This window comes from Paenibacillus sp. AK002 (genome assembly GCF_053903045.1).
In genome coordinates this window covers 6500514-6558184 of the sequence record NZ_CP096377.1, presented here as the reverse complement: position 1 = coordinate 6558184, position 57671 = coordinate 6500514, and the positions used below count along the sequence as shown (strand labels likewise).

Genomic DNA, 57671 nt, shown 5'->3' with positions numbered 1-57671 from the left:
GTTTGATCGGTACGCGATTCATCTGCCCGGTAAAACCGCTCGAACAAGTGGGGGATGGCATGCTGGGGAATCGGAGGACCGTAATTGATCACCTGCACGATGGCAAACTTGGGATCCTGCGATACTTTTAAATCCACACGCCCGGCCTCCCGTCCGTGCCTTACCGCATTGGACAACAGATTCTCGAAGGTGCGCATCAGCTTATCACCGTCCGAGGAGATCATGATTTTCTCCACGGCAGGCGTAAACACGACCTGCACTCCTTCATGCTGCCCGGTCAATGAAAAGTCCACGGCCAATTGGGCAAGCAGCTCAACCAAATTGATGTCCACACGGTTAATCGGGGAATAACCCATACGGGTGTACTCAAACAAATCGTTCACGAGCCCGCCCAGACGCAGCGATTTATCGTAGGCGATATCGGTGTAATAGCGGAGTTCGACCTCATCCTTGTAATGGTCTTCGTTGACCAGCCGCAAGTACCCGATGATGGAGGTGAGCGGGGTGCGCAGATCATGCGATACGTTGCTGATGAGCTCGTTTTTGGACTGGACCGCCATCCGCTCCTCTGCCAGCGACAGCTTGAGCTGCTGGGCCATTTGATTGATTTGCACGGCCATCTGGCCCAGCTCGTCGTTCGAGCTTACGATGATCGCCTGGTCCAACTCGCCCTTCGCCAAACGCTGCGTCCCCTGCATCAATTGATTGATTTGGCGAATGGTGCCTTGACTTAAGAGAAGCACCATGCAGATAAACAGCACGATGCCGATGATCGTCGGGACGACCGGAAAGCCGAAGAAACTCGACAGCGTGCGTTCCACTCTGAAAAGGGTGTCTACCCAGGGCTCCTTCCAATACTCCCGGCCGATCAATCGCATGATCTGCTGTGCGATGAACAATATGGACAAGGTCAAGGCACCGCTGGCGAAGAACAGCGTGATGATCTTCCACTGCAGCTTACGCATGGATTTTGTACCCGACGCCCCATACCGTTTGGATGAGTTTATAACCGAGTTCCTTCTCGAGCTTGTCCCGCAGGTTGCTGATATGAACCATGACCGTATTGTTGGAGACGTAATATTTTTCCTTCCAGACCTGCTGGAAGATATCCTCGGCGCTAAAGATTCTCCCCGGCTGACGGGCAAGCAAGTACAAAATCTCGAATTCCCTGGCTGTCAGGGAGATCGCATGGCCATTGGCCGTTACTTCATGCGTTGTCCGGTTAATGTCGAGCCCGTCGATCCGGATCCGGTCGCTGTCCCCCTGGTGAAGGTCCACGTTGTACTGGGTGGAGCGCCGCAGCAGCGTTTTGACGCGTGTCGTCAGTTCCAGCGGATTGAACGGTTTAATCATATAATCATCCGCGCCTGTCATCAGCCCCAGTATTTTATCCATATCCTCGCTCTTCGCGCTCAGCATCAGAATGGGAATGGCCGAGGTTTCCCGGATTCTGCGGCAGGTGTCGATCCCGTTCAGCTTGGGCATCATGACGTCCAGGATGACGAGATCTATCATTCCGTTGTTCGAGGTCATGGCCTGCAGCGCTTCTTCCCCGTCGTGGGCTTGGATTACGCGGTATCCCTCATTCTCCAAATAAATGGAGATCAACCCGGATATTTCTTTATCGTCATCTACGATTAATACGCTTCTCATTGATATCCTCCCGTACATCTCCCATGAAAACTATGATTCCTTTAGGAACAGTGTACCCTAAAACAACCGCATAAAGTGCAGCTTTGCCTTCAAAAATAGGGAGTACTTGCACAATAGCTATTTAAAAAGGCCGGATACGAGATTCGAAAGGATGCCTTGGCGATCGAATCCGTAATCCATCAGCTTCCGGGTTTCCGTAAACCGCTGATCGGCGTCCCCGGTTCCCATCACGACGGAAATCAGCCGGTTTCCGCCCCGTGACGCGGTTCCCGTGAAGCAATATCCGGCCGAGGACGTATACCCGGTCTTGAAGCCGTCATTGCCTTGGTAAGCATGCGGCTCGCCGGGCAACATCAGATTCGTGGTGTGCAGGGAAAGCTCCTTCTGCGGGACGGGCAAATCCCGCTGGCTGGTTACCTCAAGCAGATCCGGGTGTTTGTTCACCAGCCATCTGGCGAGCATGGCCGAGTCCCGGGCCGTCATGACGGTGTCCCCTTCGGAGGCCGCTTCAGCAAAAGGAACCAGGTCGGCCGCAGGCAAACCGGAAGCATTGGCGAATACGGTCCGGTCTGAGAGGCCGATTTCCTTCGCCCGGATATTCATGCTCTCCACGAATCGGGCCTCCGACCCGCCGAGATGCTCCGCAATAGCAACGGCCGCATCATTGGCGGAATGGATGATGAGTGCTTCGAACAGCTGCTTCAGCGTGTAACGTTCGCCTTCATGCATGCCGATGGCCGAACCGGGTACCTCTGCGGCATATCGGCTGACCGGTACGTTCTCGTCCCAGGCATGCTGCCCGGAACGAACAGCCTCCAGCACCAGCAGCTCGGTCATCATCTTGGACATGCTTGCGGGAGGAAGGGGGAGATCGGCATGCATCGCATAGAGCACGCGCCCCGTGTCCGCATGAATCAGGATGGCCGAGCTCGCTTTGATGGGAGGGGGGATAAATACCCTCGCGATGAACACGCCTATCAGAATGACGCCGAACAGCAGCAGCAACAGACTTAATTTCGCGCGTCCCTTGCGGCGGTTCGCACGTTGATGCCGAAGCGTGCCGGTTTGCTGCCGGGATGTTTCAGGGGCTGGAGGTGCTTTGCGGGGATGCTTGGTTATGGATTCCATGGCGCTCTATCGTCTCCTTTGGCTGGTTATACGTCTCATTTATGTATGTTCTAAGTCTAGCCAGACAAACTAAAGTAATTTTTAATTGAATCTAAAGAAATCTTAAAGATTACCAGCAGCGTTTTTGGCGCGGGATGTTGACCTCGAGGCGAATAAGATTTATACTTGATCTAAAAATAAATTAAAAGGGTGAATACCTTGAAATCTTTAAATCTGACGACGCAACGCCAAGCGGTGTACGATGTCCTTCGGGAATCGCATGATCATCCGACTGCTGCGGATATCATGAACCGGCTGGTGGAGAAAGGATATAATCTCGCGTACGGGACCGTATATAATTCCCTGCGTTACTTGACGGATAAACAGCTGATCCGAGAATTGAAGCTGGGCGAGAGCGCGAGTCGATACGATGCCCGTACCGACGAGCACCAGCATATTATTTGTGAAGTCTGCGGCAAAGTGGACGAGGTCATGACGGAGGTGCCAGAGGATTGGGCTGCTACAGTAGCCAGTGAAACCAACTACGTTATCCATCATGCTCACGTCGTATTCGGGGGGGTGTGTCCAGAATGTCAAATCAAACGGAAGAAATGACGGAGCTCGGAAAGGTCTATGCGTTTCCGGATTTCCAATCCGGCAATCTGTATGTGCGTCCCACGACGCCGATGGCGATTGGAGATGCTTGTCCCACCACGCTGCGGGCCGCATTGATCAGCCGTTCTCCGGGCCGCGTGAACGAAATGTTCATAACCTTGACGGAGAACTGCTTCGAGGTCATGATGTTCCGTAAATGGGAACCGCGACTGCAGTCCGCCCTGAACACGGGACTGATTATCGCCGACATGACGGGCTGCCGGAATATGGCGGCGTTCAACAAGGAGAAGGAGCTTCTGCTGCCGGAACATACTACGATTCCGATCTTGTATCTTGTAGGCGAGGAGCTCATGAGCAATGCAGGATCAAGCCTGTTGGATGAAGAGCTGATGGTATGGCCGGCCCGTTCCAAAGATACGATGATGTATCAGGTGCAGCGGACGATTCGCTTGTTCTCCCCGGCAGCGGGTTTGTCGGGTGGAGAAGAGGTCATGCGGGGCCTGATCTATAAAGATTTATCAATCGACCGGGATAAAATGACCATCCACCGGGGCAGCACCCCTATTCACTTGACCAAGACGGAGTATCATCTGCTGATGCTGCTGCTGGACAGCGAAGGGGCCGTATGCACGCGTGAGGACCTGATGTGCAAAATTTGGGATACCGATTTTATGGGCGGCAGCAACGTGGTGGACGTCCACATCAAAAGCTTGCGCAAAAAGCTGAACGACAACGCGGGTGCCCCGCGCTATATCGCAACGGTTAGAGGAGTGGGATACCGCCTGGCGGATTAATCCCCTCCCTTTTTTTGTTCATTCGCATTGGCTGCAATCATTCATCCGAACTTCATATAAGGCTCATGGAAGGGTCACATAACGCTCACCCGACAATCATGATCCGCGGGAACCTCCAATGATACAATCATTTCATAAATTTAGATTCAGTCTAAAATCAATTATAGAAATGATGGAGGGTTCATAGATGGATAGATTGACAACCAACCAAGGTGCTCCCGTAGGAGATAACCAAAATTCCAAAACGGCGGGCCGCCGCGGACCGACACTGCTTGAGGATTATCATCTGATCGAAAAAATCGCCCACTTCGACCGTGAACGGATTCCGGAGCGCGTCGTTCATGCACGCGGAGCAGGTGCCCACGGCGTATTTGTGGTCGAGCATGACATGAAGCCGTATACCAAAGCGGCATTCCTGCAGGAAATCGGTCAGGAGACCCCCGTGTTCGTCCGGTTCTCCACGGTTATCCATGGAACCGGGTCGCCCGAAACGGCACGCGATCCGCGCGGCTTCGCCGTGAAGTTCTATACGGAGGAAGGAAACTATGACATTGTCGGCAATCATCTCCCGGTCTTCTTCATTCGGGACGCGATCAAATTCCCGGATATGGTGCATTCGTTGAAGCCTTCGCCGGAGAGCAATATTCAAGAGCCCGGCCGGTATTGGGATTTCATGACGCTGTCCCCGGAATCCACCCATATGATGACCTGGCTGTTCTCGGATCATGGCACGCCGGCGAACTATCGCGAGCTGGACGGCTTCAGCGTCCATGCGTTTAAGTGGGTGAACAGCGAAGGCCAAGTGACCTACATTAAATACAAATGGGAATCCGTGCAAGGCATCAACACGCTGAATGCAGACGAAGTGGGAGCGGTGCAGGGCAAGGACTTCAATCATGCCACCCGTGATCTTCGCGAACATATCGCTAACGGAAATTTCCCGAAATGGCGCCTGCAGGTGCAGCTGATGTCTCCGGAAGAAATGGATGATTTGTCCTTTGATCCCCTGGATCCGACCAAGACTTGGCCGGAGGACCGTTTTCCGTTCATAACCGTGGGTACGATGACCCTGAACCGTAACCCGCAGAATTTCTTCGCCGAGGTGGAGCAGGCGGCTTTCTCCCCAAGCGCATTGGTGCCTGGCATTGAGCCGTCCGAGGATAAATTGCTGCAGGGCCGGTTATTCTCTTACCCGGATACGCAGCGTCATCGACTGGGTGCCAATTATTTGCAGATCCCGATCAATTGCCCGTATGCCCCTGTGCGCAATCATCAACGCGACGGCTTGATGAACGTGAATCAAGATCCATCGCCGGTGAACTATGAACCGAACAGCTATACAACGGGCCCTGTGGAAGATCCGTCCGTTAATGAGAGCGAAGCTCCGCTAAGCGGTCATGTCGTTCGCCAGCGCATCGAGAAAACGGATGACTTCACCCAAGCCGGCGAGTTGTACCGTTCGTTTACGGAGCAGCAGAAGGATCATCTGCTTCGCAATCTGGTTGATGACCTGAGCCAGGTCAAATCCGACATCCAGCTCCGTGCCGTATGCAATTTTTACCGTGCAGACGCCGAATATGGCGCAAGACTTGCCGCAGGGCTTGGCGTAGACCTGAGCGGATTCATCCCGGCCGGTCAGCCGAAGTAACACGATGCAAGCATATAAGAGCCCGCCATCCTGTTTCCGCTGTGCAGAATGGAAGGCCTTTATATAGACGGCGATCCATGGTCGCCGGCCCAAATAGGCACCCGCATAAATGGGTGCCTCTTTTTTTCTATATTGAGATCAGCCAGACGCAGACCATATCGGCAGCCTTCCAGGAACAGCTGGCCTCCATGGAAGAGGTAACGGCGTCTGCGGCAGATTTAAGCCGGTTGGCGGAAGAACTGCAGGAGATGGTCAAACGCTGTAGGATTTAAGAGAATCCAAGGCGGTAGTATCATCCACTGAAATATATAAGTGGAGCAGCAGAGGAACGACTATTCCTTTGCTGCTTTTTTGCATGCGGCAGGAAAGGGGGGCTTTTTGGAAGAATAAGACCTTAGTGGCTTTATCTATGGGAACATGGCCTTTATACTGGAGTCAGCTGCTAGAAGCTATACGGCATGAAGGTTGCATAAGCTAGAATTTAAGAGAGTGAGGCATATATCATGGCACAGCATATGAAAGATCGGGTTGTAGCCTTGGCAGGCCCGCGCAAAGCAGCGGACATGGCCAAGCTGGTGGAGAAGATGGGAGGCACGGCGGTGCTTCGCCCTGCGCAGGGGACGGTATTTTTGGATGATGAAGTGCTCCGGCGTTCCATCGAAGCTTGGCTCGAGGCGCCTGCGCCGTGGGCGATCTTTACGACGGGAATCGGCCTGGAGGCCATTTACGATACGGCCGAGCAGATGGGCCTGTTGGATACATTGAATGAAACGCTGGAGCGCACCTCGATTGCGGCAAGAGGGTACAAGACCGCGAATGCTCTGAAAAAGCGCGGTTTGGCACCGGTGGTCAGAGACGATGACGGCAGCACGTCCGGACTGATCCGGTCGCTTGCGCCGCATGACTTGTCGGGTCAACGCGTCATTTTGCAGCTGCATGGCGAGTCTGCGCCTAAGCTGGTCGATTGGCTTAAGCAACGGGGAGCGGAGGTGCAGCAGATCCTGCCGTATCAGCATATTCCGCCGCTGGAGGAGGATATTTCCCTGCTCGTTGATGAAATCGTTGGCGGCAAGGTTCATGCGGTTGCTTTTACAAGTGCGCCACAGTTTCGTTTTCTTGCGGATTATGCTCGTGCCCATGGCAAGCTGGAAGCTGTCCTGGAGGCGTTCCGCGGACCGGTCGTGGCGGCGGCTGTCGGCAAGGTGACGGCCCAGGGGCTCCGGGAGGAAGGCATTGAACGCATGGTGGTTCCCGAGGAAGAGCGAATGGGCAGCATGATGGTGACGCTTGGCCGTTATTTTGCTCAAAATCAAGAATAATGTCATGATATAACGTAACGAAGCTAAGGATTTTCGATCCATTCCAGCACGTCGATGCATGTTCCTCAGGTTCATGTGAAATATTGAGTAGTAAATAGGAGGATGACCGATGGATAAGAGAAAAGCATTGCTGCTCGGCAGCTACACGCACCCGAAGTTTCATCCGCTGCAAGGCATTGATAAACAGATCACGCATCTGCTGAACGACATGTTCACCGTGCAGTGCACGGAAAACCATAAAATGCTTCATGAAAGCAATCTCTACCCTTACGAGCTGTGCATCGCCTATAGCGACCTGTGGGACGAGCGGGTTTCGCCACGGCAGACCGCAGGCCTGCTGTCCTACGTAAGTGGAGGCGGCGGCTTGCTCGTGATTCATAATGGCGTTACCTTGGCAAACCGTTATGAGCTGGCGCAACTGATTGGCGCCCGTTTTGACGGGCACCCGCCGATGGAGAAGCTGTATTTCGTTCCGGGGGAGACCGATCACGATATTACGGAGGGCGTTGAGCCGTTTGTGCTGGACGAGGAGCCTTACAGGTTCGTATTCAGTCCGTTTACGGAAAAAACCGTGCTGCTGCATTATGAGTACGAAGGCAAGCAGTGGCCCGCCGCCTGGTGCCATACGTATGGCATTGGACGCGTGGTCTTCTTGATGCCGGGCCATCATGAGCCGTCCTTTCTCCAGCCTCAGCTGCGTTTAATGATTACGCAAGCGGCCAAGTGGGCGGCGCGCGTTCCGGGTTAAGGCATTTCGAAATGATCGGGCAGGAGGGACGCGCGTGAGCGGGAAGATACTAATTGTTGAGGATGAAGCGAAAATATCCCGTTTGCTTGAAATCGAGCTGGAGAGTGAAGGATACCAGGTCACCAAGGCGGATAACGGGCTGGATGCGCTTGAGGCATACCGCAGCCAGGAGGTGGATCTCATTCTGCTGGATGTCATGCTTCCGGGTATGAGCGGGATTGAGCTGCTGCGGCGGATTCGTGCCCATGATTCCCATACGGCCGTGCTGCTGCTTACGGCGAAGAGCTCCGTCGAAGATAAGGTATCGGGGCTGGATCTTGGAGCCAATGATTATATTACGAAGCCGTTTCAGATCGAAGAGCTGCTGGCCCGGATTCGTGCTGCGCTACGGCTTCAAGGAAAGCCTCTTCCGGAAGAGGAAGCGGCAGGGGAGTGGCTAACGGCCGCGGATTTGAAATTGAATGAAGGCACACGGGAAGTGATTCGCGACGGCAGAAGGATCGATCTGACGCCGCGTGAATTTGACTTGCTCGTCTATTTGCTGAAAAACAAGCGGCAGGTGCTGAACCGCGAGCAGATTCTTGCTGCCGTGTGGGGGTACGATTATTACGGCGATACCAACGTCGTTGATGTATACATACGTTACGTCCGCAAGAAAATCGATCATGGCGGCACGCAAGAGCTCATCCACACCGTTCGCGGCGTCGGCTACGTGCTGAAAGAAAACCCATGAAGCTGAGCAGCAAAATCCATCTCTATTCGTCGGTGCTGATGGCCGCCATCCTGATTGTCATGAACTTATCCGTGTATTACGTGTTCAGCAAAATGACGGTGGACAGCCAGCTGGAGCAGGCGGAAGCCGAGGCGGGAAGCATCGTCAGAAGCATAGCGCATTCTGCCGCGACCATTCCCATTGACGATCTGCTGCGAAGTTATGTCCCGGCTGACGGAAAGATTCAATTCGTCCCGGCTGACAGCAAGGCCAAGTCTCCTTACGTGACCTCTTCCGGCGAGGATATGGATGAGCTGAAGCTGCCTTATAACGCCAATAAGCAGGTCGAGCAGATCCGATATGAAGGAATGCGTTATGTGCTGGTGTCCCTGCCTGTCATTTGGAGCGACGGGGCGGTATACAACATCCAAATTTCCCGCAGCCTTGCCGCTACGATGGAGACGCTGCAGGTGCTGCGGATCGTGCTGGTGGCCGTAACCGCGATCGCTTTGGTGCCGGTGATCATTTCGACACGGATATTGGGGCGTTTAATCGTGCAGCCGATTACGGCCTTGATCCGTACGATGCGGGAGATTCGGCAGAGCGGACGGTTCCGTCGGATCGAGCTGAAGGAAACATCCAAGGATGAGCTGGTGGAGATGGGAGCTGCGTTCAACGACATGATCACGCTGCTGGAGAGCAACCATGCGAGGCAGGAACAATTCGTGTCCAACGCTTCCCATGAGTTAAAGACACCGCTCACCATCATCGAGAGTTACGCCAGTTTGTTGAAGCGGCGAGGCCTGGATCGGCCGGAGCTGTTCATGGAGTCCGTTGAAGCGATCCATTCGGAAGCGATCCGGATGAAGGAGATGACGGAGCAACTGCTGCTGCTTGCCCGCAACCAGGACCAATGGAAGGTCGAGATGAAGCAGGTGGATCTCGCGGCATTATCGGAGTCTTCCGCCCGTGCATTTCGCGATGCCTATAACCGGACGGTCGAGGTTGAAGCCGACGGCGAGGTTCTGGGCTGGACGGACAGCCGCAGGCTCAAGCAGCTCTTGTTCATTCTGCTGGATAATGCACGCAAATACAGTGACGAACATATCGTCATCCAGGTGGGCAGAAAGCCGTCGGAGGTATATATCCGGGTCGTCGACCGCGGAATCGGCATTGCCAAAGAGGAGCTGGAGCACGTCTTCGACCGTTTCTACCGGGTGGACGAAGCCCGTACCCGCCGGGGCGGGGGAGCCGGCCTTGGATTGTCGTTGGCTAAGGACATCGCGGAGGCCATCTCCGCTGAGCTGGAGCTGGAAAGCCTGCCCGGCGTGGGCACAACGGCCACCATTCGACTCCAAGCATCGAAATAAACGGCAGCAGCCCGCCGTTTTCTCATCGAATTCTAACCATGCTGCGCTATACTGACGGTAAAGACAGAATGGGTTGCGAGGTGATTCAATGCGTAAAAAAGTGAGTGTGCTGCTGGGCGTCATTATCGTGGTGGCCGTCATGATCATCGTGAATGCGGTATGGAGTCCGTTTAATCGTTCGACGGAGGCAATGTCGCAGGAGGAAGCCGTAAGCGGAGTATTGAAGCAATATCCGGACGGTGAGATTACTAAGGCAACGCTGGATGGCGAGATGTACCGGATGGAGCTGGAGTCCAATTCCGGCAGGTATGAGATGACGGTGGATGCCCGTCAAGGCGATATCGTGTCCATCAAGCAGCTGGACAAAGCGCCAGCAAAGCCAGAGTCGGACCCCGGCGAAACCAAGCAGCCGGCCGACAATCCAAGCACGCCTCCTGCGGAGCCCGCCGAGAATGGCGAGAAGGGATCAGCGGATGGCGAAAGCGAAACTGCGGAGCCGCCTGCAACGATGATCACCAAAGAGTACGCGATCAAGCTTTCTTTAGAGAAGGTACCGGGAATGGTGGAAGACGTGGAATATCGCGAGAGCAAGAGCAGCCGTTATTATCTGGTCGAGATCGAGCGGGAAGACGGGCGCGAAGCGACCATTCAGGTCCACGCGATTACCGGCAAGATCATGACGGTGACTTGGGATGACGAGGATGACGATGAATAGATTAGAGGCCTATTCGCATTTTCTCATCGTTTTCTAATCTTTCTCTCCGAAAGCTCTCATGTTGAGACGGTATATTGGGTTTGTAGAGATCACACAGAGAGTTTGAGGAGGCGTAAGAGGATGAACAAGAGAACATTGTGGGCAGGCGCGCTGTCCGTAGCAATCGCGGCAAGTGGAGTATACGGTTATAGCGCCGTGCAGGCTGCAGGATCAGGACAGACCACGCCGTCAGGAACCCAGGCAGCTGCCAAACAACAGAAGCAGCTCATTGGAATGGAAAAAGCCGAACAATTGGCACTCGCTGCTGCCAACGGTAAAGTGGAGGGCATTGACATTGACCGCAAAAAGGGCAAGCTGGTGTACGATGTTGAGATTCAGCAGAGCAACCGGGATGTCGATGTATGGATTGATGCCTACACAGGCAAATCCCTTGGCGTCATAGTAGATCGGGATGATGACGATGATGACCGTGACAGCATTCCGGGGAATCTGATCGGTGCCGGCAAGGCATCCGCGATCGCTGTCAAACACGTCAAGAGCGGTACAGCCGTAGAGGTTGATCTGGACCACGATGACGGCCGTTGGGTGTATGACGTCGAAGTGAAGACGGCCAAAGGCTCGTCCGAGGTGGAGGTTAACGCGGTCAGCGGCAAAGTGATCAAGGCAGAATACGAGAAATACGACGACCATGATGATGACGACCACGATGACCATGATGATTGGGACCATGATGATCACGATGATGATCACGATGACGATTAAACCGTTCTTCATCTGCGCAGGATAGCAGTATCAGCGAACAGCACGGGATTAACCCGGCTGTTCGCTTTTTTTGTCGTGGCTTTAGTGCATTCCCGCCGTCCCATCCGGTTGGCCCTCATATTTCATGTAAAATCAGGGGAAATTGATAAGGGAGCTTCTCGATACTTATGAAAGCAAGTCCAAGGATAGATGTTTTTGCCAGCGTTAAAGGTTATAATGGAACCAGACAACGACCGGGAGGGATATATCGTGAGTGATCTTTTTAAGAAAGCCATCTCGTTAGGATTGGGCCTTACCGTGGTCAGCAAGGAAAAAGTAGAGAAAATCGTGGATGATCTGGTCAAACGCGGGGAGCTGGCTCCTGCGGAATCCAAGGCGCTGGTGAACCGCCTCGTCGAGCGCGGCGAAGAGGAGCAATCCCAGATCAAGTCATATATTTATGAGCAGGTGCAGCGCGTGTTGTCCGATCTGGATGTTCCCAAAGAGAGCGATGTCGCCAGCCTGGAACAGCGCATTGCCGCTCTGGAGAAGAAGGTTGTAGAACTGGAAGGATCGCGGCAGGAATAGATGGCGGTCCGAATTCGACATGCCGGACGTTACCGGGAAATCGCCATGGCGCTCATGCGTCATGGCTTTGGCTATATGGTGGAGGAGATGGGACTGTTTCATGTTCTGTCGCTGCCTGTCCGCTGGAGCTCCAAGGAGCAGCCGGAGACGATTACGCTTGGGGAACGCATTCGGCGAGTGCTGGAGGATCTGGGGCCTGCCTTTGTGAAGCTGGGCCAATTGGCGAGTACCCGATCGGACCTGCTGCCAGACCATATTATCCAGGAATTGGTCAAGCTGCAGGAACGGGTGCCTCCGTTCCCTTCCGCGAGCGCACGGGAGCTGATTGAACAAGAATGGGGCATGCCGATCGATGACGTGTTGAGTAAGTTTGAGGACAAGCCGCTGGCTGCCGCCTCAATCGGGCAGGTTCACGCCGGGAGGCTGAAGTCCGGAGAGCTTGTAGCGATCAAGGTTCAGCGTCCGGGCGTGGCCCGCATGATCGGCCGCGACTTGGAAATCCTGCGGGATTTAATTTCGATTGCCGAGCGCCATTGGGAATGGGTGAAGCAGTACCGCGTGGATCGGATCGTCGACGAGTTTGCCAGAGCGATGATGGCGGAGCTGGATTACAGCCATGAAGCCCGGAATGCGGAGAAGATCGCATCCCGGATGACGGAGCAGGAATTTGTCCATATCCCGCGGATTTATTGGGACTATACGTCATCGAAGGTGTTGATGATGGAGTATGCCGAGGGTCTTACCTTAAGCCGCAGGCAGGAGATTGTGGCCAAGGGGCATGATCTCAAGGCGATCGCCGAGCATCTAACCGACGGCATGCTGCAGCAGATTTTTATTGAGGGCTTCTTTCATGCCGACCCTCATCCGGGGAACCTGCTCGTCAGGGAGGACGGCAAGCTGGTCTTTCTGGATTTCGGTCTGGTGGGTCACCTCAGCGAAGATATGAAGGATCATCTGTCAGGACTCATTATTGCATTGATGCGGCGGAATTCGGAAGGGATGATCCGGGCGATTTCCAGAATGGGTTTGATTCCGGACGATTGCGATATGGATGCGCTGCGGTCGGATATGGACCGTCTGCGGGAAGAGTATTATGACGTGCCTTTTGCTCAAGTTCGCATCGGCAAGGCATTGACCGATCTGTTTGCCGTTGCCCAGCGGCACCGGATTATGCTGCCTCCGGATATGACGCTGCTTGGCAAATCATTGCTGACCCTGGAAGGGGTCATCGAGATGCTGGACCCGAACCTGAGCATTATCGATATGGCGGAGCCTTTTGGAAGGAAGCTGCTGAAGAAGCGGTACAATACCCGCCGGATCAGCAGGAAGGTGCTGGATGGGGTAGCGGGGCTTGCCGAGAGCTTGCTTGATCTGCCCGGACAAGCCCGGCAGCTGTCGGCTCTGATCAGCAAAGGAAAATTGCGGGTGGAGATCAGCGTTCCGGAACTGAAAACGCTGATGCGCAAGATGGATCAGATCAGTAACCGGCTGTCCTTCAGCATCGTCCTTCTGGCTTTCAGCATCATCATGGTAGGGCTCATTATCGGTTCGTCGCTCAGCCGGGAGCCGATGATGATATGGAGCTTCCCGGTGATTGAGGTCGGATTCATCGTAGCCCTGCTGATGGTGGCATGGCTGCTGTACGCCATATTCAAATCCGGCAGGTTCTAGCCTGCCGATTCGGCTCTTGTCCGTTTGCGCTGCTGCATCCAGGCCTGGACACCGATCAGGATCCACTCTATGAGATGGAAAAATACGGCGATGACTAATGATTGCAGCCAGCCCTCCACGGGAATGGCCGGCACGATCAGAGAGGCTATGTACAGCAGCAGCGTATCGGTCACGACCGTCACTGCCTGTTTCATATAAATGGAGGTATCCTTGCGAAGCAGAAGCCGCAGCAGGGCGATGACCAGTGGATGTATGAGACCTTCGAAGATCAGGAACCCAACCAGGACGAAAAGCGAAAAGCCGAGCAGCACGCCTTGGCCGTCATAGGCTAGCGTTTCGCCTGTCCCTGAAGGATCGGGCATGGGGAACCACTGGGCATACAGCATGGAAAAGAGCTCCAACGGCATAATGATAAAGGCCGACAACAGCGGAATAAGCCACAGCTTCTTCCGGAAGGGAACGATGGGCTCCCCGTCGCGCCTTGAAATATAATTCATCATCAGATTGATAAGGCCGAATAGGATCATCAAGATCAAGGCTGTCAGGATGAGCTGTAGGATATGCATATCGGGGACACCTCCTCGCTGGTGTAAACTGGATTTCTATATCATTGACATTACCAAAGTCAGGGTCGTTTGTCAGTTTTCTGGCGAAAATAGTGAATGGATTCAAAGCACATACTTCATTCGCCGGACACATAAGGAACGCCCCGTTCTTCTAAGAACGAATGTTATCGGCCTTTTGTTGTGATTTATGTATGAAAAAATGTTTGTATTGATTGCTGAATCGAATGGATTGAGACCATACGATGCTAAATAAATTAAATGAGGTGGAACGTTTGCCGAACTTTCAACAGCTGGGCATTGACGAACAAAGAGTACGGAAACTGAAGGAGCAGGGAATTACGGAACCGACCCCGGTACAGCAAGAGAGCATTCCGCTGCTGCTGCAGGGAAAGGACGTCATTGCCCGGGCGAAGACCGGCACAGGCAAGACGCTGGCTTTCATGCTGCCGATACTGCAGCATATCGATCCCAAGCGGGCGTACCCGCAGGCGCTCATCATTGCGCCGACACGGGAACTGGCATTGCAAATTACGGAAGAAGCCAAGAAGCTGACGGCAGGAGAGCCGGACGGCATCAAAATCCTGGCCGTCTATGGCGGGCAGGACGTGGAGAAACAGCTGCGCAAGCTTGAAGGCGGACGCCAATTGATCATCGGCACGCCGGGCCGGCTGCTGGATCATTTGCGACGGGGCACGTTAGAGCTTGGCGGCGTGAAGCAGCTGGTGCTGGACGAAGCCGACCAGATGCTGCATATGGGCTTTCTGGATGAGGTGGAGGCGCTGATCCATGCGCTTCCGTATCGGCGCCAAACGATGCTCTTCTCGGCGACGATGCCTGCCGGCGTGAAGCAGCTTGCCGGCAATTATATGAATCAACCTGTCGATATCGTGATTAAGGGGGCTTCCCCGATCCCGCTGGAGCAGATCCAGCAGGTGGTGGTCGAGTGTACGGACCGTTCCAAACAGGATGCCTTACGTGCAATGATCGAAGAGCATAATCCCTTCCTCGCGATCATCTTCTGCCGGACGAAGCGCAGAGCCACCACGTTGAACGAGGCGCTGCTGGCCCATGGCTATCAATCGGACGAGCTGCATGGGGATCTGTCCCAGGCGAAACGGGAAGCGGTAATGAAGCGATTCCGGGAAGCCAAGCTGCAGCTGCTCGTTGCAACGGATGTTGCCGCAAGGGGGCTGGACGTCGAAGGCGTTACCCATGTCTTTAACTACGATATGCCCCATGATGTTGAAAGTTACATCCATCGTATCGGCCGGACCGGACGGGCGGGGGGGAGCGGTATGGCCATCACGTTTGCGGCCGGGAAAGACCTTAATGATCTGCAGCGCATCGAAGAAGGGATCTCCCAGCGGTTGAAGCGAGTACGCTATGACTCTGCCGCCGGAAGCCTTCGGGAAAGCTCTGGCAGCTCGGGCAGGGATACGGGCCGACCGAGAAAAGCAAGAAATGTCTCATCACTTGAATCCGATAATGAACGTGGTCAAGGCAGAAGCCGTTCCGATCGGGGCACGGGTTCCGGGCGCAGCCGCGGTAACGAGCAGGGTAGAGGAAGTGCAGGATCATCGCGCAGGGATGACCGCGGTTCGGGCCGGACAGGAGGCCGTACCGGAGAGGGTCGCGGACCATCGGCGGCTGGAGGCCGAGGCAGCGGCGGGCGTGACGGCGGTCGTGCAGGCGAGGGCCGTGGACAGCAAGCTGGAACACGAGGCAGCAGCCGCGGACCGTCCAGAACCGAGGGGCGGGGGAATCCCGCCGGCCGAGGCGGACAAGGCGGAACCCGGTCCTCCGAAGGCCGCGCTGCCAGAGGCCAGAGCGGTGGACGGCGCGGCGGCCGCAGCCGCTAGGAATTCGAGGGAAATTCTAGGAGACGATCTGTTTCAATCCGGAAGTTCACGTTTAAGTAGAGAGCGTTACCCAGTCAACGACAAGGAGGCGTTACCATGTCTGAACATAATCATGTGGTGAACAAGAACGGTGAGCTGGATGTGAGTAAGGTCGATGACGCTATGGACCGGATTGACGACAAGGAGAAGGAACGGATCCTGGCTGACTTCGATGCCTTTCAATCCTTTTTGAACAAACGAATTCAGCTTGCCGAGAGCATTGGTTTGAATGAAGAGCAGCTGGCGCAGGCGGCAGAGAAGGTAGCCGGATACCTCGCCGCAAACGAGGAGCCCCGCAATTCCGAGGAAAAACTTCTTCAGGAGTTATGGAAGGTCGGAACGCAAGCGGAGCGGCATCAGCTGGCTCATCTGCTGGTTAAGCTGGCTCAAAACCGTAAGGCTCCATAAGGCGAAGCGTGAGATGGAAGTCCTTCCCCGGCCGACTTGCCGGGGAAGGTTTTTTGGTTGGAAGGCAGGGATTAACATATCTAAACATATCTATAGGGTGAAAGACTTGATATTAGGCTTTATACATAATATGATCTCCAATGTCTTTATTCCATCTGTTGGGTTGGGTAACATCGAAAGAATAGAGGAGGAGGCGCTGCCTGAATGTCTCTGGTGATTCATGAGCAGAGAAAACCCAAAATGCAGCCTTTTTATTGGGTGCTTACGTTCGAAATGCATGTGCTTGGTATTTTGCTGGGCCTGGCGTTTACGATTGGACCTTTGATTCTGCTGTACTTCTGGGCCAATGTCTGGACGTGGATGAGTCTGGCGGCTATACCCGCCGGTATCTTCATGGTGATTCGGCTATCCAAGAGTCTGAAAGGGCATATCTGGAATAATACGCATCTGGACGAGTATTTGTTATACGAAGACCACATTGAATATGAGCGATGGAATCCCGAGACGAAAGACTCCTTGAAGGGGAGCGTTCGAATCGGCGATGTAAAGGAAATATATTACGGGCGATATATTTTTCAATTCAGTTATGCCTATAAGAACAGCAAAATGACCGAGTCGTTGCCTATGGCGGAGTTAATGCCCATCATGTACCTTGTTGCTGGAGAAGGGCAGGCTGAACGGGCAGTCGCCGTTCCTTTCACGGATCCGATGGAGGCGAACCGCTGGCTGGAGGTCATCGGCAGACGAGGGATTCCTTTATACCTGACATCCGTCATCATCCAAGATCTGGGGGATGAATCGGTGGCGTCATTGCTTCGCGAGGACGAGGATTTAGAGCGTGCCGAATTTGACGGGAATATCGAGCGGCAATTCCGTCCGTATCTGGATCGCCTGGTACAGGAGAACGATGAGGAAGACAGGGAGCTGACGGAGGAGGAACTGGATCAGCTGGAATACGAGATGAAGCTCCTCGAATACGAAGAAGCGCTGCAAAAGCGTAGATCGGCTTTTCGTGGAACCGGTTTGCTTGCTTGGCTGGTTTTCCCGGTTCAGTTCGCCGTCGGTTTTTGGCTGACACGCCAGGCAGAGCTGGGTAACGCGGACCCGGAAAAACCGCTGTATCCCATTCTTCTTGTTGCGCTGTCGGCGATCCTGTTCTTCTTCTTGGTGAAATGGATGCGCTGGCTACAGATCATCATGTTCTCGCTGGTTACGTTTATATCGTTTATGTTTCTGGACTTCTCCGAGATCGAGACCGATCCTTCCTACCAAATGTCCAGCATGCTGCTTGCGATAGCCATGCTGTCGCTGCCTGCGGTTGCCCTCTTCTATTTGGGAATCCGGTATATGCGCAAAGGGCGGGATGCGAAGAATCTTCCGCCGACGCCGGGGCCGTATCAGTCTCTTCCGGAAACCGATAATCCGGGGTTCGAGTCTGGAGACCGGCTGTCAACCTAATATGAAAACAAAAGAAACGCACCCCTTCACATTTGGGGGTGCGTTTCGTATCGGTACCTGTAGGTATCCATGGGCTGGCTGGTAAAAGAGGTGTCCAGCTTCTTCTTCTCGCCGGGGGCGAGGGTGATGTCCCTGTACATCTCGGTGAAGACTTCCTCATCGTTCTTGTCGTACACGAACAAGGTAATATGACCGTTGAACGTTTGGCTTTCATGATAGTTGCCGGCATAGACGACGATGTCGGCATCCTCCTCATTTTTATAGGCTCCAACGTGGAGTACGACGTAGTCTTTCAAGCTCTGCAGCTGGGAATCTGCCTTCTTGTCCTCAAAGTTCTGATCCAGGTCGGTCAGCATCGTTTCTTCTTTGTAGAGCGATTCCTGGGTGATCAGGCCAATGGGGATCGTCAGAATAAAATAGAAAACCAGCGTCGATAGCCCTGTGCTGCCAAGCACGGTCTTTCGGTCATACCCCCCTTTGATCAATCCGATGAAGGCAATCAGGGCCAGGACAACGACGATGAGATGCCAGGGGGATACAAACATTTCGGGATATAATTTCATTTCTTTTCCTCGCTTACTGTTGTTGAAATGCGGGATCATGCAATATTTTGCCAAACCCTAAATCATTACCCTGCTGACTTGCTGACTAAACAGCTGTCATGAGTCTATGTAATTCTTGCTTGAAGCGGATATATACGTTTATCATAATGGATTTACGGATGGCGGGGTAGAGGCATTGGAACCGAAAATTTGGTTTAGGGACGTATATTCGGTATGATGTAAGAAGATGGGCCAGGCTACAGAAGCTTGGAAGCAAGCGATTCATTCAATACAAGCTGGAGAGGAGATTCGAGGATGTCAGTTTATGAATATCATGCAACCAATACCAAGGGGCAGGAAGTCTCGCTCGATCAGTATTCGGGCAAGGTCTTGATCATCGCGAATACGGCAAGCCAATGCGGCCTTACGCCGCAATATGGAGAGCTTCAGCAGCTGTACGACCAATACGGCCAGCAAGGGCTTCAGGTTCTTGGCTTTCCGTGCAATCAGTTTGGCGGACAGGAGCCGGGTACGAGCGAAGAGGCCGAATCGTTCTGTCAATTGAACTATGGCGTGAACTTTCCGGTTTTCCAGAAGATTGACGTGAATGGGGAGCAGGCGCACCCGTTATTTCAGTATCTGAAATCGGAGCAGCCCGGACCGAATGAAGGCGGAGAGATCGCCTGGAATTTTACGAAGTTCCTGGTGGACCGCGAAGGCAAGGTGGTTCAGCGGTTTGAGCCGAAGGAATCGCCTGAATCCATGAAGGGCGCCATTGAATCCCTGCTGGGTTAATGGCAGGAAGTAACGAGCACATAACAGGGCTGTTTTCGTCGGGGGATTTGTCCCGGAGGAGAAACAGTCCTGTTTTTTTATGGGAAATTGCTCTCCATTTCGTCCATTCAGCCCGAAGCAAGACCCTTAAGGGCATCTTGTATGGGGTAATCGCCTTGAATCAGATCAAACGCCTTAAGTTCCGACTCTGGCGTGGAGAGACACAGCACGGCTGCTTGAGCGACATCTTGACGGGATATGGATCCGGTTTCCCGGAGATCGGGATGTGCCTGAACCCGGCCGGCAGGAGCGTCATCCGTTAACTCGCCGGCCCTTATGATCGTGTGAGTCAGCGTACTTTCTTCAAGAATGGTCTCTGCTTTATGTTTGGCAAGCAAATAGGGCTTCAGTTCGGAGAAGTGCTCCGGGTGCTTGGTCTCCATGCAGCTAATCATAATGAAGCGATCGATTCCTAGAAGCACGCACTGCTCGATCAGTCTCACGGTGCCGACATGATCCGTCTCCTGCGGATCTTCCGTTATACCGGCGCCAACTGCGCAGATGACAGCGTCAACGTCCCTTAAACCATCGGAATAAGACTGCGTCAAATCACCGACAATTCCTTCGGCACCCTCCTGCTCCATCTTCCGTTTATGAATCTCATCGGGGATCAGGCCGCGGACTTGATACCCCTTCTCAGCGAGAAGCTTCGCGATCCGTCTCCCGGTATTTCCATGCGCTCCGGCAACAAATACGGTTGTCATGATAAAGCACCTCCTGCACAACATTACCCGCAGCCGATTGTTTCAAAAAGGGAATAATCCGTTATTAATAAGAAAAACCTATTCCGGTATCTCGAGAATATTGGAAGGCGGGGCCCTTTTAGCTTCCCCGGATCCCGTACCCGTATTCTCGATTTCACTTTATTCCGTGGCATCAGGACATTAATCCTGGAGTCAAGATCATTCATCATTCCCACTATGTGAAATTATGAACAATATGTGAATAACGCAACTCGCCTATTGAACTGTGAAATAAATCACATTATAATAAGGTCATGAAGTGAAATTATTCACAATCAGTAATAACAGTCACCCGTTCATGCTCAACAAGCGTTACCAAGCATGAATCCAGGCAAAAATGCTCATCTTAAACCAATATAAAGCTTCATACTTGGAGGAGGAAAAACCATGAAAGTTGCAGTTATCGGTTGTACCCATGCAGGAACGTCCGCCATTGTGAATACCGCCAAACTTTATCCCGATGCACAGATTACCGTTTACGAACGCAATGATAACATCTCATTCCTGTCGTGCGGCATCGCGCTTTACGTCGGGGGCGTTGTGAAGGATCCGGACGGGTTGTTCTATTCTTCGCCGCAGAAACTCGACGAGCTTGGTGTCGAAACCAAGATGAAGCATGAGATCATCTCGGTGGATACGGACCGGAAAACCTTGAAGGTCCGCAATCAGGCCACGGAGGAAACGTTTGAAGATACCTATGACAAACTGATTGTTACCACCGGATCCTGGCCGATCGTACCGAAGCTTGAAGGCATCGATTTGAATAATATTTTGCTCTGCAAAAACTACGATCATTCCAACGCGATCATTGATAAAGCGCAAGGAGCGAAACATATTACCGTTGTCGGCGCCGGTTACATCGGCGTGGAGCTGGTGGAGGCCTTCCAACAGAACGGCAAGCAGGTCACTTTGATCGACAGTGCCGATCGGATTCTGAACAAATACCTGGATCCCGAGTTCAGCGGCAAGATCGAGGAATCGTTCCGTGAAAAAGGGATCGAGATGGCCATGGGGCAGACCGTGACATCCTTCCAAGGCCAGGATGGCAAGGTGAATAAGGTCATCACCGACAAAGGGGAGATCGACACGGATCTGGTCATTCTCTGCATCGGCTTCCGACCGAATACGGAGCTGCTGAAGGGACAAGTCGATATGCTGAAGAACGGCGCCATCGTTGTGGACCAATATATGCAAAGCAGCAAGCAGGACGTCTATGCAGCGGGCGATTGCTGCTCGGTGCTCTATAACCCGACGGGTAAAATGATGTACATTCCGCTGGCAACTAACGCTGTCCGGATGGGTACGCTCGTTGCACGGAATTTGGTGCAGCCCACAACGCCTTATATGGGAACCCAGGGTACGTCCGGATTGAAAATATACGAACACAACATTGCCTCGACGGGATTAACCGAGGGAGCGGCCAAGGATGAAGGTTTGAAGGTGGAGACGGTCACCATTACGGACCATTACCGTCCGGAGTTCATGCCTACCTTCGAGGAGGTTACGCTTAAGGTGGTGTATGAACAGGAAAGCCGCCGGATGCTCGGTGCACAGGTGATCTCGAAAGCGGATATGACGCAGTCCATCAACACCTTGTCGGTGTGCATCCAGAACCGCATGACGATCGACCAGCTGGCCTTCATCGATTTCTTCTTCCAGCCGCATTACAACAAGCCGTGGAATTTCCTTAACACGGCCGGCCTGGAGGCTCTGCCGGCGGTGGAGACCAAAGCGCCGGTGCACGCTTAATTCATTCAAAGCAAGAAAAAGACCCCCTGATTCGGGGGTCTTTTTCTTGCTTTAGAAGGAATATGGATTTTGACAGCGAATTGGAAAATATCCGGACATATCGATATGTGACTTTCAGGAGGTAGGATAATGTATGAATAAAAAAATAATGCTGGCCTCGGCTGTGTTGTTCTCCATGCTGCTGACGGCTGCTTGTTCCAACGATCAGGCGGACCCGCCGGCAGAGACTCCGCCGGCTGTCGTGGATAGCGGGGGAACGGATCAGACGGAGGCGTCGGAAGAGGAACCGCCGGCAGAACCATCCCAAGGGGAGGTTCAGCCTGCCGATGGAGAGACGAAACCGATCGACGAGCCTGCCGCTGTAGGCGATACGGTCGATTACCACGGCGCGGTCATCACGCTGAACGGCGTACGCGACTCCGAAGGCGACGAGTACCTGAAGCCCCAGCCCGGCCATACGTTTAAGGTGGTCGACATTACCGTGAAGAACAACGGTCAGGAGCCGTTGGTCATCTCTTCGGCACTGTCTTTTTCCATGACGGATTCAAGCGATCTTAACTATACGGTTCCTATTACGGATGACGTGAAGATGCTGGACGGCACCATTCCTCCGGGCGGCGAGCTGACGGGCGAGATTCCTTACGAGGTGAAGCAGGACGTTCAGGGGCTGCAGCTGAGTTACGGCGATCCGATGAAAGAAGGAAGAGCTATTTGGGCAGTGGAATAATGCAACAATATAGCATGTTGTTATTTTGGAATGTGCAGGATGGGCAAGGATTTTGCTTCGGCAAAGTCCTTTTTTCGTTGCATTCGGAAGAGCGTCCTTTACATGGGAGGAGGTTTTCAGTATGATTAAACCGTACAGTCGGTTTTTTAACGAGGGATGGAGTTCTTTCATGAAAGAATACATTTTTTATTAAGGATCACGGGTTTTCCGCTGGTTGATGCGGACTGTTGAATCCAAGGCAAGGAGTGCTTACACCGATGTCATCAGAAAAAGCGCAGCGAAAGCGGGATTTGATTCTGGATAAAGCCAAGGAGCTGTTCATTCAGCGCGGTTATGCGGCAACGTCGATGGATGAACTGGTCAAGTATACGGGGGCCAGCAAGGGAAGCATCTATTATCACTTTGAGAGCAAGGAAGATTTGTTTGTCAAGCTGCTGGCGAAGCAGAATCGGGAATGGATGGAAGCCTGGGACGACAAAAAAGCCGATTACGTCAGCTTTGAGGAGAAGCTTTACGGGATCGCGGATCACATGGTCGACGACTTTCAGAATCCGCTTACCAAAATCGCGGAGGAATTCTATATCAATCAGCCGGAAAATAAGACGATTGTGGGCGAAATGCTGGCCATCCTCCAAGGTCCGCGTACGCTCTACCGCGAAATTCTGGCAGAGGGAGCGGACGAGGGACGAATAGCGGCAGAGGATATCGACGAAATAGCCGTTATTTTCGGATCGCTTCTGGACGGGTTGTCGGTTTCGTACTACGAACGGTCCCAGGAGGAATCAAGACAGCTGTTCCGCAAGAGCGTAACGTACTTTTTGAACGGTGTGTTATCGGGTCAAGGCTCATAGCGTACTGTTCGGTAGGAGGATTTATCGAAAACGCTTTTCTTAGCTAACAGGCAAGGGCGTTTTCGCAAAAATAAATAAACCGAATAGTCGGTTTTAAACAGGGGGATGGAGTATGAAGCATTTGTTTGGCAACCGCGCGTTCGTGCTGTTGATGGTGTCTGATTTTATGCAAAATATCGGGATCTGGATCCGCAATATGGCGCTGTTGTTCTTCATTATGGAGCAGAGCAACCATGACCCGGTCGCCGTATCGCTGCTGACCGTGATTGAATACGCGCCGATCTTCGTGATTTCCATGATTGGCGGCGTACTGGCTGACCGTTGGCGTCCTAAGCGAACCATGATTTGGGGGGACATTTTAAGCTTCTTATCCATTCTGCTTATTTTGTTTGTTGTGTATGCGGGATATTGGCAGGCCGTGTTTGCGGTGACGCTGGTTTCGGCCGTCGTCTCGCAATTCTCGCAGCCATCGTCCATGAAGATCATCAAGCGGTGTTTGCCGGATGAGCATGTGCCCGCGGCCACGGCGTTATCCCAGACCTCGATGTCGCTGTTTATCATTTTGGGGCCTATGGTAGGCACGACGATTTATCAAGCATTTGGATTGCAGGCCTCTTTAATCAGCTTGCTGATTCTGTTCGGCGCTTCGGCGATCGTGTTGGCCTTTCTGCCTTCCACCGTGGACGAACCTTCCAAGGACTCGGAATCAGCCGGTTCGTTTGCAAAGGACATGAAGGCAGGCTTCACCTACATCGGTTCCAGCCGGCTGTTGAAGGTGCTGCTGGTGGTCTACGTTTTGTTGGCGCTGGGCAGCGGGCTCGTACAGCCGCTTGACATCTTCGTCATCACCGAGCGTCTCCAACTGGAGATGTCCAGCGTCCAGTGGTTCACTGCGCTTGAGGGCTTGGGCATGTTGATCGGCGGTGTGATCGCAGCGGTGATTGCGGGCAAAGTGAAAGGTTCCTACTTGCTGTTTGCGGGGCTGGCCTTCCTTGGACTCTCGACCTTTGTCGAGGTGCTGTCCCAGTGGCCGATCCTGACCGGCTCGATGCGCTTCGTCACCGGGGTGCTGATGGCCATGGCGCAGACGGTCCTGATGGCGGTGATGATGCAGCAGGTGGAAGAGAAATTCATCGGCCGGCTGAACGGCGTGATGACGCCGATATTTACCGGCATGCTGCTCATCGGCTCCGGGCTTACGGGATGGTATATGTCGGTCACCTCCATTGTCGTGGTGTATTTTACGGCAGGCGCGCTTTTCCTGCTGTCGTCGTTCATCAGCATGAAGCTGCCGATCGCCAAGGTGCCGGTGCAGGAAACGGAAGCCACTGTTAGGATGGAGACGGCGGCCAAGGCTTAACGGGCAAGTAATGCCGAGTCTGGCAGAGTGGTATCAAACACGAACGAATTTCGTACCTGGTAAAAGCAATCCAAAAGAGCGGTGCCGGGGCGAGTCCCGGGCACCGCTTTTTCGGCATATGCGATTTCTTGAAGGAAGCGAAAGGCAGTCACCCCGCTAAAGTTAATCCAAAGCTCCACCCGTGGACAAGGTGCTATGCCTATATCCATATCTCGCGTAAATGGGCACACCGAATCCGATCTATGTTACTCGCTGCAGCGTGGTCAGCAGATAAAGGCATACTGAACATCACATCTGCACCTGTCCGTCCCTGACGGACATGATCGTGATATAATTCACGTTCTTGCCAAAGAAGCTGCGTTACAATGTTGGTAACGATAACACGAATATCATGAGCTGCATTCGGATAGATAGACAAGGCGGATGCGGAAGAAATGAGGGAGTGACCATGGCTTACCATAAACCTGAGCGCATTGCGGAGATTACCGTGGAGAACGGGGTGAAAAAAGCGCATAACTCCGCCATAAACGTGATGATATTAGGATTCCTTGCTGGGGCATTTATTGCGCTCGGCTTTTTGCTTGACATACGCGTGATTGCCGGAGCGTCTCCGGAATGGGGAGGGATTGCCGGTTTTGTAGGCGCGGCGGTATTCCCCGTCGGATTGATTCTTGTCCTGCTTGCAGGCGGGGAGCTGCTGACGGGCAACATGATGGCCGTGTCCTTGGCCAGATTCAAGAGACGAATTTCCACGAAGGAGATGATGCGGAATTTAGCGCTTGTCACGGTCAGCAATATGTTGGGAGCGTTATTCGTCGCTTACTTCTTCGGCCATGTGACCGGTCTGACAGGCAGCGGCGTTTACCTGGAGAAGCTGGTGGACATGGCAGGGCATAAGCTGGACGACAGCTTCCTGCAAGCCTTCTTGTCGGGCATTGGGTGCAACTGGCTCGTAGCCCTCGCCGTATGGCTGTCCTACGGATCGGATCAGATGAGCGGCAAAATTCTCGGGATCTGGTTTCCGACCATGGCGTTTGTCGCCATCGGGTTTCAGCACGTGGTGGCCAACATGTTTCTCATTCCGGCAGCGATTTTTGAAGGCTATTACAGCTGGGGCGAGTATCTGATGAACTTCATTCCGGTATGGCTGGGCAATTTCGTTGGCGGCGCGTTATTTGTGGGAGCGACATACGGAACCGTGTATTTAAAGAAGGAGAACCATGCCGCAGCCGCTCCGCTCGGCGAGCAGGGGCCTGCGCCATCGGCTAGCTCCCCTCAACAGGTTCATTCCGCGCAGAACGCTTCATAATGCCGAAAGCCTGGCGAGCGTCTGGTTTAAAGAAAAAGCTGCGTTCAACCGTCCTGTATGTAGAAGGTAGAGGATGAACGCAGCTTTTTGTCGTGATGGGCGAGGCTGTTCCCAGTAATGAATCAAGCAGGGAACAAGCCCGCTATTTTTTTAAATGGTAGGGAACCGTCGTGATGATCACGTCTCTCCGATACAGGAGATGTGCCCGGATGAGCAGGCTGGATTGATTGTGCAGGAAATTATGCCAGCCCTTCTTGGGGATGAACTGCGGAATGACGACGGTAACCTGATAGTCGGATTCGCTTGCCTTGCGCTGCACGGTATCGATGAATTTCGTCAGCGGCTGAATGATGCTCCGATAAGGCGAGTGCAGCGTCACCAGCCGGATGTCCGGCTGCCACTTTTTCCATTTTTCCTGGAAGGCGACCTCCTCCTCCCGCTCGAACGGCACGTACACCGCGATGATTTGGCCCGCTCCCAGCGATTTGGCGTAATTCAGCGAGTTCTCCACCACATGCGTGATTCCTGCCACAGGCAGGATGATGACATTCCCCTCAATCGGCTTAACCGGATCGCAGGTCGTAATCCGGAGCTGGTCCGCTACCGCCTCGTAATGCTTGCGGATCCGGGTGAAAATCCAGATGATCAGCGGCAGGAATATCAGGACGGTCCACACCTGGGCGAATTTCGTAAAGAAAAAGATCATGGTCACGATAAAGCTGATGCATGCGCCGGTGGTGTTAATGATCAGCTTGACGATCCAGCCTTCGGGCTTTTCGCGGATCCATTTCACCATCATCCCCGTCTGGGAGAGGGTAAACGGGATAAACACGCCGACGGCATACAGCGGAATCAGATGCTCGGTTTTGCCTTCAAAAGCCAGCAGCAGCAGAATGGAGAAAAATCCAAGAATAATGATTCCGTTTGAATATCCCAGACGGTCGCCGCGGACGGTGAACATTCTAGGAATGAACTTATCCTTCGCCAGATTGACGGCCAGCAGGGGAAAAGCGGAATACCCGGTGTTGGCGGCGAGGATCAGAATTAAGGCCGTTGTTCCTTGTATGAAGTAATAAAGCGCATTTCGCCCGAAGGTATGCTCGGCAATTTGGGAAACGACCGTGACTTGTTCGCTGGGACTGACCCCATAGTAATAAGCCAGGAAGACGATGCCCGAAAATAACAGGGCCAGCAGCGATCCCATCGCCACCAAGGTTTTGGCCGCGTTATTCGGGGCCGGGTCTTTGAAATTCGGAATGGCGTTGGAAATCGCCTCCACGCCGGTCAGGGCGGAGCTGCCCGAGGCAAATGCGCGTAGAAGCAGAAACAAGCTCAGCCCGGCTACGGGCGTGCCGATCGGCGTGTGAAGCTCCGGAGACGCATGGCCTGTGGCAATGTTGAATATCCCTACCCCGATCAGGATGAATAACGCAAGCACGAACAGGTAAACCGGATAAGCCAATATGGAGGCCGACTCCGTGACCCCTCTTAAATTCAATACGGTCAAGCATAGAACGAACACGATGGAGATCGGCAGATTATAGGCGTGCAATTCCGGAAAAGCCGACGTGATCGCATCCGTCCCGGCCGACACGCTGACCGCAACCGTCAGGATATAGTCCACGAGCAAGGAACCGCCGGCCACCAGCCCCGGATACATGCCCAAATTCCGTTTGGACACGACATATGCGCCGCCGCCGTGCGGATAGGAGAAAATAATTTGTCTGTACGACAGGATAAGTGCCAGCAATAAGACCAGGACGCCGACGGCAATCGGTATGGAATACCAATAGGCAGCCGCCCCGACGGTCATCAACACAATGAGGATTTGTTCCGGACCATAGGCCACGGACGATAACGCATCGGATGACAGGATGGCCAGCGCCTTGGTTTTATTCAGCTTTTGTTCGCCTAATTCCGTTGATTTAAGCGGTCTTCCGATGAGGAAGCGCTTGATTGAGGATAACATGGTTGTTTTTCACCGCCGCTTAAGATTAAGTTCATGGTAGAAGCTCGCTGAACGGACTTCTATCGGTGTTTTTTATGTGCTGGACATAGGAATGGTCACCATTCCTATGCTGATTTTTGGCAAACAAAAAACACAGGTTAGAACCCTGTGTTTCATCACAAGTTCACAACCCTCCCGATCAACGCTGACGAGGTTAGCTGTCGGATTCGGGCGGTGAGAGTCGCCCTACCTGATTCCATCGCGGCGTACGTACGCGACGCATCAGGATTCACCCCATAGTATGGTTGAAGGATCCTATAGGTATCCCTCCATACGGTTGGTTCCCCCGCTTTCCATCATGGAAATTAAGCGAATGCCATGTGAATATGAAGAATGTTTTCGAAGCTGAATAGTATATTACGCCTGCTCCAATCGTTTGTAAAACATCCTCCAACGATCATTCGAACAGAATTATTTATAAAAAATAACAGATAAGCGCTTACATAATGACCTGGCTTTGACAGGCTTTTTATTTTGCATGTTTACTGCGAAAATCACGAGTTTCTATAATATGGAGGATTAGGTGTGGGGAACATCGGTCACTGGGAGGATGCCATATAAACAAATTCGCCATGCCGGTCTCGGGGGAGGAGACACTGGCATGGCGAATTTTTTTGGGAGTGGTCCATGATTCGGCAAGGAAGAGAAAGGGTCTGGGTTCCTCTTCTTTGCTCTTGATAGGAATATACCCGGGGGAAAGTAAAGTGAATCACCTGATTAGAAATAAATGTATGACTTTACTGAAACCCCGATTTTCTTTTAAGATAAAGGGATATGATGCAGCCGAGCAAAAGGGGGAAGTACGAAATGACTCAAGCGATGATTCATCAGGAAAACGGCGTATTTCCGGCGGTATGTCCGTTGGATTGTCCCGATACATGCGGCCTGCTGCTGCATAAAGAGAACGGAAAAATCGTCAAGGTGACCGGTAATCCGGAGCATCCGATTACGCAGGGAGCCATCTGCAATAAAGTCCGTAATATGGCACACCGGGTGTACCATCCGGAACGCGTGCTCTATCCGCTGCGAAGGGTAGGTCCCAAGGGAGAGGGCGCCTTCGAGCGGATCAGCTGGGACGAAGCCATTCAGGAGATTGCGGGACGCTATAAGGACTTGATTGAGGAATACGGCTCCGAGAGCATCCTGCCTTACAGCTTCTACGGCAATATGGGGATATTGAGCGTCGACGGCATGGACCGCAGATTCTTCAACAGGCTGGGTGCCAGCCGCCTGAAGCAGTCGATTTGCAATTCCGCGGGCAATGAGGGCTGGAAATCCGTGATGGGGTTTAATGGGGGAACCGTTCCGGAGGACACCGTACGAGCCGACGTCATCCTCGTCTGGGGCGGCAACATCGTCAGCACCAATATGCACCAGATGGTGATTGCAGAGAAAGCGCGCAAAGCCGGTGCCAAGGTCGTTGTGATCGATGTCCACAAGAACCAGACGGGGCAATGGGCCGACTGGTTCATTCCGCTGTATCCAGGCACGGATGCTGCGCTGGCCGTCGGGCTCATGCACATCATGTTCCGCGACGGCATGGTGAATGAGGAATTCCTCCGGAAGTATACGATTGGTCATGAAGCCTTGCGCGAGCACGTCAAAGAATACACGCCGGAGCACGTTTCTTCCATTACCGGCATCTCGATCGAGGATATCGAGAAATTGACCGAGCTCTACGGCCGGGCCGATACTTCCTACATCCATATCGGCAACGGTCTTCAGCATCACGACAACGGCGGCTTGACGGTGCGCAGCATCGCCGCGCTTCCCGCTTTGACCGGACAATGGCTGAAGCGGGGCGGAGGGGCTGCCAAGTCGAACGGCGGTTACAACAGCATGGATAGCGACGCGCTTGAGCGTCCCGATCTCCGGCCGAATCCCGAAGCGCGCACGATTAACATGAACCGGATCGGCGAAGCGCTTGCCATGACCGAACAGCCGATTAAGTCGCTCTTCGTTTATTGCAGCAATCCGCTGGTTGTGGCTCCCGATACCGAGCGGGTCAGGGAAGGGTTTGCACGGGAAGATCTGTTTACGGTTGTGCATGACCTGTTTATGACGGATACGGCCAAGTATGCCGATATCGTGCTCCCGGCAACCTCTTCGTTCGAGAATACGGACCTGTACGCTTCCTACTGGCATCAGTACGTTCAGCTGCAGGAGCCGGTCATTCCGGCACTTGGGGAGAGCAAGGGCAACGTAGAGCTGTTCTCCATGCTGGGACGGGCTATGGGATTCCAGGAACCGGCTTTTCATGAGACCGAGGAAGAGATGATGGCAAGAGCGCTCGACTTCCCGGATAACCCTTATCTAAACGGCGTCACGCTGGACAAGCTGAGGGAACACCGCCACGTGAAGCTGGACATGACGCCGCTTGAAACGTATCTGGACCGTTTGCCGACGCCTTCGGGACGCATCGAGTTATACTCTGCGAAGTTGGAGGAAGCAGGTCTACCGCCCCTTCCGACCTACGTGCCGCTGAAGGAAGGATACGACGGGGTAAGGCGCGGCCGCGGGCATCAATACCCGCTCATGTTCATTTCGCCGCCGAACCATAACTTCCTGAACTCGACCTTTGCGAACGTGGAGAAGCATCAGAAGCTGGAGAAGGAACCGGCCCTTCAGATTCACCCGGCGGATGCGGAGGAACGCGGGCTCCAGGACGGCGAGATGGTCATCGTATATAATGACCGCGGAACCTATGAAGTCCGGGCGAAGGTGACGGATAAAATGCTGCCGGGCACCGTAGTCAGCCAAGGCCTGTGGTGGGAAGGCGAGGGCCGCAAGCAGCGCGCCAACGCCCTTACGCCGGACAGGCTGTCCGACATGGGCGGAGGGGCTACCTTCTTCTCGACGGTAGTCGAGGTGAAGCGGAAGCAGTAAAGCGATAGACCCATCCTTGGCAGACGGATGGCCCAAGGACAGTTAACGCAGAAGAAGCCCCTTCACGGGGCTTCTTTTAAGCATTGACCAGCGGGTGAAGCTGCATTACGGGAGCGAGTACGGCGTGTCCATCTTCAGCAAAGTCGGAGTCGGGACCTCGGTTCAAATACGCATACCTGCAAGAGCGAGAAATTCAAACTCCGATAGGAGAGTATCAGGATAGAGAGTGGATCAGGACCAAGGCGTTACTCAGACCCAAAAAGATCCGTTGTTCGCGTGTTCGCGTCCTGTTCGCTGTTAAGGTAAAGCGTCAATGAGTGTGCTTGCTAAAAATGGATCTCTCAAGCGATACTAGGATTTGGGCGATAAGACATGACAAGCATTGTGCATTCATACAGGCTTATGGAGTATCAAAATAGGAGGCCCTTGCCTCTTTCCTTTAAGAAGAATTTTATAAAAGCCCATGTGGGCTTTTTTTTAACATATTAGAATTTATAAAGTTTTTTGGGGGCCCCGCAAAGTATTTGGAATAAGCATCGGAGCATAGGCTCCACTTTGTGGGGCTATTTTAGGTTATAAACGTAAATATACTGCTGCGAGGCTGCTGGGAGATAATAAACATGAAATGGTTGGAGCAGTACCCTAAGGAAGTAAAAGGTTTTCTTGTTGCAAGTCTCGTTGCCTCCGCGGGCGGCTCCTTGATGTGGCCGCTGACAACGATGTACGTATTCGACGAGCTGGGACGCAGCATGCAGGATGCGGGCTTTGTCATCTTGATTCAGTCCATGGGGGGCATCGCGGGTCAGCTCCTTGGCGGCGCGTTATATCACCGAGTCGGGGTGAAGAGGCTGATCGTGGGCTCGCTCCTGCTGAATGCCCTCGGATTGTTCACCCTTCCGTTCATTAACGGATTATGGGGCTTGTTCATCGCGATGATGGGCTTCATCGGATTCTGCAACGCCGTATCGATGCCGGCCATCCAGGCCTTTATCGGCTTCCGGTTTGCCGATCGGCGGGGCGAATTGTTTAACGTCATCTATGTTGCCAATAATATCGGCGTAGCCTTTGGAACGGCCATGAGCGGGTTCCTGGCGGAGATATCGTATCATTTAAGCTTTGTCTTAAACGGCGTCACGTCCTTCGGCTTTGCGATTTTCTTCCTGTCTTACCTGACGAAGCTGGGCGGAACGGACGCGTCCCCCGGGTCGCATCATCCGAAGCCCAAGAGTCCGCTTCCGGCGGGGCCCGGCGCATGGGCACTGCTTGGGAACACCCGCATCTATCTCTTTATGGGACTGGGCTCGCTGTTCCTATGGTTCGGCAATTCCATCTGGAACACGGGCGTGTCTCCGTTTATCATCTCGGAGGGGATGTCCAAGACGGCTTACGGTTATTTGTGGACGCTGAACGGGATCCTGATCTTCGCCGCTCAGCCGCTGACCAATGCCATCAAGCGATGGGCGGCCCGCACGGAGAGCAGTCAGATGACCGCGAGCGCTTTGTTCTATCTGGCGGCTTATGTCGTGATCGTGGCGATGCACAGCTATCCGGGCATGATCCTTGCGATGGTGCTGGCGACATTGGGCGAAATGCTGATTTCGCCAGCGATCCCGGCTTTTATTTCGGAACGTGCGGGACAAGCCGCTCCGTTCTATATCGGCGTGACCGGCGGCATGGGAGCCGCTGGCCGGGTGATCGGGCCTTATGCCATGGGAACGATGTATGACGGCGGCGGACTGACCCCGGTGGCGTGGTTGGCCGCAGGAGTTGCCGTATTGTCATTCCTGTCGTTTGCGATGCATGCCCGGCTTAGCAGGGACAGGGGGCTGGGCCATGACAGTCATGACAAGAAGGAACGACATCTTAACGCTTAGCGCACTAATAAAGTGACGGATCACGGCAGAACCATATTTAAGCAGCAGGCATGCTTCGGAGCCTGCTGCTTTTTTGCGTGCGGTTCATAGCTTACAGCCCTTGTCAAAGAAACGCCTTGCAAAAAAAATAAAAAGGATATTGAAATCGCTCTCAGGGGGAGCTATAATGAACGTGTCGAAACGTTTCAAAACAAAATGCGTTTTTTGAAGTTATCAGGCAAGCGATCTTCTTATTTTGTTTACACAAGAGCATGAATATCCTAAGGATAACCATGGAAATGTGCTCCATATGGGGAATGAAGAGACATTAGGATTATAGAAATAACCTTTATCCGGCGTCTTTATTTTTTCGAATAAAATCGAAACGTTTCGAAGTAAGTGCTTTCAATTTAAGTTTTGCATTACGTTTTGCATGCTGGTAAACATTAAAAACGGGGTGAATGTAGAATGAGAAAAAAATCAATATTGTGGACGTTGGCAGCATTGCTGGTGTTCTCGGTCGTATTAGCCGGATGCTCGGGCGGGTCTGAGAAAGCAGACGGAGGCAGCGAAGGCGGCGGCAAGAAGGAACTGAAAGTCTGGTTGATGGGTGACGAAACGGACGAAACTTTGATTAAGCAATACGAAGAGAAGAATCCCGGCGTGAAGGTAAGCGTTCAATCCATTCCTTGGGGAAGCGCGCATGACAAGCTGTTGACGGCGGTTGCTTCGAAGAGCGGCCCGGACGTCGTGCAGATGGGTACAACCTGGATTCCTGAATTCGCGCAAGCCGGCGCTTTGCTTGACCTGACGCCGTACCTTGAGCAATATCCGAATTTGAAGCCGGAAAATTATTTCGACGGTGCCGTTCAAACGATGAGTTACGACGACAAGGTTGTCGGCATTCCGTGGTACGTGGAAACACGCGTATTGTTCTACCGCACCGATATTCTTGCTGAAGTAGGCTATCCTGAAGGTCCTAAGACTTGGGATGAGATGAAGGATGCCGGCCAGAAACTGGCAGCCAGAGGTAATGGCAATTACGCAATCACCATCGATGCCAAAGACATGAACTACCTGTCCATGTTTGCTTGGCAGAATGGAAGCGCTATGATCGACGAGAACCGCAAGCCTCATTTCAACGAGCCGGAATTCATGGGAGCCATGGAATACCTGAAGAGCTTCTACGACACAGGCATGACGCCGCTTGCGAGCGATTTGGATCTGTTTGCCGCATTTAAGGACGGACAGTTCCCGATGTTCATCAGCGGTCCTTGGATGATTCAAGGCGTGAAGGATAAAGCGCCTGAGATTGAGGGTAAATGGGCAACCACAACCCTTCCTGCAAAAGAAAACAACGCATCGTTCCTTGGCGGAGCTAACATGTCCGTATTCAGCAGCACCAAAAATGCAGATGAAGCCGTTAAATTCATCTCCTTCATGAGTGAACAAGAATCGCAGCTGACCAACTACGATGTATCCAAAAACTTGCCTGCCATTAAGAGCGCATGGGAAGACAAACGCTTTGAAGATCCGATCTTCGCTACATTCGGAAAACAGCTTGAGAACGCCAGACCTGTTCCGTTCATCAAAGAGTGGGATGCGGTTTCCCAAGAAGCCATCGGTGCCTTTGAAAGAATCACGGTGGGCGGTGCGGACATCAAGACCGAAATGGATCAGTTGAACGCGAAGGCTACCGAAATTCTATCCAAATAACAAAAGCGTGTAACGCAGCCCGGCTTGTTTCTTCAGACGATGATGAAACAAGCCTGACTGCTTCCATAGCGTATCATCGAAACCCATTTTTGCAGGAGGTGAATGACATTGCAGAACTTTATCAAGCGCTTTAACCGCTATAAGTACCCTTATATGTTTATTGCGCCAGCGCTGGTGCTGCTTCTGACGTTCTCAATCATTCCGATCATCATTGCGCTTGTCATCAGCTTCACGAACATCGACCTGGCGGGTCTCGCCAATTACTCCAATATTGAAGCCGTCGGCTTCGATAACTTCATGAATGTATTTAAAGATCCGGTTTTCCTGAAATCCATGTTTAACACCATGTTCTATGTTATTATCGGAGTTCCGCTTGTCGTTATGCTGGCCATGGGCGCTGCATTGCTGCTTAACTATGGCACGGGATGGCTGTTCAAGACATTCCGCGTTGTTTATTACATGCCTTCGATTACGAATATTGTGGCGGTCGCGGTTGTATGGGGTTACCTCTATAACAGCCATTATGGCCTCTTTAACCATATGTTATCCTGGTTTGGTATTCCCGCGCAGCAGTGGCTGAATGATCCCACGCTTGCCAAGTTATCGCTGATCCTTCTGGCTGTATGGAAATCGATCGGTCTTAACATGATTATATTCCTTGCCGCCCTCCAGGGCATTCCGCGTTCCTATTATGAAGCGGCGGAGATCGATGGCGCGAGCAAGTGGAAGAAGCTTTTGTACATCACCGTTCCGCTGCTCAGCTTTGCGACCTTCTTTGTCACCATTACGACGCTGATCGGCTGGATTCAGTTCTTCGAAGAGCCGCTGGTGATGACCAAGGGCGGACCGCTGAATTCCACGATGTCGATGGCCCTCTTCATATACAACAATGGCTTCCAGCTCAGTAATTTCGGTTATGCGGCCGCAGGATCGTTTGTGCTCTTCTTCATTATCATTGTTGTGACGATCGCGCAATTCGCAGTCAAGAAAAAAGATGTCGAGTATTAAGATGCAAGCGATGTTCCGTATCGTAACTGAAGGAGGCTTTAGGGTATGGCAGCGAAAAGAATAGAAAAGACGGTCATGACGGTGCTGCTCATTGCAGGGGGACTGCTGATGATGATTCCGTTTATCTGGATGATCACGTCCTCGTTCAAGCCGGAGAATGAATTTACGGCGGTTCCGCCGACGTTATTGCCCAAAGAATTTACCATGAAAAATTATGTGGACTTATTTACGAAGCTGGACTTTATGGTCTACCTTAAAAATACGCTTATTATTGTGTTCTGGTCATTTGTGGGTCTGTTCCTCAACGCGCTTGCAGGATATGCATTCGCCAAGTTTGAGTTTCCGGGCAACAAAAAATTGTTCTATCTCGTGCTCGCCACGATGATGATTCCGGGACAGGTGACCATGATTCCGGTGTATCTGCTGATTAACGCCATGGGCTTGACCAATACGATGGCGGGCATCGTGCTCCCCGGCTTGGTCGGCGCTTTCGGTATTTTCCTGTTCCGTCAGTTCATGTCGACGATCCCGACGGATCTGATCGAGGCATCAAGGCTGGATGGCGCGGGAGAGCTGCGGATTTTCTTCCGTTTGATCGTTCCGATCACGAAGCCGGTATTTGCGGTGCAGGGAATTTTGGCCTTCATCGGCGCTTGGAACAGCTTCCTGTGGCCTCTCATCATGGCTAACGACCAGAAGCTTTACACGCTTTCGGTAGGTTTGCAGCTTCTCAAAGGGCAGCACGGATCCGATTTCGGTCTGCAAATGGCAGGCGCTGCATTTATGGTTGTTCCGATCATCATCGTATTTTCTTTCTTCCAAAAACATATTATTGAAGGATATACGATCTCTGGCATGAAATAAGATAGATAGAGTTTTTAAGTATTAGAAGGGGCGAAAGGAAATGGCAACGATAAAAGATGTGGCAAAGCTCGCTGGAGTCGCCTTGTCGACGGCTTCATACGCGTTAAGCGGCGACAGCAGAGTGAGTTCCAAGACAAGATCAAAGGTGCTCGAGGCAGCAAGACAGCTGAATTATCGGAAGAACGGATTTGCCATGGATTTGAAGCGGAGCCGCACCAAGACAATCGCTCTAATTCTGACGGATTTATCCGGGCCCTATTATTCCGAGTTGATCCGAAGCGTACAGGAAGTTGCTTTGACCAACGGGTATGATCTGATAGCCTGCAGCTCGATGGGCGGCAGGGATTCGACGGCGGTTAAATTTTTGCGGGAGAAGAGGGCTGACGGCGCCATCATTCTCGCGCCCAATATTCGCGATGAAGTTCTGATCGAGACCTCCGGGCCTCAATTTCCGATCGTCGTGATGGATCGGCCGTTATGCAGCGAATTCCTGGTCAATGTGCTGGTCGACGGGGAGCAGGGAGGATACACGGCTACTCGTTACCTGCTGGAGAACGGACATCGGCACGTAGCCTATATTAGCGGGTCGTCGGACTCGTACGATAATCATTTGCGTTATCAAGGGTATTTAAGGGCACTAGCGGAGGCGGGGCTGGAAGAACAGTCGAAGTGGCGCCTCAGCGGCAACTTCGTACGCGAGGGCGGTTACAACGCCACCAAGATGATGATTATGCAGGGGTCGCTCCCTACGGCCGTATTTTACGGCAACGACGAGATGGCCATCGGAGGGCTGAAGGCATTCGAGGAAAGCGGAATTTCGGTGCCGGATGATGTGTCCGTCATCGGATTCGACGATATCCAATTAGCCGAATACGTGAATCCGCCGCTGACGACCATCAGACAGCCCAAGAGCGAAGCGGGATCGCTTGCAGCCCATCTGCTGTTTCAGATATTGGGCGGCGAATCCGTAAAGCAGTCGTACATGCTGACAACGGAAATGATGGAGCGTGCATCTGCAGGGAAGAGCAAAGTAGAAAGTTAATGTACCGGATCGGAGATGAGGAACTTGGCATGGATCACGTGTGATTTTTATTCCGAAACACTGCAGCTGTCTACCGGCATCGAGGTTTTTATACCGCAAGCCGCGCTGATGCCATACGGTTCTTCTTCGAAGCTGCCGGTGCTTTATTTGCTTCACGGCCGAGGCGCGGACCAGACCGAATGGATGCGCAGATCGTCCATCGAGCGGTACGCCGAGGATAAAGGCATCGCACTCGTGATGCCGGGAGTCGGACGAAGCTATTATATGGACATGGCCAACGGCCCGTCTTACTTTACCTTCCTGAGCGAGGAGCTTCCGCGGCTGGTTCAGTCGTTCTTTCCGGTGTCCGGACGCAGGGAAGATACCTTTGTCGCCGGAATTTCCATGGGCGGGTATGGCGCATTTAAGCTGGCCATGAGTTATCCGGAGCGTTATGCGGCCGGCGCAAGCCTGTCGGGAGGGCTGGATCTCGCCAGCCGGGCTGCGGGACCGGGCTTCCAGGAGCACGAAATCCGTACCTTGTTCGGAAGCGTCGACCGATTGCGGGGAAGCCGGGACGACTTGCTGTATTTAGCCTCGGAATTCGCGGCATATGGGGGTAACAAACCGATGCTGTATCAGTGCTGCGGAACGGAAGACTTTTTATATCATGATAACCAAACGTTTAGACGATATGCGGACAGTCTGGGGATTCCGATGACATACGAGGAAGAGCCGGGCGGACATGAATGGGGATATTGGGACCGTAAAATTCAGCGTGTGCTGGATTGGCTGCCACTGCCCTGATTTTTTCGTCCGTTTTTATTGAAACGTTTCGATTATGGCGCAGACACGGGCTGATTTTCTCACTTCTTAAACAATGGATGTACAGGTAAAAAATCCTATTAAATATAAGGGTTTATGAATATATTTCATGGTTTGGACAAAAATCAAAACGTTTCGAATTGACTGGATCGTAAAGGTTAAGACATAGGAGGATGGGAAATGGCAGATCAACAACTGACTTCTCTGGTCGAGCAGATGACGCTGGAGGAAAAAATTGCGCAGCTTATACAACTGGCCGTCCCTTTTTTCGAAGGAGCTCAAGAATCAGGGCAAATTACGGGTCCGATGGAGTCGCTGGGCATCACCGATGAGATCGTAAGCAATGCAGGCTCGGTACTGGGCTTGGCGGGGGCGGAGGAAGTGATAGCCGTCCAAGAAGCGCATATGCGCAAAAATCGATTAAAAATTCCGCTGCTCATGATGGCCGATATCGTACACGGCTTCAAAACGATCTTCCCGGTGCCGCTGGCCATGGGAAGCTCGTGGGACCCTGTCCTTGCGGAGCGGAGCGCAGAAATCGCCGCGCGCGAAGCCGCGGTATCCGGCCTCCACGTGACATTTGCGCCGATGGTGGACCTGGTGCGCGATCCGCGCTGGGGACGCGTGATGGAGTCGACCGGGGAAGATCCCTATCTGAACAGTGAATTTGCAAGAGCGTTTGTCAGAGGTTTTCAAGGCGACGACTTGAGCGGCGACGTAAATCGGCTGGCCGCGTGCGTGAAGCACTTTGCCGCCTATGGAGCCGGTGAAGGCGGCCGTGATTACAACACGGTGGACATGTCCGAGCGCCAGCTCCGGGAGTATTACTTGCCTGCGTACAAGGCCGCGCTGGATGAGGGGGCCTTGATGGTCATGACCGCCTTTAATACCGTCGATGGCATACCGGCTACAGGCAATAAGCGATTGATGCGCGATTTGCTGCGTCGCGAATGGGGATTTGACGGTGTGTTGATTTCCGACTGGGGAGCGGTCAAAGAGCTGATCCCTCACGGAGTTGCCGAGGACGAGGCAGAAGCAGCGTTAAGAGCCATCGAGGCTGGCGTGGACATCGAGATGATGACCTCCAGCTACGTGCATCATTTGCCGCAAATGGTACGCGATGGACGGGTGGATGAGAGCCTGATCGATGAAGCGGTGCTGCGTATTCTGTCATTGAAAAAGCGGCTTGGACTGTTCGAGCGTCCTGTGCGGGGAGCCGACCCGCAAACCGAACGGGAGATCGTGTTCTGCGAGGAGCACCGTCAGGCGGCCCGTGAAGCCGCGGCGAAATCCTGCGTGCTCCTGAAGAACGACTCCCTGCTGCCGCTCAGAGGCGGGCAGCGCGTAGCCTTGATCGGCCCGTTCGCTGCCAGCGGCGACATACTCGGCCCCTGGTCCTGGACAGGCTCTAAAGAAGATGCCGTCACGCTGGAGGAGGGACTGCGGTCCAAGCTGCCTTCCGGCGCGCTGACGGTGGCCGCGGGCTGCAGCGTGAGCGCTATGACCGGTCAGCAGCTGGAAGAGGCGATGAAAACCGCGAAGGAAGCCGATGTGATCGTACTGGCGCTGGGCGAGGATTCCGAGATGAGCGGCGAAGCCGGCAGCCGCGGGTTTATCACGCTGCCGCAGCCGCAGCTCGAATTGATCCGCCATTTGAAAACGCTGGGGAAGCCGATGGCAGCCGTCTTGTTCAACGGCCGCCCGCTGGATTTGCACGGCGTGCTGGATGAGGCCGATGCCGTGCTGGAAGCCTGGTTCCCGGGAAGCGAAGGCGGGGCGGCCATCGCTTCGCTGCTGACTGGCGAGATCAATCCTTCCGGCCGTCTCAGCATGTCGTTCCCTTATTCCGTCGGACAGGTGCCGGTCTATTACAACCATTATAATACCGGGCGGCCGAAGGGTGCGCCGGATGCGCAGGTGCGCTATGTATCGCAGTATTTGGACATTCCGAATGAGCCGCTGCTGCCCTTTGGATTCGGCCTAAGCTATACCGAATTCGAATACGGAAACATGGAGCTTTCAGCGGAAGAGATGTCTTCGGAACAGCCGCTTGAGATCAAAGTATCTGTCACGAATGCCGGCGATATGGCCGGGGAAGAAGTCGTCCAGCTGTACGTCCGCGACTGTTCCGGCGAGGTCGTCAGACCGGTCCGGGAACTGAAGGCCTTCCGCAAGGTGCTGCTGCAGCCGGGAGAACGGCAGGAAATCGCCTTTTCCCTGACCGAAGAACAGCTGCGGTATCACCATTCGGACCTGTCCTTCACGAGCGATGCCGGCGAGTTCGACCTCATGGTCGGAAGGAATAGCCGGGATACGGAGATCAGACGATTTCGGCTTCGGAAATAACGCGGACCAACATCATTTATGCAGAATAGGAAGTGAAACTTGTGACAGCCAATCATGTAATGAACGATGCGAAGGTTGTACTCCAGGCTGGAGAATTGACGTTTACCTTTTTGCCAAGCGGGGATCTTTATCAAGCTGCTTACGGCACGACGATGATCAATCAACTGCTCTCCAATCCGATTGACGGCGCCCTCAACAATTTGTTTCTGAGAATCCATACCGAAGACGGCATCGAGGCCGTTCCCATGCTCGGGGTGCATTCCCGAAGCGTGGTCACTCATGCGGATAACCGGATGATGTGGGAAGGCAGCGTCAAGGGAGTAGCCTATACGATACGGTTTACCCCAACGGATGCCGGCGCGTGGTTTTGGGACATCGAGCTCCAAGGGGGAGGAATACAAGCCGACGTCGTTTACGGGCAGGATATCGGGATTGCCCATCCGGGCGCCGTCCGAAACAATGAAGCGTACCTGTCCCAATACATCGACCATGCGGTATTCCGGCAGGAAGATCGGGGTTATGTCGTGTGCTCCCGCCAAAATCAGCCGCAGGGTGGCGTCTTCCCTTATCTTCAGCAGGGATCGCTGACATCGGCGGTCGGGTATGCCACGGACGGCTTTCAGTTCTTCGGTCTTTCCTATAAAGAGACGAATCGGGCAGAGGCCTTATTCAAAGAGAACCTCCCGAATGAGGTATATCAATACGAGTTTGCCTATACGGCTCTGCAGTCCCCTCGCGTAACGTTGAACGGGACGGCCCGGTTCGTATTCTACGGTTTGTTTAAGAAGGATCATCCGGATGCCGTCACTGCGCTCGAATACCAGGAGGAGCTCCAGGCCGCCTGGCAGCAGGCGGAAGCACGCCGTTTGACCGATACGGGCAATAAGCTGCCGCAGTTGGAACGTTCCGACCGCTTCGGCGAACCTCTGCAGACCGTGCCGCTGACGGCGGACGAACTGAACGCGCTGTATCCTGTGCGCCGCCAAGAGGAGCGAGACGGGGAAACGCTGCTTTCCTTCTTCACGGACACCTATGAGCATATCGTCTTGAAGGAGAAGGAGCTTCGCGTTGAGCGTCCGCATGGCCATATCTTGATGAGCGGCAACAACGTCAAGCTGGGCAGTCCGGTCATCACGACCACCTCCTACATGTATGGCGTGTTTAATTCCCAGCTGGTGACGGGGAACACGAACTTTAACAAAATGATGAGTCATGCGCGGAACGCGCTGAACGTGCCCAAGACTTCCGGGCAGCGGATCTATGTCGAGATGGACGGACAGTACCGCCTCTTAACGATGCCGTCAATGTTTGAGATCGGGTTTAATTATGTACGCTGGTATTACAAAACCGAAAACGACAAGCTGATCATCACGAACTTCACATCCGCCGCGGCGCCGGAGGTTACGCTTCAGGTCTGTTCCGAAAGCGGAAGAGCCTACCGTTATCTGGTGACCATGCAGATGACGATGGATGTCAACGAATATGAAGTGCCTTATCATGTGGTTCAGGAAGACGGCATCCTCACGTTCCGTGCCGATTCGGCTTCGCTGAGCGCGTCCGTGTACAAGGATCTGCATTATCGGCTTGGGGTGACGGGAGCCGATATGCAGGTGACGGATGAAACCTGTCTGGCAAGCTATGTCGCGCCGGGGAGCGCTTCCTTAACGGTGCTCGAGCTCGCCGAGAGTGCCGAGTGGGCCATGACGGTGCAGGGCAGCCTTGATACAGCGGATGCTCCAATCGAGGCGCGGAATGCGGATGAGGAGATTGCAAACTACCGTTCGTTTTACGCGTCCGTTATGAACGGGTTCCATCTGAGCTTGAACAACGGGCAGGATGACGGCCTATTCAAAGTCAATGCGCTTGCCTGGTGGTATACGCACAACATGCTCGTCCATTATTCGGTGCCGCACGGGTTGGAACAGTACGGCGGTGCGGCGTGGGGAACGCGCGATGTATGCCAGGGACCCGTGGAATACTTCATGGCCACGCATAAATACGAGCAGGTCCGCGATATCCTGCTTGAGGTGTATTCCCACCAATATGAGGATGACGGAAACTGGCCGCAGTGGTTCATGTTTGATAAGTATGCCCATATCCAGCAGGAAGAGAGCCACGGCGACATCATCGTATGGCCGCTGAAGGTGCTGGGCGATTATTTGGCCGTTACCAACGATTACAGCATCCTGGAGTCGGCCGTTCCTTACACGAGAAAGCACAGCTTCGATTTTACGGAGCGGATGTACACCGTGCTTGAACATGTGAAGAAGCAAATAGCCTATATTCAGGAGCATTTCCTACATGGTACCCATCTGTCTTCTTATGGGGACGGGGACTGGGACGATACGCTGCAGCCGGCTAACGCCCAGCTGAAGCAGTTCATGGTCAGCAGCTGGACGGTCGCCTTGACGTATCAGACCTTGAACCAGTTCTCCCGCGTCATGGAAAGCGTGGATCAAGCGTTGTCGGGTGCGATGGGGGAACTCGCGGAAGGAATTCAGCGGGATTTCAATACGTATATCCTGAACTCCGAAGTCATTCCGGGCTTTGTCTATATGGAGAGCAAGGAGCAGAGCAGGTTCCTGCTGCATCCTTCCGATGAGGAAACGGGGATCCAGTACCGCCTGCTGCCAATGACGCGCAGCATGATCAGCGAGCTGCTGACCCCGGAGCAGGCGGCCAGCCATTATGAGATTATCCGGGAGCAGCTGTTCTGTCCGGACGGCGTAAGGCTGATGAACCGCCCGGCGGTATATGCCGGCGGCGTCAGCACCCACTTTAAGCGGGCGGAGCAGGCGGCGAATTTCGGCCGGGAGGTTGGCCTTCAATATGTGCATGCCCATATCCGCTTTGTCGAAGCCATGGCCAAGCTCGGCAAGAGCAGCGAGGTTTGGAGCGGGCTTGAGCGCATCAATCCGATCGGCATCACTGAAGTGGTGCCGAATGCGGAGCTGCGCCAGAGCAATGCATATTTCAGCAGCTCGGACGGAAAGTTCAATACGCGCTACGAAGCCCAGGAATCGTTTGATGCGCTGCGCAGCGGAGACATACCTGTCAAAGGGGGATGGCGGATTTATTCCAGCGGTCCGGGGATCTACATGAACCAGCTGATCTCCAATGCGCTCGGCATCCGCGAAGCGGGAGGCGACCTGGTGATCGACCCGGTTCTGCCGAAGGCGCTGGATGGCTTGGAGTTCCAATTCAACTATGCCGGCGTTCCGGTAACATTCGTTTATCATATGGATGGCGCTGAGCAGACCCGTGTCACGATAAACGGGCAGGATGTATCCGCGAATACGGTCCAGAACCGCTACCGCTCGGGAGGCGTTCGCATCTCGGGCGACGATTTCAAGCGGTTGACCGGAAATGACGAACAAGGCTGCGTCGTGGATATTTACGGCGGCGTTCATGAACAGTAAATCGCAACCCGTGAAACTCGTCTGCAGGAACCGAACCGGTCTGTTATAATATAGGGAATGGTTATCGAAGCGAGGGATGTCGATGAATACCCGTCAAGAGACAGTGACCATCCGTTTCTCGGAAATGAAGGATGCCGCTGCGCTTATGGAACTCGACGAACTGGTATGGGATCGCAATACGGCCCCGGAGCCCCTGAAATGGAGCTCACGGGACCATTATCTTCTGCAGTGCCCGCCAGGCACGCAGCTTGTTGCGCTGCATGAAGGGGAGCTGTGCGGTTACGTCGGCTTCCGTTCGCCTACGGGCCTTAACAGCAATCGCCATGTGCTCGAGCTGAACATCGCGGTCCACCCTGCCCATCAGCGGCAGGGCATCGGACAGCGGTTGATCGAGGCGGCGAAGGATATGGCGCGGGTGGAAGGCATTGCGAAGCTGAGGCTGCGGGTGCTGTCCAGCAATCCGGGCGCTCTCTCCTTTTACAGAAACTGCGGGTTTAAGGAAGAGGGGCGGCTGATTCGGGAGTTCTACGTGGATGGACGTTACGTTGATGATATTTTAATGTGTTACTTCTTATCATGATCCCCTCAGGATATCGCCCTGGTCCGGTTCACGGATGCGAAAGAGATGAGATCATAGGGTTGAACAGTCCGGGCGGCTTTGCCGGGCTGTTCGTATGATTAGGTCAACCAGAGACTTCTGGTTGGCCTTTTTGTTTTTGGGGTCCTCCCACTGAAACGGCTTCTGGACAAGGGCATGCCCGATTGCATATAGTAGATGAAAAGAAAGATAGCGGAGGTTGTTTTTCCATGACCATGGGCATTGTATCGCTGAATGTGGGAAAGCCTGTAACGGTGGATTACCAGGGGAAGGACCTGTCTACCGGAATTTATAAGCAGCCTGTGGAAGGCTCCTTGTTTCTAAGTTCATTGAATTTCGAAGGGGACGGGCAAGCCGATCTCGTCAATCACGGCGGCTTGGATAAGGCGGTGTGCGCGTATCCTTCGGAGCATTATCCGTATTGGGAACGGTCCTTGGGCAAACCGATGCCGTATGCCGCATTCGGCGAAAATCTGACGCTGCGAGGGCTGCTGGAGGATGAAGTCTGCATCGGAGATGTATACCGGGTAGGGGAGGCGGTACTGCAGGTCAGCCAGCCCCGATATCCCTGCTTTAAGCTGTCGCAAAAGCATGGCGTCAAAGACATGCCGGCAAGGGTGCTGAACACGGGTTACAGCGGTTTTTATTTCCGCGTGCTCGAAGAAGGAAAGGTCAGCGCAGACTCCCCCGTTACCCGGCTTCATTCCCATGCTTCCGGCATCGCGGTGCTGGAAGTGCTTCGCATGATGAAGGACGGGCGAAAGGATGAACAAGGGCTTATGCGCATGCTGGAGATCGACGAACTCGCCTCAAGCTTGAAGTCGCAATTCGGGACATGGCTGGCGACCCTTCGAAGCCGTCAGGATTGAAGTCACGCGGATTCTTGCCAAGCTCTAAGCTAAGGTCAGCCCGCGTTCTAGAACACATACGGACAACCAAAACGGCTTGCGTCCTTTTCGTAGGATACAAGCCGTTTTTTATTGGGATGATAGAAATTGCCAGTACCGTCGAAGCCGATCCGTGTGCGCTACCTCATCCGCTTCCATTCGCTCTGAATCATGCCGTAAACCGCATGGTTGACATAGCCTTGGGGCAGCTTCTCAGCTTCCCGTATGACCCCCTCAAGGACAAAGCCCAGACGTTCCGGAATCGCCCGGCTCCGATGGTTAGCCGTTGCGCATCGAATCTCCACCCGGTTCAGGCCCATGCGCATCAGTGCGTGATCCGTGAACGCGCGGCATGCGCTTGTCATCAGGCCTTGCCCCGTAAAATGCTGATCCAGCCAGTAGCCGATGCCGACCGAGCGGTTGTTCCAATCGATCTCGTGAAACGAGATCGTGCCCGCCAGCTCCTCGCGCACCCAGATGCCCGCCGAGAAGCCGCCATTGTCGGCTGCTTGCTTCATGGCACCCTTGATATAGTTGAGGGTATCGTTAACCTCGGTGACGGCATCCACCCACGGAAGCCACTTGCGGAGACGGTCGCGCGACCGGTCGGTAATCTCGAACATCGCCCGTGCATGTTCGATGGCAAGCGGGCGCAATTCAACATGATCGTCCAATGTGTATCCAAACATACGGTATCTCCTTTGTTCTCCATCGCGAAGTATTAAGTATATGTACCTCTAACGAGTTCGCTTCACTTTTTGCTCCAATGCGTAAATATCTTCTTCCAGGGAAATCATGCGCTGGCTGACAACCGTTCTGCAATCGCTGAGCGCTTGGTTGTATAGATGAGGCCCCAAGGTCTCCACGAAAAAATCAAGAACACTCTCTGCGGCCAGATTTCCGAGGGTTTCGCCGCGTTCCGTTTCAAAGTATTCCTGCACCAATTCAATCAGCTGTTCGCGCTGTTCTTTTGGGAATTTGCTGGGCTTCATAAGATGATGGCCGGCCTCCTTCAAACACTGTTTTTCTCTCCATGCTACCTTATTAAAAAGCCCCCGTCAAAATGATTTTTGCCGCTATATCCGGCTAAGGGAGGAACCTCTGCAAGCAGGTTGAGGACTTGTAGTTATTGCCTCCCGGCCCCCCTGTCCCAAGTCGCGGGCTAACTGCGCGGGGGTGCCGAATTCCTTGAACAATCGCGTCATTACAGGTATATTTAAGAGAAACACGTTTATACAGGAGATAGACAGAAATTACAGGACGAAAGGTTGATCAACGTGGAGAACCATCGGGGCACCCCCTCCAATTTCATAAAGAATGTTATTACCGAAGACCTGAAGTCCGGTAAAGTCAAGGAGATCGTTACCCGTTTCCCGCCGGAGCCGAACGGTTACCTGCATATTGGACATGCCAAGGCCATTTGGATCAATTTTACGCTGGCCGATGAATTCGGCGGACGGACACACTTGCGGTTTGATGACACGAACCCGGTGAAGGAAGACATCGAGTTCGTGAACTCCATCAAGGAAGACGTGAAGTGGCTTGGCTTCGATTGGGAAGAGCTGCGGTTCGCGTCCGATTATTTTGAAGAGATGTACAACCGCGCGGTGCTGCTGATTAAGAAAGGGAAGGCTTACGTGGACGACCAGTCCGCTGACCAAATCCGCGAAACGCGCGGAACCTTGACCGAACCTGGACAGAACAGTCCATACCGGGACCGCAGCGTGGAAGAGAACCTGGATCTGTTCGAGCGGATGCGCAAAGGGGAATTCGCCAACGGTGAACGCGTGCTGCGCGCCAAGATCGATATGGCTTCCCCGAATATCAATCTGCGGGATCCGGTCATCTACCGGATCTCCCACGCGCATCATCACAATACAGGCGACAAGTGGTGCATCTATCCGATGTATGCTTTTGCCCATCCGCTGGAGGATGCCATTGAAGGGGTTACGCATTCCCTGTGCTCCCTGGAGTTTGAAGATCAGCGCCCGTTCTATGATTGGGTCGTGGCGGAATGCGAGATGGACAGCACGCCGCGTCAGTACGAATTCGGGCGTCTGAACGTGGCGCAGACGGTCACCAGCAAACGCAAGCTGAAGCAGCTCGTGGATGAGAACATCGTAGACGGCTGGGACGATCCGCGCATGCCGACGATCTCCGGACTTCGCCGTCTGGGCTATACGCCGGAAGCCATTCGTAATTTCGTGTTCGAGACGGGAATCTCGAAGGCTTACGGCACGGTCGACCGCCAAGTGATGGAGCACTTTATCCGTGAAGACCTGAAGCTGAAGGCGCCTCGCACGATGGCCGTGCTGGACCCGCTGAAGGTGGTCATTACGAACTATCCTGAAGGTCAGGTCGAATGGCTGGACGCCGAGAACAACACGGAGAACCCGGAGATGGGAATCCGCCAGATTCCGTTCTCGCGCGAGATTTACATCGAGCAAGAGGATTTCATGGAAGATCCGCCGAGCAAATATTTCCGCTTGTTCCCGGGCAATGAGGTCCGGTTGAAGCATGCGTATTTCATCAAGTGCACTGACGTGATCAAAGACGAGAACGGCAAGGTCGTCGAGATTCACTGCACGTACGATCCGGAGACGAAGAGCGGCAGCGGCTTTACCGGACGCAAGGTGAAAGGGACGATTCACTGGGTGGAGGCTACGCAGGCCGTGCCTGCCGAATTCCGTCTGTTCGAGCCGCTGTTCAAGGACGAAGACGAAGAAGCGGAATTGGTACCCGAGGTTGCAGGCGAAGCGGAGGAGGCTGCTGCCGAGAAGTCCTTCTTGGACGACATCAATCCGAATTCGCTGCAAATCGTGCAAGGCTTCGTAGAGCCGAATATGAAGGATGTTGCGCCGCAGGACAAGTTCCAGTTCTTCCGCCACGGATATTTCAACGTCGACTCGAAGTATTCGCAGCCAGGACGTCCGGTATTTAACCGCGTGGTTTCCCTGAAGAGCTCGTTCCAGCTTCCGAAGAACTGAACAAGACAGAGAATAAGAAAGGGCACGGGTAGACGGTGATCAGGTCGACCTGGCCCCTAAACGTAAACAAGACTCGAAGATTCCGTTCCAGGATTCATTCGAGTCTTGTTATATTTACGGTGATACCATCTTGTAATTGAAATCGTACGGGAGCTAACTGCGCGCTAACTCGCAGCGTACTCCTCGATCTCGTCGTCTTCGGGGTCGTCCGGGTGCAGCGGCTGGTATCCGTGCTTGCGGAGGTTGTACCACATCCAGCCAAAGCCGATGGCACCCACGATGGCGAGCATCGTACCGGTCCGGTACATGGCCTGCGCCCCGAAGTTCTGGAACATCCAGCCGCCGGCAAGGCCGCCGATGACACCGGATATGCCGCTCCAGCTTAAGGTATAGATCGCTTGGCCGGAGGCGCGGTACGGCGTCGGAACAAACAGCATCGTCAGCTGAACGCCGACATAGAAGTAGCCGCCGAAGGTAACGCAGTGCAGCAGCTGGATGAAGGCGACCTCCAGCGGGCTGTTGGCTTCGGCCATAAGCAGCCAGCGGAGCGCGAAGAGCAGGCTGACAATCGTCAGGCAGCCGACCAGGACGTTGATTTTCCGCTTCAGGAAGCGGTCAAACAGAATGAAGATCAGCACTTCGAATATCGATGAGAAGAAGATGGCGAGGCCGACCGTCTGCTTGGACCCGCCAAGCTCCAGAATGTACAGGGACATAAAAGTATTATTCGCCGTGTTCGGGATGGATACCATGATGCCTAACAGGATGAACCAGACAAAATAGGAATTCAGGAACAGCCTGCTGAGTCCCCTGAGGCTGACCGATGCCGAGGCCGCCGTTTTCTGAATGGAGGGCAGCGTAAACATGAACACGGCCGCCACCAGCAGCATGATCGAGAACACGATGGCGATGCGTCCCGACCCGAGCCGGTCGATGACAGGCCCGGCAGCGATGGCCGTCAGCGCCCATCCGAGCGAGCCCCACAGCCGGAACGAGCCGAACTTTTGCTGGGTTCCATCAATATAGGTCAGAATCAGCGAATTCGTCTGCGAGAACATCGGCGTCTGGAAAAAATAAAAGAAAATCATCGTCATGTATATCATTGCATAGGTATTCGCCTGAAAAACAAGCTGAACCAGCAGCAGCGTACCGGTCATCATGATCAGCAGCACGCGTTTGATGTTGGCCGCCCGGTCACTCCAGAATCCCCAAAACGGATTGGCGAAGATGGACACAAATGGCGCAATCGCCATCAGGCTGCCGATTTCGATTTTGCTCATGCCGATATCTTGCAAATACAACTGGAAGAAACCGGTGAAGATGACCATGGTTCCGTAAATGAAGAAGTTGAACAGCTTGAGCGATGTCAGCGAAGGTTGAGCATTGTCCATATTCCGCAAGTAGGTCATTCCTTTCAAACCGAATACAATCCATAATCGCGGTATAAGAAAAAAGCCGCTTTCCTTTCAATGTATCACGCATTGAAAAGGGATACAAACCATCTTTTAAATGATTTTCCATTATTCTGGATATTAACCTATAAACTGAATCCGATTTTTTATAACTTGAAGAAAGGCTGGTGGAGCATATGAGCATTCAATCCCAAGATGTTCGTCTGCCATCGGGTCAAGTGACGGGCATCGCCCTTGCTGGAGGAGCCTCCCGGAGAATGGGGAAAAACAAGGCGCTGCTGCCCATGGAGGGGATGAGTCTGATTGAACGGACGGTCCACGCGCTGGACAAAGTCAGCGGACGGGTGATCCTGTCTACCAATGACCCGGGACCTTATCAATTCCTCGGCTTGGAATGCGTCCCCGATCTTTATGTCGGACAAGGTCCGATGGCGGGCCTCCACGCCGCCCTGAGGTCTTCCCGGAGCACGTGGAATCTGGTCGCAGCTTGCGATATGCCTTACATCCACGAGCGGTTTCTTCAGGGACTGCTGGATCTGGCGAATATGCAGGACACGGCCGATGCTATAATCCCGGTCGTGGAAGGTAGGATGCATCCGCTGCTGGCAGCGTATCGCAGAGAGGTCGCGGAAAGCCTTGAGCGCAGGCTGATCCGGGGGCAGCTCCGCATGGTGGAGTGGGTGCAGGAGCTGAATGCCGTCTTTGCGAATGAGGAGGAATTAGCGGAGGTGACTAGCCTTGATCCGCGCCGAATCTTATTTAACATGAATACGCCCGTGGATTACGAGGCCGCAGGCGGTCTGCTGAATACGGAAGAATGATCGATCCCCTGCACGCATCCTATAAAAATAGCCCCGCCATTCGAATACTTGGCGGGGCTTTCTAGTATATAAAAGGCAGTTTGCTTTGGTTATGCTGCTTCTGCTCTCATGCGCGGAGCAGAAGCTCATCCGCCGATCTGCGACATGCGCCGGACTGTAGGAGTATGGCTTTGGGCCTTTTTCTCCAGCGCGAGCGCCATTTCATGATTCAGCGGCTTGGTGCCGAGCGCTTTGCGGAACAGGTTCGCCACCGCCGAAGGGTCATCGATGACGCGGCGCACGTTAAATTCGTCCGACCAATACAGGCAGGCCTTGATATGGCCGTCGGCCGTCAGCCTGAGCCGGTTGCAGGAATCGCAGAAATGATCGCTGACCGGATGGATCAAACCGAACGTTCCCGTTGCTCCAACCACCTTCATATTGCGCGAAGGACCGTTGCCGGAAGGGCCCTGCTCTTCTTGAATGGCCCAGCCGGCCTCTTGGCACACTTCGGATACCCGGGTCAGCGGCAGGTACGAATCCCGCCAGGTATCGGATGCTTGGCCGATCGGCATGTATTCAATAAAGCGGACATGAAGGGGACGATCAAGCGTCAGGGCGATAAAGTCGCGAATCTCGTCCTCATTGAAGCCCTTCATTAACACCATGTTCAGCTTGATCGGATTCAGGCCGGCTTCATAAGCGGCTTCAATGCCTTCCAGCACTTTATGCACCCGGCCGCCGCGCGTGATGCGAGCGTAACGCTCTTCCTGGAGCGAATCCAGGCTGATGTTGATGCGGGTGAGTCCCGCTTCCTTCAGCAGGCGGGCCTTGGATGGGAGCATGATCCCGTTGGTGGTGAGGGATATATCTTGAACTCCTTCAATGGAAGCAATCTTATGGACCAAGGTTTCCAGATCCTTGCGCACAAGCGGCTCGCCGCCGGTAAGGCGTACTTTGGAGACGCCCATGGGGGCCAGAACGCGCATGATCGCGGCGATCTCTTCATAGCTCATTATTTGATCGTGAGGTTGGAATTCCATCCCTTCTTCCGGCATACAATATACACAACGAAGATTGCACCGATCCGTCACCGAGATTCGAATATAATCATGGACACGACCGAAGGAATCTTTAAGCGGTTCGATCATGGAAATCCCCCTTTTACTAGCGTGCATGGTCACATTGTAGCCATTCCCCGAACAGGAGTCAATGCGTTGTAAGGGTCATGTCAGCCGGACAAGCCGCACGGATAAGTTCAAGGATTTGTGAGAAGTATCACAGAAAACGCTTTCTAAATCCTGTATATTGAACCTGTGGACCAAAGCTTTCTCCCCTTGAAAGCGAGTAGTGACATTCTAGATTTCCGAAAGTTTCCTGATTTTTCCGAAATTTTCGGAAATCATTTCAAACTGCTTTCATTAGACGTTCATCTAAGATATACTGTCAAGGATATCACATCCAACAAGAAAGGTTACCAATAGGAGGTTCGATATGGCGATATCACCTGTTCAAACTTTGGAGGTGCCTGACGTCTGTCACAGGTGGCTTGAAAACCGGGGGACGGTATACGAGCTGCTGATTGATTTTTTGGGCAATTGGCCCAGCTTGTCTATGATTGCGGAATGGAGCCGCGGGAGCGGAATTAGCAAGGCTGCGGAGTGTTCGAAGGCCGGTACGGACCTGATGAAATATTTATGCGGACGCTCGCCTGAGGAATTGGTTCGGATTTGCGAATATGAGGGGGCGGAATACCGTCGGCTGCTTCAGCAGTCCAAACCTCGCCAGGCCGCGGAATCCCATTATACGAAGGATGGATGCGCTCAGGATTTGGCCGAGTGTTATGCATCCGCCGGTGTTGCCTTTAATAAACTGCATGGCGAAGCGGACGATCATATAGCCATTGAACTGGAATTTATGACGCTGCTTCATGACCGTATGCTGAACAATACGTATTGTGAAGATAGCATGTTGCAATTAATGGAGGTACAAGAGAAATTTCTGAAGGAGCATCTGTTGTCATGGGTGCCATCCCTCTGCAAGGATCTGAAGGGGTCCACGCAAAGCCCGCTATACCGGTCGTTATTCAGCCTGTTGGAGGAATTCCTCGCGCAGGATCTGAACATGCTGAAGACCTGGAAGCATTCCAAGGAAGCCATGCTGGTGCATTAGCGCCAGAATCATATCATCATCACCAAACACAAACAACGCCCCGGCCTCCTTGTATTAGGAAGGCCGGGGCGTTTGCGTTTGGTGTTCTAATTAATCCTCGATTCTTTTCTTGCTGAACTTCATCAGGAACTCGTATACGATCGGTACAACCACGAGCGTCAGCAGCGTGGAACTGATCAAGCCGCCGATAACCGTGATGCCGAGTCCTTTCGAGATAATGCCTGCGCTGCTCTCCCAGCCGAATACGAGAGGCAGGAGCGCGCCGATGGTTGCCAGTGCCGTCATCAGAATCGGACGAAGTCGGGTAGCGCCGGCTTCGAGCAGTGCTTCGCGAGTGCTCATTCCTTCGCGTTCCATATGGATCACGCGGTCGATCAACACGATCGCGTTCGTCACAACGATACCGATCAGCATGAGCACGCCCATCAGTGCAGACACGTTCAGTGTTTCGCCCGTGACGAGCAGGCCTATGATAGCGCCGATGACAATGAACGGCAGCGAGAACAGGATGGCGAATGGAGCGAGTCCCCCGCCAAACGTAACCACGAGTACAAAGTATACGATAGCGATGGCCGCCAGCATGGCGAGCCCGAGCTGTCCGAAGGTTTCGTTAATTTGCTCGGTGACGCCTCCGAATTGGACGGACACGCCGTCTGGAAGCTCAAGCTTGTTCACTTCGGCCTCCAGGTTGGTCGAAGCCGAGCCTACGTCGCTGGACAGGATGTCGGCTGTGACACTCACAACCATTTTACCGTCGATGCGCGTAATGGAATCCGGAGTGGTTCCTTTTTCCACCTTGGCCACATCCTTGATCGGTACTTCGATGCCAAGCGGGGAGGTCACGGTTTCGTTCTCGATTTCCTTAATGCTCTTATAGGTTTTGCTGTCTGCTTCAATGTAAACATTGTAGGTTTTGTCTTCGATCTTGACTTCGGTCAAGACCGGACGTTCCCGTACCGGGGCCAGCTTCATGGCCAACTGTCCGGCCGTCAGGCCCAGTGAGCTGAGCTTCTCTTGATCGGCTACCAGCGTGTACTGCTCAAACGCTTCGGACAAGCTGGTTTCCGCATTTTCAAACGTCGCGGTATCCTTGTTCGCAAGCTCTGCGATTTGATCGGCCACCGGCTTGATCTGCTCCAGCGAGTCGCCGAAGACGTTCACCGTCAGTTGGCTGCCGCCAAAGCCGCCGGCTGCCATGTCCATATTGGACCAAGTGCCGTCCGGCACTTCCTTGGCAAGATCTTCGATGAGCGTCTTTTTGACATCTTCGAAGTTTTTCGTGTCCGGATCATACATAACGTAGAACAATCCTGAATTGGCGGAGCCCATGCCCAGCGGATTGCTTCCGCCGATGGAGTATTGCATCGATTGCACGCCTGGTTGATCCAGGATCAGCTTCTCGGCTTTTAAGGCTCGATCCTCAACATCCTCCAGCATTACGCCAGGCTCAGGTGAATAGGTGACCATCGCGTATTTGTCTTCCTGTTCCGGAATAAAGCTTACGCCCAGGTACTTGGTCAAGAACAAGCTTCCAACGAGCAGCACGATGGCTGCCAGGAAGGTAATCGCTTTGTGATTCAAGGTCCACTTCAAAATGGAGCGATAGCCGCGGGCCATGGCACCCGGCTTCTCTTCATGATCATGTGTGTTCTTCAAGCCTTTGCGGAACAGGCTGTGCGCCATGGCAGGTACGAGCGTAATCGCCACGACCAGGGAAGCAAGCAGGGCAAAGACCATCGTCAATGCAAACGGCATGAACAGCTCTCCTACCATGCCGCTGACCAATGTAAGCGGCAGGAATACCGCGATGGTCACGATGGTGGAGGACATGATCGGCACAAACATTTCGCGCGTAGCGGCGCTGATGAGCTCTCGGCCCTTCAATTTCTCGGTCGAAAGGGACATGCGCCGGTAAATATTCTCGATAACCACGATGGAGTCATCGACAACCCGGCCGATGGCAACGGTCATGGCGCCGAGCGACATCATGTTCAGGGTGATATCCATTTGCTTCAGGCACAGAACCGCAATCAGCAAGGACAGCGGGATCGAAATGATCGAAATAATCGTCGAACGGATGTTGCGCAGGAAGACCATAATGATCAGAACGGCGAACAACGCACCGAATAATGCCTTGGAAAGCATCGTATGGACAGAGTCCTCAATCGGCTTGCCTTGGTCCAGCATGATCGTCAGATCCATGCCAGGATACAGGCCTCTCAATTCTTCGGCCTTGTCTTTGACCTGGTTTACGACGTCAACCGTGTTGGCATCGTTTGCTTTTACGATTTGAATACCGATCGATTCCTTCCCGTTGGTACGGGAGATGGATTCCGAGGAGCCGATCACTTCAATGTTGGCAATCTCGCTCAGTTTGACGGTTGGAATGCCGGTTGGCATACCAGGAGCGCCATTTTGTCCACCAGCGCCGGCACCGGCAGCAGCTTCAGCGCCAGCACCGGGCACGGTTTGCTGACCGGCCCCTGCAGCATCGCCAGGCGGCTGTTGCTGCTGGCCTGCACCGGCATTCGGAGCACCGGCGCCGGCAGACGCATCCGCCCCGCCGCCACCTGGAATGACCGGAATGGCGATATTCTTCAGATCGTCGATGCCGATGATGCCGCCATCAACGGCAACGGCTTTTTGGGACTTTTCCATCTCGAACATGCCGAGCGGAGCGTACAGCGCCGAACCTTGCACGATACCTTTGACGGTATCCTCGGTCAGGCCAAGCTCGCTCATTTTGTCCTGGTTAAACTTAAGCTGTACCTCATTCACGAATTGACCGGCTACCTGGATGGAAGCAACCCCGTCCAAATCCTCCAGCTCGGGAACGATGTCATTCTCCGTGATGCGAGTCAATTCATCCAATTCCATGTTGTCCTTGTTAGCAATGCTTAACGAGACAACCGGCATGGAGCTCATGCTGAATTTGGATATGGTAGGTTTCTGGGCGTCGTCAGGCAGCTTTACCTCGTTGATGGCTTCGCGAACAGCCGCCGTAGCGTTGTCCAGATCACTACCATAATCAAACTCAACCATGACATTCGCTGCATTCTCCATGGAAGTGGAGGTTACGGTTTTGACGCCGTCGATATTGCGGAGTCTCGTCTCGAGCGGTTTGGTTACATCCTCCACAACGCCTTCGGGAGATGCACCAGGATAGATGGCGGTGACACTCAAGAACGGAACGTTAATATCCGGAATGGTTTCTTGCTTCATCGTCAGTCCGCCGTACAATCCACCGAAGCTGACGATGATGGTCAGCAGCCAGATCGCAAACTTGTTGCGCAGCGAGAAATTGATAATTCCTTTCATTAGGCGATTCTCTCTCCTCTCCAAACTCTATGTCTCTAATTTGAACGAATTCCCCTGCATCATGCCGCCGGGCGTAAGATAGCTTTCAAGCACAGTCGAAATGGTGCCTTTGAGCTCGGTATACAATGCTTCGATTTCCTCGATCCCCTCCAAGTTAGCAAGCATTCCTTTCAGAACGGCCCGGCTGGGCTGGAGGCCAAGCAGCTCTTTCTCCATAATATTGAGGGACTCCATTGCATCCTCCCGATCCTCCGGCTCGGCCTGACTCTTCTTCAGCTCGCTTTTCATTGCCTTAATGACGATCAGCGGATGGCGCTGTTTGCGAACGTCCGTCTGGCATAATTGTCCCAGTTGGCCAATCGCCTCCATCGGGATCAGCGGCTCCGGCCGTCTGCGAAGAATGCTGGCGACGATATCATCGAGCAGCTGGATCTGGTGATCTGCCGTGATCCCCACATTCAAATGAAATCCCGGCATGAACAGAAAGCGGATATACGAACCCAGCATGCTGGCCAAGAACATGCCAATCTCCATCGTATAAGGCTCTACGTCCGGTCCATAAATGGTTTTAAGCTTATTGTTAAACCACTGCAATGCAGCGAGCATCTCCTGCCGCATATTTTCCTTGTCAAAAGGCGGTTTTCCCGGCATCTGATCATGGAACTGCTTCAGGAGAAATTCCCGGATCTCCAGAAAATGGATCAGTAACACTTCCGTCTGCTTACGCAGCTGTTCCTTTGGCGCAAGCAGCGGATCGTGGTCGACCCGGAGAATCTCGTCTTTAATCCGGCCTGCGATATGCTCGTAAATGCTCTTTTCCAGTTCCTCTTTGGACTTGAAATGAAGATAGAGGCTGCCTTTCGACATCCCGCATACTTCGGCGATTTCCTGCATGGAGGTAACCGAAGAGCCCTTCGCGGAAAACAGCTGCATCGCAGTGATGAGAATTTGCTGTCGTTTTTCTGCCGTTTTATCAGCCAATCAATAGCTCACCTCGCTTGAGAACTTATCGGTTCTTGGATTGACCATGAGGTCAAGAAATATTATATATGAAAAAGAACGACCGTTTCAACTTTACTACGGTCGTCCTTTTCATTAGGTTCTGAAAACTTGCGATTTTTCTTAAAAAAAATTAGCTGATCAATTTCAGGCCCACGGCCGAACACAGGATCATGGCGATAAACAGCACTCTCCGCCATTCCTTGGGCTCCCCGAACAGAAACATGCCGGTCAAGGCCCCGCCGGCCGTTCCGATACCCGTCCAGATCGCATAAGCGGTCCCCATGGGCAGCTCGGTCATGGCGTAGGAGAGGAGGGAGAAGCTGGCGGCGAAGGATAAGGCCAAAATCAGTACATAACGCCAGCCTTTGCGATCCGACACGCCTTTGATGCCGATGACGCCGCCGATTTCGAATAATCCGGCAA

49 protein-coding genes, 1 pseudogene and 1 riboswitch (2 of these 51 cut by a window edge) are annotated in these 57671 nt (G+C 53.4%); of the genes and pseudogenes, 36 read left to right on the top strand and 14 right to left on the bottom strand.

Translation table 11 applies throughout. From position 1 onward, the window contains the following. The 3 genes from M1D70_RS29635 to M1D70_RS29625 all read right to left on the bottom strand — a co-directional run. Positions 1-965, bottom strand: partial view of a sensor histidine kinase gene (locus tag M1D70_RS29635; RefSeq protein ID WP_456288635.1) — the 5' portion only. Its footprint begins 133 nt before the window's first position; the window shows 965 of its 1098 coding nt (coding positions 1-965); the start codon lies at positions 963-965; its stop codon lies beyond the left edge, outside the window. Continuing rightward, complete coding sequence (locus tag M1D70_RS29630) at positions 958-1653, bottom strand: response regulator transcription factor (RefSeq protein ID WP_009590399.1); 696 nt, start codon at positions 1651-1653, stop codon at positions 958-960. Before M1D70_RS29630 ends, M1D70_RS29635 begins: the two co-directional genes overlap by 8 nt. Before the next feature lie 117 nt (positions 1654-1770). Next, a complete protein-coding gene (locus M1D70_RS29625) occupies positions 1771-2781 on the bottom strand; it encodes a D-alanyl-D-alanine carboxypeptidase family protein (RefSeq protein WP_009590345.1) in 1011 nt (336 codons plus the stop codon). Between the two features lie 198 nt (positions 2782-2979). Here M1D70_RS29625 and M1D70_RS29620 point away from each other — a divergent pair, with 198 nt between their 5' ends. From M1D70_RS29620 to M1D70_RS29565, 12 genes are all read left to right on the top strand, one after another. Then, on the top strand, positions 2980-3375 hold the full coding sequence (locus M1D70_RS29620; protein ID WP_127594381.1) for a Fur family transcriptional regulator: 396 nt from the start codon (positions 2980-2982) through the stop codon (positions 3373-3375). After that, positions 3351-4169 (top strand): winged helix-turn-helix domain-containing protein, encoded by an 819-nt coding sequence (locus M1D70_RS29615; RefSeq protein WP_009590363.1) that lies wholly within the window; start codon positions 3351-3353, stop codon positions 4167-4169. Before M1D70_RS29620 ends, M1D70_RS29615 begins: the two co-directional genes overlap by 25 nt. A gap of 187 nt (positions 4170-4356) precedes the next feature. After that, positions 4357-5817: a catalase gene (locus M1D70_RS29610; RefSeq protein ID WP_456288634.1), complete on the top strand. Its 1461-nt coding sequence runs from the start codon at positions 4357-4359 to the stop codon at positions 5815-5817. A 113-nt stretch (positions 5818-5930) separates the two neighbouring features. Beyond that, a complete protein-coding gene (locus M1D70_RS29605; protein WP_456288633.1) occupies positions 5931-6089 on the top strand; it encodes a hypothetical protein in 159 nt (52 codons plus the stop codon). Positions 6090-6320: 231 nt separating this feature from the next. Continuing rightward, the gene (locus M1D70_RS29600; RefSeq protein ID WP_009590334.1) at positions 6321-7136 is read left to right on the top strand and encodes a uroporphyrinogen-III synthase; all 816 of its coding nucleotides are present in this window, start codon (positions 6321-6323) and stop codon (positions 7134-7136) included. A 109-nt stretch (positions 7137-7245) separates the two neighbouring features. Further along, a complete protein-coding gene (locus M1D70_RS29595; protein ID WP_009590348.1) occupies positions 7246-7884 on the top strand; it encodes a ThuA domain-containing protein in 639 nt (212 codons plus the stop codon). Positions 7885-7918: 34 nt separating this feature from the next. Continuing rightward, positions 7919-8617, top strand: a complete 699-nt coding sequence (locus M1D70_RS29590) for a response regulator transcription factor (RefSeq protein WP_009590325.1) — start codon at positions 7919-7921, stop codon at positions 8615-8617. Continuing rightward, a complete protein-coding gene (locus M1D70_RS29585; protein WP_456288632.1) occupies positions 8614-9966 on the top strand; it encodes a sensor histidine kinase in 1353 nt (450 codons plus the stop codon). Before M1D70_RS29590 ends, M1D70_RS29585 begins: the two co-directional genes overlap by 4 nt. An 88-nt stretch (positions 9967-10054) precedes the next feature. Then, complete coding sequence (locus tag M1D70_RS29580; protein ID WP_456288631.1) at positions 10055-10681, top strand: PepSY domain-containing protein; 627 nt, start codon at positions 10055-10057, stop codon at positions 10679-10681. A 120-nt stretch (positions 10682-10801) separates the two neighbouring features. Further along, on the top strand, positions 10802-11443 hold the full coding sequence (locus M1D70_RS29575; RefSeq protein ID WP_009590337.1) for a PepSY domain-containing protein: 642 nt from the start codon (positions 10802-10804) through the stop codon (positions 11441-11443). 249 nt (positions 11444-11692) lie between these two features. After that, the gene (locus M1D70_RS29570) at positions 11693-12010 is read left to right on the top strand and encodes a phasin family protein (protein WP_009590344.1); all 318 of its coding nucleotides are present in this window, start codon (positions 11693-11695) and stop codon (positions 12008-12010) included. Next, complete coding sequence (locus M1D70_RS29565; RefSeq protein ID WP_009590372.1) at positions 12011-13681, top strand: ABC1 kinase family protein; 1671 nt, start codon at positions 12011-12013, stop codon at positions 13679-13681. On the opposite strand, the gene M1D70_RS29560 is transcribed toward M1D70_RS29565, so the two are convergent. Further along, positions 13678-14247 (bottom strand): hypothetical protein, encoded by a 570-nt coding sequence (locus M1D70_RS29560; protein WP_009590358.1) that lies wholly within the window; start codon positions 14245-14247, stop codon positions 13678-13680. The genes M1D70_RS29565 and M1D70_RS29560 overlap by 4 nt on opposite strands. Before the next feature lie 242 nt (positions 14248-14489). On the opposite strand from M1D70_RS29560, the gene M1D70_RS29555 reads away from it, so the two are divergent. The 3 genes from M1D70_RS29555 (at position 14490) to M1D70_RS29545 (ending at position 18011) form a co-directional block, all read left to right on the top strand. Then, on the top strand, positions 14490-16106 hold the full coding sequence (locus tag M1D70_RS29555) for a DEAD/DEAH box helicase (protein ID WP_009590385.1): 1617 nt from the start codon (positions 14490-14492) through the stop codon (positions 16104-16106). 96 nt (positions 16107-16202) lie between these two features. Further along, positions 16203-16553, top strand: coding sequence for a DUF3243 domain-containing protein (locus M1D70_RS29550; protein ID WP_009590391.1), 351 nt, complete (start codon positions 16203-16205; stop codon positions 16551-16553). A 204-nt stretch (positions 16554-16757) separates the two neighbouring features. Continuing rightward, positions 16758-18011: a hypothetical protein gene (locus M1D70_RS29545; RefSeq protein ID WP_456288630.1), complete on the top strand. Its 1254-nt coding sequence runs from the start codon at positions 16758-16760 to the stop codon at positions 18009-18011. Between the two features lie 26 nt (positions 18012-18037). Here the strand turns inward: M1D70_RS29545 and M1D70_RS29540 are convergent, their stop codons facing one another. After that, positions 18038-18574, bottom strand: coding sequence for a hypothetical protein (locus M1D70_RS29540; protein ID WP_036671352.1), 537 nt, complete (start codon positions 18572-18574; stop codon positions 18038-18040). Positions 18575-18868: 294 nt separating this feature from the next. Between M1D70_RS29540 and M1D70_RS29535 the strand changes: the two genes are divergently transcribed. After that, positions 18869-19348, top strand: a complete 480-nt coding sequence (locus M1D70_RS29535; protein WP_456288629.1) for a glutathione peroxidase — start codon at positions 18869-18871, stop codon at positions 19346-19348. A 107-nt stretch (positions 19349-19455) separates the two neighbouring features. Here M1D70_RS29535 and M1D70_RS29530 read toward each other — a convergent pair whose 3' ends face one another. Next, entirely contained in the window at positions 19456-20091 is a 636-nt protein-coding gene (locus M1D70_RS29530; protein WP_456288628.1) for an SDR family oxidoreductase, read from the bottom strand. A 426-nt stretch (positions 20092-20517) separates the two neighbouring features. On the opposite strand from M1D70_RS29530, the gene M1D70_RS29525 reads away from it, so the two are divergent. From M1D70_RS29525 to M1D70_RS29505, 5 genes are all read left to right on the top strand, one after another. Continuing rightward, positions 20518-21879, top strand: coding sequence for an FAD-dependent oxidoreductase (locus tag M1D70_RS29525; protein WP_456288627.1), 1362 nt, complete (start codon positions 20518-20520; stop codon positions 21877-21879). A 133-nt stretch (positions 21880-22012) separates the two neighbouring features. Then, a complete protein-coding gene (locus M1D70_RS29520) occupies positions 22013-22606 on the top strand; it encodes a DUF4352 domain-containing protein (RefSeq protein ID WP_456288626.1) in 594 nt (197 codons plus the stop codon). A 257-nt stretch (positions 22607-22863) separates the two neighbouring features. Then, complete coding sequence (locus M1D70_RS29515) at positions 22864-23457, top strand: TetR/AcrR family transcriptional regulator (protein WP_009590341.1); 594 nt, start codon at positions 22864-22866, stop codon at positions 23455-23457. A gap of 112 nt (positions 23458-23569) precedes the next feature. Then, positions 23570-24817, top strand: a complete 1248-nt coding sequence (locus M1D70_RS29510) for an MFS transporter (RefSeq protein ID WP_009590387.1) — start codon at positions 23570-23572, stop codon at positions 24815-24817. Positions 24818-25265: 448 nt separating this feature from the next. Then, complete coding sequence (locus tag M1D70_RS29505) at positions 25266-26126, top strand: formate/nitrite transporter family protein (protein WP_456288625.1); 861 nt, start codon at positions 25266-25268, stop codon at positions 26124-26126. Between the two features lie 142 nt (positions 26127-26268). On the opposite strand, the gene M1D70_RS29500 is transcribed toward M1D70_RS29505, so the two are convergent. Beyond that, entirely contained in the window at positions 26269-28095 is a 1827-nt protein-coding gene (locus M1D70_RS29500; protein ID WP_456288624.1) for an APC family permease, read from the bottom strand. Between the two features lie 166 nt (positions 28096-28261). Next, positions 28262-28456, bottom strand: a riboswitch (cyclic di-AMP (ydaO/yuaA leader). Positions 28457-28941: 485 nt separating this feature from the next. Between M1D70_RS29500 and M1D70_RS29495 the strand changes: the two genes are divergently transcribed. From M1D70_RS29495 to M1D70_RS29440, 12 genes and pseudogenes are all read left to right on the top strand, one after another. Next, positions 28942-31020, top strand: a complete 2079-nt coding sequence (locus M1D70_RS29495; RefSeq protein ID WP_456288623.1) for a molybdopterin-containing oxidoreductase family protein — start codon at positions 28942-28944, stop codon at positions 31018-31020. Between the two features lie 79 nt (positions 31021-31099). Further along, positions 31100-31243 (top strand): annotated as a pseudogene (locus M1D70_RS29490) (sensor histidine kinase); the annotation flags it as partial. A gap of 397 nt (positions 31244-31640) precedes the next feature. Continuing rightward, positions 31641-32894, top strand: a complete 1254-nt coding sequence (locus M1D70_RS29485) for an MFS transporter (RefSeq protein WP_456288622.1) — start codon at positions 31641-31643, stop codon at positions 32892-32894. Positions 32895-33341: 447 nt separating this feature from the next. After that, positions 33342-34589 (top strand): sugar ABC transporter substrate-binding protein, encoded by a 1248-nt coding sequence (locus M1D70_RS29480; RefSeq protein ID WP_009594526.1) that lies wholly within the window; start codon positions 33342-33344, stop codon positions 34587-34589. Positions 34590-34691: 102 nt separating this feature from the next. Continuing rightward, positions 34692-35597: a carbohydrate ABC transporter permease gene (locus tag M1D70_RS29475; RefSeq protein WP_009594508.1), complete on the top strand. Its 906-nt coding sequence runs from the start codon at positions 34692-34694 to the stop codon at positions 35595-35597. Positions 35598-35642: 45 nt separating this feature from the next. Continuing rightward, a complete protein-coding gene (locus M1D70_RS29470; protein ID WP_009594477.1) occupies positions 35643-36461 on the top strand; it encodes a carbohydrate ABC transporter permease in 819 nt (272 codons plus the stop codon). Between the two features lie 40 nt (positions 36462-36501). Next, entirely contained in the window at positions 36502-37503 is a 1002-nt protein-coding gene (locus M1D70_RS29465; RefSeq protein WP_009594543.1) for a LacI family DNA-binding transcriptional regulator, read from the top strand. Positions 37504-37527: 24 nt separating this feature from the next. Next, positions 37528-38289, top strand: a complete 762-nt coding sequence (locus M1D70_RS29460; RefSeq protein WP_456288621.1) for an alpha/beta hydrolase — start codon at positions 37528-37530, stop codon at positions 38287-38289. Between the two features lie 198 nt (positions 38290-38487). After that, positions 38488-40653: a beta-glucosidase BglX gene (bglX, locus tag M1D70_RS29455; RefSeq protein ID WP_456288620.1), complete on the top strand. Its 2166-nt coding sequence runs from the start codon at positions 38488-38490 to the stop codon at positions 40651-40653. 41 nt (positions 40654-40694) lie between these two features. After that, the gene (locus M1D70_RS29450) at positions 40695-44072 is read left to right on the top strand and encodes a GH36-type glycosyl hydrolase domain-containing protein (protein ID WP_456288619.1); all 3378 of its coding nucleotides are present in this window, start codon (positions 40695-40697) and stop codon (positions 44070-44072) included. A gap of 82 nt (positions 44073-44154) precedes the next feature. Beyond that, the gene (locus M1D70_RS29445; RefSeq protein ID WP_009594544.1) at positions 44155-44652 is read left to right on the top strand and encodes a GNAT family N-acetyltransferase; all 498 of its coding nucleotides are present in this window, start codon (positions 44155-44157) and stop codon (positions 44650-44652) included. 227 nt (positions 44653-44879) lie between these two features. Further along, the gene (locus tag M1D70_RS29440; protein WP_456288618.1) at positions 44880-45539 is read left to right on the top strand and encodes an MOSC domain-containing protein; all 660 of its coding nucleotides are present in this window, start codon (positions 44880-44882) and stop codon (positions 45537-45539) included. A gap of 158 nt (positions 45540-45697) precedes the next feature. Here the strand turns inward: M1D70_RS29440 and M1D70_RS29435 are convergent, their stop codons facing one another. Together M1D70_RS29435 and M1D70_RS29430 are read right to left on the bottom strand one after the other, a co-directional pair. Continuing rightward, a complete protein-coding gene (locus tag M1D70_RS29435) occupies positions 45698-46246 on the bottom strand; it encodes a GNAT family N-acetyltransferase (RefSeq protein WP_009594522.1) in 549 nt (182 codons plus the stop codon). Positions 46247-46294: 48 nt separating this feature from the next. Then, a complete protein-coding gene (locus M1D70_RS29430) occupies positions 46295-46549 on the bottom strand; it encodes a DUF2164 domain-containing protein (protein ID WP_009594520.1) in 255 nt (84 codons plus the stop codon). A gap of 276 nt (positions 46550-46825) precedes the next feature. On the opposite strand from M1D70_RS29430, the gene M1D70_RS29425 reads away from it, so the two are divergent. Then, positions 46826-48544: a glutamine--tRNA ligase/YqeY domain fusion protein gene (locus M1D70_RS29425; RefSeq protein WP_456288617.1), complete on the top strand. Its 1719-nt coding sequence runs from the start codon at positions 46826-46828 to the stop codon at positions 48542-48544. A gap of 164 nt (positions 48545-48708) precedes the next feature. Here the strand turns inward: M1D70_RS29425 and M1D70_RS29420 are convergent, their stop codons facing one another. Further along, positions 48709-49944 (bottom strand): MFS transporter, encoded by a 1236-nt coding sequence (locus M1D70_RS29420; protein ID WP_036673498.1) that lies wholly within the window; start codon positions 49942-49944, stop codon positions 48709-48711. 188 nt (positions 49945-50132) lie between these two features. Between M1D70_RS29420 and mobA the strand changes: the two genes are divergently transcribed. Beyond that, entirely contained in the window at positions 50133-50777 is a 645-nt protein-coding gene (mobA, locus tag M1D70_RS29415; protein WP_456288616.1) for a molybdenum cofactor guanylyltransferase, read from the top strand. Positions 50778-50902: 125 nt separating this feature from the next. On the opposite strand, the gene moaA is transcribed toward mobA, so the two are convergent. Beyond that, positions 50903-51907, bottom strand: coding sequence for a GTP 3',8-cyclase MoaA (gene moaA, locus M1D70_RS29410; RefSeq protein ID WP_456288615.1), 1005 nt, complete (start codon positions 51905-51907; stop codon positions 50903-50905). Between the two features lie 343 nt (positions 51908-52250). Here moaA and M1D70_RS29405 point away from each other — a divergent pair, with 343 nt between their 5' ends. Next, positions 52251-52928, top strand: a complete 678-nt coding sequence (locus M1D70_RS29405; protein ID WP_456288614.1) for a TorD/DmsD family molecular chaperone — start codon at positions 52251-52253, stop codon at positions 52926-52928. Between the two features lie 90 nt (positions 52929-53018). On the opposite strand, the gene M1D70_RS29400 is transcribed toward M1D70_RS29405, so the two are convergent. From M1D70_RS29400 to M1D70_RS29390, 3 genes are all read right to left on the bottom strand, one after another. Next, the gene (locus M1D70_RS29400; protein ID WP_456288613.1) at positions 53019-56246 is read right to left on the bottom strand and encodes an efflux RND transporter permease subunit; all 3228 of its coding nucleotides are present in this window, start codon (positions 56244-56246) and stop codon (positions 53019-53021) included. A gap of 27 nt (positions 56247-56273) precedes the next feature. Continuing rightward, positions 56274-57227: a TetR/AcrR family transcriptional regulator gene (locus tag M1D70_RS29395; RefSeq protein WP_009594494.1), complete on the bottom strand. Its 954-nt coding sequence runs from the start codon at positions 57225-57227 to the stop codon at positions 56274-56276. Between the two features lie 151 nt (positions 57228-57378). After that, positions 57379-57671, bottom strand: the 3' portion of a protein-coding gene (locus M1D70_RS29390; RefSeq protein ID WP_009594524.1) for a DMT family transporter. Its footprint extends 22 nt past the window's final position; 293 of the gene's 315 nt are visible here — the last part of the coding sequence; the start codon falls outside the window, past its right edge; it ends in the stop codon at positions 57379-57381.

Bases quoted from the DNA above. Each gene is read 5' to 3' on its own strand.
- M1D70_RS29630 (WP_009590399.1), bottom strand. From the start codon at position 1,653: ATGAGAAGCGTATTAATCGTAGATGACGATAAAGAAATATCCGGGTTG.
- M1D70_RS29625 (WP_009590345.1), bottom strand. From the start codon at position 2,781: ATGGAATCCATAACCAAGCATCCCCGCAAAGCACCTCCAGCCCCTGAA.
- M1D70_RS29615 (WP_009590363.1), top strand. From the start codon at position 3,351: ATGTCAAATCAAACGGAAGAAATGACGGAGCTCGGAAAGGTCTATGCG.
- M1D70_RS29610 (WP_456288634.1), top strand. From the start codon at position 4,357: ATGGATAGATTGACAACCAACCAAGGTGCTCCCGTAGGAGATAACCAA.
- M1D70_RS29600 (WP_009590334.1), top strand. From the start codon at position 6,321: ATGGCACAGCATATGAAAGATCGGGTTGTAGCCTTGGCAGGCCCGCGC.
- M1D70_RS29595 (WP_009590348.1), top strand. From the start codon at position 7,246: ATGGATAAGAGAAAAGCATTGCTGCTCGGCAGCTACACGCACCCGAAG.
- M1D70_RS29585 (WP_456288632.1), top strand. From the start codon at position 8,614: ATGAAGCTGAGCAGCAAAATCCATCTCTATTCGTCGGTGCTGATGGCC.
- M1D70_RS29580 (WP_456288631.1), top strand. From the start codon at position 10,055: ATGCGTAAAAAAGTGAGTGTGCTGCTGGGCGTCATTATCGTGGTGGCC.
- M1D70_RS29575 (WP_009590337.1), top strand. From the start codon at position 10,802: ATGAACAAGAGAACATTGTGGGCAGGCGCGCTGTCCGTAGCAATCGCG.
- M1D70_RS29565 (WP_009590372.1), top strand. From the start codon at position 12,011: ATGGCGGTCCGAATTCGACATGCCGGACGTTACCGGGAAATCGCCATG.
- M1D70_RS29560 (WP_009590358.1), bottom strand. From the start codon at position 14,247: ATGCATATCCTACAGCTCATCCTGACAGCCTTGATCTTGATGATCCTA.
- M1D70_RS29555 (WP_009590385.1), top strand. From the start codon at position 14,490: ATGCTAAATAAATTAAATGAGGTGGAACGTTTGCCGAACTTTCAACAG.
- M1D70_RS29550 (WP_009590391.1), top strand. From the start codon at position 16,203: ATGTCTGAACATAATCATGTGGTGAACAAGAACGGTGAGCTGGATGTG.
- M1D70_RS29545 (WP_456288630.1), top strand. From the start codon at position 16,758: ATGTCTCTGGTGATTCATGAGCAGAGAAAACCCAAAATGCAGCCTTTT.
- M1D70_RS29540 (WP_036671352.1), bottom strand. From the start codon at position 18,574: ATGAAATTATATCCCGAAATGTTTGTATCCCCCTGGCATCTCATCGTC.
- M1D70_RS29535 (WP_456288629.1), top strand. From the start codon at position 18,869: ATGTCAGTTTATGAATATCATGCAACCAATACCAAGGGGCAGGAAGTC.
- M1D70_RS29530 (WP_456288628.1), bottom strand. From the start codon at position 20,091: ATGACAACCGTATTTGTTGCCGGAGCGCATGGAAATACCGGGAGACGG.
- M1D70_RS29525 (WP_456288627.1), top strand. From the start codon at position 20,518: ATGAAAGTTGCAGTTATCGGTTGTACCCATGCAGGAACGTCCGCCATT.
- M1D70_RS29520 (WP_456288626.1), top strand. From the start codon at position 22,013: ATGAATAAAAAAATAATGCTGGCCTCGGCTGTGTTGTTCTCCATGCTG.
- M1D70_RS29515 (WP_009590341.1), top strand. From the start codon at position 22,864: ATGTCATCAGAAAAAGCGCAGCGAAAGCGGGATTTGATTCTGGATAAA.
- M1D70_RS29510 (WP_009590387.1), top strand. From the start codon at position 23,570: ATGAAGCATTTGTTTGGCAACCGCGCGTTCGTGCTGTTGATGGTGTCT.
- M1D70_RS29505 (WP_456288625.1), top strand. From the start codon at position 25,266: ATGGCTTACCATAAACCTGAGCGCATTGCGGAGATTACCGTGGAGAAC.
- M1D70_RS29500 (WP_456288624.1), bottom strand. From the start codon at position 28,095: ATGTTATCCTCAATCAAGCGCTTCCTCATCGGAAGACCGCTTAAATCA.
- M1D70_RS29495 (WP_456288623.1), top strand. From the start codon at position 28,942: ATGACTCAAGCGATGATTCATCAGGAAAACGGCGTATTTCCGGCGGTA.
- M1D70_RS29485 (WP_456288622.1), top strand. From the start codon at position 31,641: ATGAAATGGTTGGAGCAGTACCCTAAGGAAGTAAAAGGTTTTCTTGTT.
- M1D70_RS29480 (WP_009594526.1), top strand. From the start codon at position 33,342: ATGAGAAAAAAATCAATATTGTGGACGTTGGCAGCATTGCTGGTGTTC.
- M1D70_RS29475 (WP_009594508.1), top strand. From the start codon at position 34,692: ATGACATTGCAGAACTTTATCAAGCGCTTTAACCGCTATAAGTACCCT.
- M1D70_RS29470 (WP_009594477.1), top strand. From the start codon at position 35,643: ATGGCAGCGAAAAGAATAGAAAAGACGGTCATGACGGTGCTGCTCATT.
- M1D70_RS29465 (WP_009594543.1), top strand. From the start codon at position 36,502: ATGGCAACGATAAAAGATGTGGCAAAGCTCGCTGGAGTCGCCTTGTCG.
- bglX (WP_456288620.1), top strand. From the start codon at position 38,488: ATGGCAGATCAACAACTGACTTCTCTGGTCGAGCAGATGACGCTGGAG.
- M1D70_RS29445 (WP_009594544.1), top strand. From the start codon at position 44,155: ATGAATACCCGTCAAGAGACAGTGACCATCCGTTTCTCGGAAATGAAG.
- M1D70_RS29440 (WP_456288618.1), top strand. From the start codon at position 44,880: ATGACCATGGGCATTGTATCGCTGAATGTGGGAAAGCCTGTAACGGTG.
- M1D70_RS29435 (WP_009594522.1), bottom strand. From the start codon at position 46,246: ATGTTTGGATACACATTGGACGATCATGTTGAATTGCGCCCGCTTGCC.
- M1D70_RS29430 (WP_009594520.1), bottom strand. From the start codon at position 46,549: ATGAAGCCCAGCAAATTCCCAAAAGAACAGCGCGAACAGCTGATTGAA.
- mobA (WP_456288616.1), top strand. From the start codon at position 50,133: ATGAGCATTCAATCCCAAGATGTTCGTCTGCCATCGGGTCAAGTGACG.
- moaA (WP_456288615.1), bottom strand. From the start codon at position 51,907: ATGATCGAACCGCTTAAAGATTCCTTCGGTCGTGTCCATGATTATATT.
- M1D70_RS29405 (WP_456288614.1), top strand. From the start codon at position 52,251: ATGGCGATATCACCTGTTCAAACTTTGGAGGTGCCTGACGTCTGTCAC.
- M1D70_RS29400 (WP_456288613.1), bottom strand. From the start codon at position 56,246: ATGAAAGGAATTATCAATTTCTCGCTGCGCAACAAGTTTGCGATCTGG.